The following is a 57,367-nucleotide window of genomic DNA, read 5'->3' on the forward strand; positions in this document are numbered from 1 at the left end:
CATCCCCGTCGCGCGCGATATCGCCGCCACCATCGCCGACGTCGCGCCCGACGCCTGGACGATCAACTTCACCAATCCCGCCGGCGTCATCACCCAGGCCATGCGCGAGTACCTCGGCCCTCGCGTTGTCGGCATCTGCGACACCCCGATTGCGCTGTTGCGCCGCGCCCGCTCCGCCCTCGATTTAGCGCCAGCGACATCGGGCAGTTTCGACTACCTCGGGTTGAACCATCTCGGCTGGCTGCGTTCCCTCGTCGTCGACGGCGCGGACCGGCTGCCCGAACTCCTTAGCGATGAGGCCAGACTCGGCACGCTCGAAGAAGCCCAGCTCATGGGGACGCAGTGGATCTCGCGCGTCGGCGCCCTGCCGAACGAGTACCTCTTTTACTACTACCGCCACCGCGAAGCGCTTGCCGCCATCAGCGCCAGCGAAACCCGCGGTCAATTCCTGGCCGCCCAGCAACACCACTTCTACGAGCTGTGCACCCACGAGGAGCACCCGTACGAGCTGTGGAACCGCACCCGCGCCGCCCGCGATGCCTCCTACATGGCCGAGGGCCGCGCACCCGAAGATCGGTACGCGCGCGAAACCGCCGAGATCGAGCAGGGCGGCTATCAGGAAGTAGCCCTTGACGCAATGACCGCCTTCCTTCACGACGAACCCGCCACGATGATCCTGAACGTCGGTAACACGGACACCCCTGACGGCGCCCCGATCATCCCGGGCCTCCCCAACGACGCCGTAATCGAAGTCGGCTGCCACGTCGATGCGAGAGGCGCCCACCCCTGGCCCATCGCACCCGCCCGCGGCGACATGCTCGCGCTGATGCTCGCCATTAAGGAATGCGACGCCCTGCTGCTTTCCGCGACGAAACACGGCGACTATGAGCTCGCCGCCCGAGCATTTGGCACCCACCCCCTCGTCGACTCGGTGGACGCCGCCGACGCACTTCTTACCGCCTACTGCGAACGCATCCCAGCCATCCGCGAGGCACTCAGTTATCCACACCCCCTGCCGTAGCCTGCCCAAGCGTGGTCTACTGCCGTTATGGACAGCACCACGCTCCTTAGTCGGCTCGGCATCAAGCCGGGCGAGCCGCTGCCCATTGACGCCTTGGAAGCAATCTCGCAGCTGTATGCTGCAGGTTTGCGCGACGGCTGGAAAGTCAAAACCAAGGCCGAGCACATGCGCGCCTTCTATGCGCACGAGAAGATCCGTGCCACCAATGAGGCTGCGCTGCCGCTAGCAATTGCCGCCGCAGACGAGAAAAAGGCCGCCCGTCCCGACGGCAAGACGATGCAAGACGCCGTGTGCGAACAGCGCCGCATCCCATCCAAGAAAGCCCAAAATATCGTGCTCGGCGCCCGAGACATCGCCCAGTACCCCGAGGTATTTATCGCCGCCGGCAAGCAAGAAATCTCCTTCGACAATGCGCGAACGGCACTCGCAACACTGCGCAAAGTCCGCTACTTTGTCACCGATTCTGAGCTCACGGGCCTCACATACCTCCTCATCGAGACCGCCACCAACCCGCAGCCCGACGACTATTCGCGCCGCTGCCAAGAACTCATCAATAACCTCGACGAGACGGCGAAACAGCAGGCTCAGCGCTATGACCAGATCCAGCGCCGTAAGTCCAAAGCAGCCCGCGGCATCAATTTCCGTCACCGCCAGGGTCGCGTCGAATGGGGCACCGACCTCGCCGCCCATTTCGACGAAGCCGACTGGAAGGCCATCGGGCCTGCATGGCTGAAGGAGGCCGAGAAAATTAGGCGCGCCCTCCAAGCTGCGGGCGCACAGCCGCGCCCCTTGCGGGTCCGACTCGTCGATGCTCTCCACCGCGCGTTCAACACCGGCGGGCCCTCCCACGGCGGACCACCACAGCCCCCAAATCACGGCGGCCCCTCACAGCCTCCTCACGGTGGCGGCCCCTCACAGCCTCCCCGCGACGGCGGCCCCGAGCCGCTTTTCGATATTGCCCTAGGAGACTCCCATGTCCCCTACCAGCGACCGCCTAGCCGGATGGGCCACGCTCCTCGGAGCCACGCCCGCCAGCCGGAGCCGAGGCCCGCAAACCAATCCTCACGACCAGGGGCGCACCAGCCGCCTCGCGAAGGGCGCCCTACGCGCATTCCTCCTAGCCCGCGATGGCGGCTGCGTCTTTCCCTACTGCGATATACCACCCGCACGCTGCGAGCTCCACCACATCCGGGCCTTCAAAGACGGCGGCCCTACCTCCGCGCACAACCTCGCTGCCCTGTGCGTCTTGCACCACGCCCTGTGCCAACATCCACCTGGCGATCCCCACCACTGGACGATACGAATGGCCGACGACGGCGTGCCCGAAGCCATCCCTCCAGTCACGATTGACGCTGCCCAGCGCCCTATCCGGCATCCCCGGTTACGGCGCTAGTTCACGCGCGCCATCAACTCCCGTAGCGCGCCGGCTACCTCTTGCGGCTGCTCGAATGGTGAGAGGTGCCCAGCGTGCTCAATCGTCACGAGCTCGCACCCGAGCGCATCCGCCATTTCCTGGTGGTCAGACTGCGTAGACAAATCATCGTGTTCGCCACGAATAACGACGGCGGGCACATCAAGTCCTTCGAGCACATGCAGTCGGCCAGGGCGGTCGGCCATTGATTTCTGTGCCCACGCGATTCCTGCAAAGGGCGCCTGCCCGATCCATTTGACGACCTGTGTGTACATTGCGGGTCGTTCGTCTCCCGTTTCATCGGACAGCACCTTGCCGGCCATGTGGCGAAGGCCCGTGGAGATCCCTCGTGACGCTTCATCCGCCATCGTGCGGCGGTTCTCGGCTGCAACATCGTCATCCGGGCTCGCCTTCGTATCAATCAACGCGAGGCCGGCCACGAGGTCCGGGTGCCGCTCCGCTATCGCAAGCGCCGTGTACCCGCCCATCGAAACGCCCGCAATCACAGCCTTGTCGATGCCTCTTTTCGCCAGCAGGGTCGCGACGGAGTCCGCGAACATCTCCAGCCCATAAACTCCCGGCTCCACGCGTTCCATCAGGATGCGCGGCGATGCGGAATCGGCGAAACCGGGCGCATCGATCGCGATCGTCCACATATCGGACAGCTCATCAATGACGTCATTCCACATCCGGTGATCGAATGGGAAGGCGTGCAGCAGGACAAGCGGTATGCCCCGCCGTGGTCCGTGCTCCTGAACTCCGAGGCCATTCATGCAGATTTCTCTCCCCTACAAGGTGCGTGAGCGCCCAAAACGTGCTTTCCAACATCCACTATGCCAGTGCCTGCGAGCACGCACCCCTCCATCGAGCAGGGAGTCGATGGGCCAGGCGACGACGTGCCAGGTACCGGCGGCAATCGAGCCCCCGCAGCCCGGGCAGACGTAGGAATTCTCGCCGGCTTTGGTCTCCTGGACCTGGTAGCGTCCGCCGGGTCCGGCCTCTTCCCGCGCCACCGAACGTAGCCGATCCATATTGAGCGGAACGTGCGCGGCGCGATAGTTCCGCTTACTTGAGCGTCGAGCCATTATCGGCGTCCGAACAGCTCGCGCAGCCGCCGGCGGCGCCGCCGCGCGTCCTTCGTCTCGCTATCGGATGCTGCCGGGCGCGTCCAGCCGCGCTGCACCCAGGCGTCCTCGAGCTGGACGGGCCCGCTGCGTTCGCGATGCGAGGCTACGAGATCCCCGTAGAACCGCGCCGAGTCCTTCAGGCGCCGCTGCTGGGTCCCATAGTCGACGTGGATGATGCCAAAGCGCTTGTCATACCCGTAGGCCCACTCAAAATTATCAAGCAGCGACCACACGAAATAACCGCGCACATCCGCACCGTCTGCGACGGCCGCCGAGACTTCCGCAAGGTGCGCTTGTAGGTAAGCAACGCGCCGCTCGTCGTGGATCCGGCCATCCTCGCCCACGACGTCGTCAAAGGCCGCGCCGTTTTCCGTCACCGCAAGCGGCAGTCCCTCATAGGCCGTATCGAGAGCGACGAGCAGGTCGTAGAGTCCGCGCGGCTCAATGTTCCACCCCATCGCGGTGAGCTCACCTTCGGGTTCAAGGAACTCAACGTCCTCGCAGCCCGGCCACGGGCTGCCCACCCCGCCGCCGTGCCCGACGCCGTGCCCTCCGCCATCGCCCTTGCGCACCCGCGACGTCGAATAGTAATTCACGCCAAGAACGTCCAGCCGCACCCGCGCGATCGAGACGTCGCCCGGTTGGATGAAGGACCAATCAGTAAGGTGGCGCGTCTGGCTGAGCAGCGCCGGCGGGTACGTGCCGTCTAACAGTGGCCCCAAAAAGATCTTGTTGCCGACGAGCGCTACCTTCTCTGCCGCCTCGTGATCGGCCGCCCGCTCTTCATCGGCCGGATCAACGACGTGGATGTTTAAGGTAATGGAGACGCGGGCATCATCACCCAGCTCCTCGCGAATCGCGCGCGCCGCCAAGCCGTGCGCCACGTTGAGGTGGTGAGCGGAAGCAAGCGCCGCGGCCGGATCAGTGATTCCGGGCGCATGAACGCCCGAACCGTACCCCAAGAAGGCAGTGCACCACGGCTCGTTCAGCGTCGTCCAGGTGTGGACCAGATCGCCGAACTCGCGCGCCATCGCCCGCGCATAGTCCGCAAACGCATAGGCCGTCTCACGCTCCGGCCAACCACCGGCATCCTGCAATTCCTGCGGCAGGTCCCAGTGGTAGAGCGTGACGACTGGAAGCATCCCGCGCGAGCGGATCCCCTGCAGCAGCGCACGATAGAACGCCACGCCCTCCGGGTTCAGCTCGCCACGCCCGCCGGGCATGACGCGCGACCAAGAAATCGAGAACCGATAGGCATCCAGTTTGAGCTCGGCGGCCAGATCAAGATCGTGTTCCCAGCGGTGGTAATGATCGGCGGCGACGTCGCCCGTGTCGCCATTGGCGACGTTGCCCGGGGTGTGGCTGAACGTATCCCAAATGCTAGGCGTGCGCCCACCTTCGGCCGCACCCCCCTCAATTTGGTAGGCGGCGGTTGCCGCACCCCAGACAAAGGAGTCGGGAAGTTCGATGGAAGTCATAGCGGGTGATGTCCTTTCGCCTCTCGGCTCCAGGATAGCCCGCTAGGAAACGAGTTCGCCGCCGTGGTAGACGCGCACCGGCGCTAGCTCGTCGTCCACAATAAGGAGATCAGCTCGAGCCCCGGCCGCCAGCTCGCCAATGTCATCGCGCCCGAGCACCACCGCGGGGCCCGTCGCGGCCATGTACACGCAGTCCACCAGGGGGATGCCGGCGCCGGCCATGAGCCGCACCTGCTCGATGAGGCGCGAGGTACCGCCAGCAATGGAGTTGCCGCCGGTCAGGCGCGCGACCCCGTCCGCGACGGTAACGTCCTGCGAACCCAGGCGATACTGCCCATCGGGCATGCCCGCAGCCGCCATTGCGTCCGTGACGAAAACACATGCCTCGCGCCCCAGCAGCTCGTAGACGTGCCGTACGAGCTCCGGGCTCAGGTGCGCGCCATCGGCGATGAGTTCGACGACGAGCTCCCCACGCTCCGCGGCCGAGAGCATCGCGGTGATCGGCCCCGGGTCGCGGTGGTGGATCGGACGCATGCCGTTAAACAGGTGCGTGGCAGTGGCGCGAGCCGAGCGCGCCGCGGGGGAATTCTTGAGCCGTGCCGCCGCATCGCGCAGGGCTTGTTCAGTCTCGACGGGCCCGGCATCGGTATGCCCGAAACTCGGCAGCGCCCCGGCGTTGATCAGCACATCGGCAACGCCACCATCACCGGCGACAAGCGCCTTTTCCGGCGCGATCGTCATCGTGAATGCGTACGGGCCGGCAATCTCGCACAGTTCCCGGGTGAGCTCGGGATCGGGCGGGATGATGAGCGCCGGGTCCTGCGCACCGCAGCGCTCACAGGAGATGAAGGGCCCCTCCCAGTGGATGCCGACCAGGTCCCCCGCCTCGCATAGCTCCCGCAACGTGGCGGTGCGCTCGCGCAGCGTCTGCGGCGCGGCCGTCACGGTGGAGGCCACCAGTGACGTCGTACCCGCTCGCCGGTGGGCGAGCACCGCCACCTTGGCGTCCTCGGCGTTCAGCGCATCGGGGAAGGACTGGCCCCCGCCGCCGTGGCAATGAATGTCGACGAGCCCCGGCATGATGTAGCCCGAAACCTGCTCCGCGCCCTCGCGCAGCTGTTCAGGGGCCGCCTCCGCTGGGCCCGCATATTCGAGGCGATCGCCACTAACGGAAACGAGCCCGTCAGCAATAACTTCGTCAGGAGTAACAACCCGTCCGCGCAACGTGATGGAAGCAGCCATGGCCCCAGTATCTCGCACAATCGGACATCAGACGTCCGCCGAACGTCCCAAAATTAAAACAGCCGATTGTCGACGTCGTCGATCCCCCGCATGGCATCGTAATCGAGCGTGAGGCATTCGATACCGCGATCGCGCGCCAGCGTGCGCGCCTGCGGCTTGATCTCCTGCGCCGCGAAGATCCCGGTGACGGGCGCTAGCAGCGGGTCCCGGTTCAGCAGCTCAAGGTAGCGCGTGAGCTGCTCTACGCCGTCGATCTCCCCGCGCCGCTTGATCTCAATCGCGATTGCGGCGCCCTCGGGGGTGCGCGCCAAAATATCGACGGGCCCAATCGCCGTCGGGTACTCGCGCCGCACGAGCCGGTGGCCGGGCCCCAGCAGCTCGATTTGCGCCGCAAGGAGCTCCTGCAAGTGGGCCTCTACCCCGTCCTTTTCCAACCCCGGGTCCACGCCCAGGTCGTGCGAGATATCGTCAAACACGTCGGCGATTTTGATGACGAGCTGGTCCGCGGTCTTCGTGTTCTTCACCGTCCACACCTGGGTAATGCCGGCTTCCGCCTCCTCCGCCTCGACCTCGCGCTCGCTTACGGCGCACGGCGCCGTCATCCAGTTCAGCGGCTTATACGATCCCCCATCGGAGTGGATGAGCACCGAGCCATCGTTTTTCGCCATGATGACACGGCTGGCCATCGGCAGGTGCGCGGTCAGACGGCCGGAGTAGTCAACGGAACAGTTACAGATGAGGATTCGCACCTGAGCAGTATAGGCGGTTACGCCTCGTCGCTCGCCGCAAAGACGACGGGCCGCTGGTTGCGGCAGACACTGACCGTAATGATCGCACTGGCCCCCAGAGCAATCAGCGCTGCGACAACGACCACACCGATACCAGCGGCCCACGGCAGGTCCGCGATCGGTCGCGTTGTGTTTTGAGCTCCCAAGGCCAGCAGGAAGGCGACGGCAATTCCCGCACCTGTACCGATCAACACGGGAATCGTCATGCGGCGCCAGACGACCGACCAGATTCGCCGCCACCCATCAGCCATCACATTGACGACGAGCAGCGCGCGTCGCAATCGAATCAGTTCGCTCGCGAAACCGAAGATCACGGCCACGCTGAGCAACACCACGCCGACGGCGATGACGTGAGAAAAGCCCTGATAGCTTCGTAGCTCCCGGGAAATCGCAGTCGCGAACGTACGGGTGTGGTCTATTAGCTCCGGGGCGGGAACCAACGTTGCTTGCACCTTCGAGCGCAGCTCGGCCGCGTCGTCGGTCAAGACGAAATAATACGAGGCGTTCGCAGGAAGCTGCTGGCTTGCCGCAACGGTGATGCTCGATGCCTGGGTCACCGCTCGCGCAAGATCCGGTGGCAGCGATTGCGTACCCTCGTAGGTGCCAGGTTTCAGCCCAAAGTCCTGAAGGATCTCCGGCTTACCGATCAATTCAGCCGTCATGCCGTCATCTGAGGGCACCACGAACAACACCCGGTCGCCAAGAGCCCGAGCGGTATCGGCCACAAGGCTGCCGACAACGCCGGATTGCTGTGCAGCCTGAAGTGCGTTGGGGGAATACGCAAAGCGGGCGATCCGAGCATCGTGCTGTGTCTGTAGCGAGGACATGTCGGACTGGACGGCCTGCAGCGAAATAGCAGAGACAAGGAAGATGAGACAGATCGCCGCACTACGCGCTGCGAACCGAACCGTGGGTTGTGGTCGGGTCTGCGCCTGGGCACCAGCAACTAACGGACCCAGAGCCGATGTATTGACCTGACGCGATGCGATGAGACGCAGAGTTGCGCGCAACGAAAGTGGTAACAGCAAGACAAATCCGACCACGATGAAAATCAGCACAAACGGCGTAGCAAGAATCCAATCGGAACTCTTTACTATAGCGACGAGAATCGTGCCAAGGCATCCCCATATGATCACTGCTATGGCCTGCCAGATGAGTGTCTTGGGCGCCTGCGCATTTCGCGGCCTCCAGATATCCGCGCGTTCCCGACGCAGTCCAAGCGGGCTCGCCACGAGTGCGATACTCACGAGTAAGGCCCCGATTGCCGCGGCCACGAACCACAGCCAATGGGCTCTGAGATCTGCCGCACTCACGACCGTGTTAACCCAACGCAAAATGATGTGCGGAACCGCGAAAAAAGGCACAAACACAACAAATGCCAGCATGGTTCCGCCAACGACCGGCGGCAAGAGCTCTAGCAGTTGTAGGCCCGTGATTCGCGAGCGACTAAAACCTAGCTGGCGTAAAAGCTCGACGCGATGCGCTCGGTTTCCTGATCCCACGCGCAAGGCAGAAACGTAGGCGAGCAGTCCTGGAAGGAGCATCGCCATCGCAAAGGTCGCAATTTCACGGCCGGGATTGGTGTACTCGAAGCTGCCAGATAGTTCGATTCCGGCCCCTTGCTCGAATCTCGCTAACGGTTCCATTGCCTCGGTCCGCGCGGAAGCAGGGTCTGCCCAGTAGATCGCGAGTTTTTCATCAGGCCAGCCCACGACATTGCCCAAACCCTCGACCCGCCGCTCAGCAATCTCCCACCCCTGCTGCGCCTCTGGGGATGCTAGCCAGGCGGGACTGGCCACCATGGTCCCAAACGGGAGATCCCGCGGCAAGAAACTCGGCGGAGGGACATCGGCGTAGCGAGGCACTACCGTGAAGACGAGCGAACCCGTTCCGTCGGCAAATCCGCGACGCTGGATATCATAGAAGTACTGGGCTTCATCGCGGTGTTCGGGCTGTACAAGCCGATACTGGCCGACACGATGGGCCGCAGCGTCGTACAGGGATAGCTGGGCTACGACCGCCAGCACCGCGAAGGTCCACAAGAAGCTTGCCACCACAAGAAAACCCGTGAGGAGTCGGCCATAGTGGTTGCGGCGAGCCAGGGAACGCGCGATATGCCACATACCTAGAGCTTTTCTAGTTCCAGCATATGATCGGCCATCCTGGCCACCACCATGTCGTGGGTAGAGATGATGAGTGAGGCATTCAGGTCCCGGAACTGCGAGAAGATGAGATCTGCGACGCGATCGCGGGTGAGCGCATCGAGCGCCCCGGTAGGCTCGTCGGCGAGCACTAGCTGCGGTCCCGACACCAGCGCCCGGGCGAGCGCCACGCGCTGGCGTTCCCCGCCGGAGAGGTTCTCCGCTTGCTCGTCAGGGTCTGGGATGCCCAGCGCCAGTACGAGGCTGCGGGCGCGTTCGTGATCGGAAACTCCCTGTGCCAGCAGCGGCAACGCAGCGTTCTCGACGGCGGTGAGTTCGCTCAGGAGGTTTCCGTGTTGATAGACCACTCCAAGCTGGCGGGCGCGGTATTCGCGCAACGCTTTTCCACGAAGTCCGACGATCTCGCGCTCATCGACACAAATTGACCCGGCATCAGGCTTAAGCGATCCACTCAAGCAGTTCAATAGGGTGGTCTTACCGGATCCCGATGGTCCGACAATGGCGAGCGAAGCGCCGCGGTCCACGCTGAAGGACAGGTCTTTAATCACCCAGCGGGGACCGTAGCGCTTCGATAGCTTCGATACGACAACCGACAAGCTATGCCTCAATCATGTGAGTTGTAATCCGAGCATGTCATGGGACGCCACCCGTTGGTGCGACATGCTCTGACCTTGGTAACCCACTCCGGACTTGAGACCACAATTTGGCTCTTTACGGTATTAAAACCCCCCTTGTTCATCACCGAGCCATAGGACCCTTTGTTTGAGACCCATTGTCCCGATGCTGCAGCGCTATCGGAGGCTGTATCTTTGACGTTCACGGTACGGTCTCCGTTGCTGGTCCAGACTGAAGCACCGGACCGGCTCGCTGAAACTGCGTAGCTGTTCGCCACCGCCGCAAACGTCATCACACCTGTCAGCGTTACGGCCGCCAGTTTTCGAACCATTTGATTCATGGAACTCACCTCTCCATTGGGGATCATGTAAGGCTAGCTTAGGGGGTGTCGATCCGCAGTCAAGCAAAACGCAACGTGGTCTTTTCCAATGAATCGTGCATACGCGAGGTGGCCCCACAACTGTGGGGCCACCTGCCTAGGTGTTATCGACGACGACCTGCACCACATCGTCATCGACCGAGACGAAACCCGCGACGACGTCGAAGGATTCGGTCTGCCCACCGGTCTTGATCCGCACGGTGCCTTCGCGCAGGTTTGCAAGCACCGGCTGGCGTCCGGGCAGAATACCCAGATCGCCGTCGGCGGCCGGCACGATCACCGATTCCGCCTCGCCGTCAAACAGCGAACCATGCGTAGAGACGATCTCGACCTTCATGGCCACTACTTCGTCTCCTCCTGGATCTCGGACCAGCGACGCTCGAGGTCCTCGATACCACCGATGTTGAAGAACGCCTGCTCGGCGACGTGGTCGTACTTGCCTTCGGCGATGCGCTTGAACGCTTCGATCGTCTCATCGAGCGGCACCGTGGAGCCCTCAACACCCGTGAACTTCTCAGCCATGTAGGTGTTCTGCGAGAGGAACTGCTCGATGCGACGCGCCCGCGCAACCGTAATCTTGTCCTCTTCGGACAGTTCGTCGACGCCGAGGATCGCAATGATGTCTTGCAGTTCCTTGTTCTTCTGCAGGATCGACTTCACGTGCGTGGCGACGTCGTAGTGTTCCTGGCCGACGTACCGCGGATCCAGAATACGCGAGGTCGAGGCCAGCGGATCGACGGCGGGGTACAGGCCGCGCGAAGCAATCTCACGCGAGAGTTCCGTCGTCGCATCCAGGTGCGCGAACGTCGTGGCCGGGGCCGGGTCGGTGTAGTCATCGGCGGGCACGTAAATGGCCTGCAGCGAGGTAATCGAGTGACCGCGCGTCGAAGTAATGCGCTCCTGCAGAGCGCCCATCTCGTCGGCCAGGTTCGGCTGGTATCCCACGGCCGACGGCATGCGGCCGAGCAGCGTCGATACTTCGGAGCCGGCCTGCGTGAAGCGGAAGATGTTGTCGATGAAGAGCAACACGTCCTGCTTCTGCACGTCGCGGAAGTACTCGGCCATCGTCAGCGCGGACAGCGCGACGCGCAGGCGGGTGCCCGGCGGCTCGTCCATCTGCCCGAAGACGAGCGCGGTCTTGTCGAAGACGCCGGCTTCGTCCATCTCGTGGATCAGGTCGTTACCCTCACGGGTACGCTCGCCGACGCCTGCGAAGACGGAGACGCCGCCGTGGTCCTGGGCGACGCGCTGAATCATTTCCTGAATCAGCACCGTCTTGCCCACGCCCGCGCCGCCGAACAGGCCGATCTTGCCGCCCTGCACATACGGCGTGAGCAGGTCGATTACCTTAATGCCGGTTTCGAACATCTGGGTCTTGGACTCCAGCTGGTCGAAGGCCGGGGGCTTGCGGTGGATTGGCCAGCGCTCGGTAACCTCGAGGGTTTCGCCCTCGGGCAGGTTGAGCACGTCGCCGGTCACGTTAAAGACGTGGCCCTTCGTGATATCGCCGACGGGCACGGTGATCGGAGCGCCGGTGTCATACACCTTGGCGCCGCGCACCAGGCCATCGGTGGGCTTGAGCGCGATGGCGCGGATCAAGTTATCGCCGAGGTGCTGGGCGACCTCGAGCGTCATCTTGACGACGGATTCGCCTTCGCCCTGCGCGCTCAGGTCAATCTCGGTTTCGAGCGCGTTGTACATATCGGGCAGCGCGTCCGGCGGGAACTCGATGTCGACGATCGCGCCGATCACGCGTGCGATACGGCCGAAGGACTCGCCTTCGCCGGTCTGCACGTCGGCTTCTGATGCAGTTACGGTCATGATGTGTTCCTTTTCCCCTAGCAAACTCAGCTGGACGCCAGCGCGTCCGCGCCGGACACGATCTCGGAGATCTCTTGCGTGATCTCCGCCTGGCGAGCCGAGTTGGCCAACCGCGTGTAATTGCGGATGAGGTCCTCGGCATTGTCGGTGGCCGTGTGCATCGCGCGCTGGCGGGAGGCGAGCTCCGAGGCCGCGGCGTGCAGTAAGGCATTGTGGATGCGGCTGCGCACATACAGCGGCAGCAGCGCATCAAGGACTTCTTCGGCGCTGGGCTCAAACTCGTAGAGCGGCAACGCATCGGTTTCTGCCGCTGCTACGCCTTCTACGATTTCGAGCGGCAGCATGCGACGCACCTCAACGGTTTGCGTCACCATCGTCTTGAATCGGGTAAAGACGACGTGCAGTTCGCCCACCCCCCCGTCGGCGCGCGAGGCCAAGAACTTCTCCAGCAGCGTATCGGCGATATCGGAGGCCATCTCCGAGGAGGGGGCGTCGGACTCGCCCGACCAGCTGCCGGCGAGCTCGCGGCCGCGGAACTTGAAGTAGCCGATGCCGCGACGGCCGGTGACGTAGAGGTCAACGTCCTTGTCTTCGGCGTCGAGCTGTTCCAAGACGCGTTCGGTGGCGCGCAGCACGCTCGCGGTGTAGGCGCCCGCCATGCCGCGATCAGCGGTAATGACGAGGACAGCTACGCGCGTTGTGTCGCGGCGCTCCTTGGTGAGCGGATGGTCCGTATGCGTGTGGTTCGTGACCGCCGAGACCGCCTTGGTGAGGGCCTCCGCGTAGGGGGTTGCCTCTTGGGCGCGCTCGCGCGCCTTACCAATGCGGGAGGCAGCGATCAGCTCCATCGCACGAAACACCTTTTTCAGGGTTTGCGTGGACTTGATTCGCTGTTTGTAGACCCGCTGAGAACCTGCCATGCTCAGCCTCGCTTGCCGCGGACGATCTGCTCTTGCGTGCGCTCGGCTTCGTCTTCTTCTTCTTCGGCAGCAACATCCGCCGACAGGGTTTCGCCGGAGTCGGCGAGGAAGCCCGTGCGGAAGTCCTCGATCGCGCCACGCAGGGCGTCTTCGGTCTCGGATTCGAGCAGTCCGGTCTCCGCGATCGTCGTCAACACATCCGTGTGACGGCGCAGGTAGTCCAGCATTTCGCGCTCGAAGCGCAGCACCTCGGAGACCTCAACATCGTCGAGGTAGCCGTGGGTACCGGCCCAGATGGAGGCCACCTGGTCTTCGACTGGGTAGGGCGTGTACTGCGGCTGCTTGAGCAGCTCCATGAGGCGCTCACCGCGGGTGAGCTGCTGGCGCGAGGCCGGATCCAGATCGGAGGCGAACATCGCGAAGGCCGCCATCGAGCGGTACTGCGCGAGGGTGAGCTTCAGCGTGCCGGAGACCTTCTTCATCGCCTTGACCTGGGCGTCGCCACCCACGCGCGAGACGGAGATACCGACGTCGACGGCGGGGCGCTGGTCGGAGTTGAAGAGGTCGGACTGCAAGAAGATCTGACCGTCAGTAATGGAGATGACGTTGGTCGGGATGTAGGCCGACACGTCGTTGGCCTTGGTTTCGATGACGGGCAGGCCGGTCATCGAGCCGCCGCCGAGCTCATCGGAGAGCTTGGCGCAACGCTCTAGGAGGCGGGAGTGCAGGTAAAACACGTCGCCCGGGTAGGCTTCGCGGCCCGGCGGGCGGCGCAGCAGCAGCGAGACGGCGCGGTAGGCTTCGGCCTGCTTGGACAGGTCATCGAAGATGACGAGGACGTGCTTGCCCTCGTACATCCAGTGCTGACCGATCGCGGAGCCGGTGTAGGGCGCGAGGTACTTGAAGCCGGCCGGATCCGAGGCCGGGGAGGCGACGATCGTCGTGTAATCGAGAGCGCCGGCTTCTTCCAGGGCGCCACGCACCGAGGCGATCGTCGAGCCCTTCTGACCGATCGCGACGTAGATGCAGCGCACCTGCTTGTTCGGATCGCCCGTCTCCCAGTTGGCCTTCTGGTTCAGGATCGTGTCCAAAATGATGGCGGTCTTGCCGGTCTGGCGGTCGCCGATGATGAGCTGACGCTGACCGCGGCCGATCGGGATCATCGAGTCGATCGCCTTCAGGCCGGTCTGCAGCGGCTCGTGGACGGACTTACGGGCCATCACGCCGGGAGCCTGCAGCTCCAGGGCGCGGCGGCCGGTCAGGTCGGTGATGTCGCCCAGTCCATCGATCGGGTTGCCAAGCGGGTCAACGACGCGGCCGAGGTAACCGTCGCCGACGGGCACGGAAAGGACCTCCCCGGTACGGCGCACCTCCTGGCCTTCTTCAATACCCGTGAACTCGCCCAGAACGACGACGCCAATTTCGCGTACGTCCAGGTTCATGGCGAGCCCCAGCGTGCCGTCTTCAAAACGCAGCAGCTCGTTTGCCATCGTGCCCGGCAGGCCTTCAACCTGTGCGATGCCATCGGCGGCAAGAGTGACTCGGCCGACTTCCTCCGTCACGGCCTGCTTGGGCTCGTAAGAGTTCACGAAGCTGTCAAGTGCAGCCCGGATTTCCTCGGGCCGGATCGTCAGCTCAGACATTCTTTCCTCACGTATGTTTCGTTCTTAGGCCGGCTAGCCGCTGATCGCGCGCCCGGCCTCTTCGAGGCGCGCCCGGATAGTTGCGTCAACCACGTCGGTGCCAACTTGCACTCGCATGCCTCCCAGCACGTTCGGGTCGACGTCGATATTGATATGGACGGCTTGGCCAACCTGGGCTTGCAGTAGTTCGCCGAGGCGATCGATCTGCTCTTGGGTGGGCGGGGTCGCCGTGGTGACGGTCGCGACAATGCGCTGGCGTCGGGCCGCGGCGAGATCGCCGATTTCGGACAGCGCCTGCGGCACGGTCCGTCCGCGCAAGGTGGCGGCGACGCGACGGACAAGCAGCAGGGTTTCGGGGCTGAGGCGATCGGCAAAGAGCGATTCCACCAGTCCGATACGCTGATCTGCCGGCAGTTCGCGATCCGCGAGCGCCATCCGCAGCGAGCGGTTGTCGGTCAACAATCGCGACAGTTGGAATACTTCCGATTCCACGTCCAGCAGCCGATCCTGGGCCTGGGCACTAGCTAGCGTCGAGGTGACGGCAAGCGATGACAGTGCGTCGGCCAGGTCCTTATCGTCGGACCAGCGAGCGCGCACCATGCCGGAGATCAGGTCGGTGACCTCCCCCGATGCCTTGCCCCCGATGACCGCAGTGACGAGGTCAGCTTTGTCCTGACCATCTCGCGCGGGATCGGTAAGGGCGCGCCGTAGGTTCGCCGATTCGTCGAGCATGTCGACGATCGAGAACAGCTCCGTCGCGAAATCCATGCCCTGGCTGGCCTGGTTGGCAAGGATGCCTTCGAACCGTTCGGCGGCGGCGCTCAGGGCGGCGTGGCTGGCAGCTCGCATTAGGACTCCTTGACCGGGGCCGGGCTGTGCTGCTCGAGATCGTCGAGGAATCGATCGATCACGCGCGACTGTAGGGCCTGGTCGGTGAGCGATTCACCGACGATCTTGGAGGCGAGCTCGGTGGCGAGCATGCCAACGTCGGCGCGCAACGCGATCTGGGCGGCTTGCCGCTCGGCTTCGATCTGACGCTTGGCGACCTCGTGCATGCGCTCGACTTCGCTCTGGGCCTCCTTGCGGGCGGCCGCGACGATCTCGCGCCCCTCCTCGGAGGCCTCTTCGCGAATGCGAGCAGCGTCCTTGCGAGCCTCGGCCAGGCGCTGGTTCAGCTCAGCACGCAGTTCGTCGGCTTCCGCCTGAACGTTCTCCGCGTGCTTCAGTCCGCCTTCGATCTTTTCGGCACGCTCATCGAGGATGGCGTAGATCTTGGGCAAGGACTTCCAAAAGACAATCGCGATGATGCCGACGCAGACGGCAGCCCAGAAAATATCGTACAGCGGAGGGATCAAGACATTGCTTGGTACTCCGGCGGCGTAGATATGCACTGGTTTTGGTCCCTACGTCTTAGTTGAATACGAAGCCGGCTGCGAGACCGATCAGGCCGAGGGCCTCAACGAGTGCCATACCGATGAACATGTTGATGCGCAGGGGGCCCGCAACCTCGGGCTGACGCGCGGTGGCTTCCTGCGTACCGGCGACGAGGATGCCGAGGCCGATGCCGGGGCCGAAGGCGGCCAAACCGTAACCAATGGTTGCGATGTTACCGGTGATCTCCATAGTGATGGGGTACCTTTCCGTGTGGTGTTTTCGGGCTGTTGCCCGGACAATCGAGGCGCAGGCGCGCCCGCGAAACTTAGTGGGCTTCGACCGACAGGCTGATGTAGACCGCGGTCAGGAGGGCAAAGATGTAGGCCTGCAGCGAGGCGACGAACAGCTCAAACAGGACGAAGGCGAAGGAAATCGCAAAGGTGCCAACGCCGAGGGGTTTCATCGACCAGGCGGCCTGGAAGAGCAGGAACTGCGTCGCCGCGAAGCACAGGGCCAGCAGCAGGTGGCCGCTCATCATGTTGGCCAGCAAACGAATGGTCAGCGTCGCGGGGCGCAGGATGAAGGCCGAGAGGAATTCCACGGGCGTGAGCACAATGTAGATCGGCCACGGCACGCCCGGCGGGAACAGCGTCGTCTTCAGGTAGCCCCAGCCACCCTGCGCCTGCACGCCGGCGACGATGAAGGCAACGAGCGCGATGATCGCCATGACGAAGGGGAAACCCACGACGGAGGAGCCCGCGAGGTTCAAGCCCGGTACCAGGCCGGTGATGTTCATCGCGAGGACGGCGAAGAAAATCAACGTAATGAGGGGCGCCCACTTGCGGCCGTTCTTCTCACCGAGGACCTCCACGGCGATATTAGAGCGCACGAAGCTCACGGCCAGCTCCAAAACGGACTGGCCGCGAGACGGGATGAGCTTGAGGCTGCGCGTGCCCAGGATGAATAGGGCGCACAGCACGATCGTCGCGATGACGCGGATCATCATGACGCGGTTGAACTCGAAGAACGTTCCCTCGCCGAAGATGGCCGGCGGAAAGAAGTCGGTGAGGCCCGGAGCGTGGAAACCGTCGTCACTGCCGCTCGCCGCCGGAAGGGCGAGGACGGGGGACGTGATCTTTGCGCTCAGCAGTGAGACGAAGTGCGACAACGAAGCATGCTCCTGGGACGTGATGGTCTGAGGGGCGCTCCCGCCAGACAGTGCCGTGGGAACACACCGAGCCTAACGCAAAATGCGCGGGGCCTAAAGACGATAGTGCCGCGCTTTGGCGCAGCGGCCGGGACTAATGGCCCAAACGCCGCCTTAACGTGCGCCATTTCACGCAGCGGCGTTCCGCTACTTCGAACGGAACAGGCCGCGGCGGCGGCGGGGGCGCGGCTCGGCGGGGGTGACGGAAGGGTCGACGTACAGGACGCGGGCCCCGGCGACGCCCTTCATCTCGATGACGGAGGAGGCGATGATGAGCGGGATCAGGGTAAAGACAAAGACGCCCCGGTGATAGAAGTCCGAGTCGCGCACGAGCAGGAGGACACCAAAGACGATAAGGACCTTGACGAACCAGGAACCTAGGGCTGCGGCCGAGGCAATGTAGACCGGTTGGGCGGCCGTTGCTCGCATAACGATGACGGTAGTGAGGACAAACAGCGCGGCAAGGCCGAGGGCGAGCAGCGCGCCGTACAGGCCCGCAACTCCCGCGACAGCGGCGCCGATGCCTAGGGCCAGCACCGTCGCGATGAGCAACATGATGAGCAGGTTGCGCAAGATCTTGTTGAACATCGTGCGCGTGGCGCGATCGGCGGCGTAGACCCGCTCGTTGAACTCCTCGGGGTTTTCGATGGGGTCGATCACTGGATGGGGTCCTTTGGTTGGGGGGCTCGTCGTAACCAGTTTCGCGTCAGGACGAGGGCGATGACAACTGCGATGATCGTGCCGGCCAGCACCTGCGGCCATGGCGCGATGATAAGCGAGGCGGCGGAAAACGCTACGACGGCGGTCCACAGGTACATGATGAGGACGGCGCGGCGGTGAGAGTGCCCGAGGTCGAGGAGGCGATGGTGCAGGTGCATGCGGTCGGCGTGGAAGGGCGAGTGGCCGGCGCGCAGGCGGCGCACCACTGCTAGCGCCATGTCGAGCAGGGGCAGCAGGATGATGGCGACGGGAAGCAGCAGCGGAACGAAAACGGGCGCGGCCTGGGTGGCGGGCACGCGCGCGGGGTCAATCGTGCCGGTAACGATGATGGTGGCGGCCGCGACCATGAGCCCGAGCACCATGGCGCCCGCATCGCCCATGAAGATTGTTGCGGGGTGGAAGTTAAACGGCAAGAAGCCCAGGCACATGCCTACCAGTACCGCGGTGACGGCGGTGGCCAGTGAGGCGTAATTCTCCGGGGAGACGGTGCGCGTGAGCTGGTAGGAATAGGCAAAAAATGCCGTGGCGCCGATGCCCACCATGCCGGCGGCGAGGCCGTCAAGCCCGTCGACGAAGTTGACGGCATTCATGGCGGCGACGACGACGAGAACGGTGGTGATGAGTGACAGGCGCGAGGACCCAATCGTCAGGCCCGCAATGGGGAAGGTCACGAGTTGGACGCCGGAGTAGGCAAGGACACCGCCGACGAGGATTTGGCCGGCGAGTTTGGTCATCCAGTCCAGGTCCCAAATATCGTCGGCCATGCCGAGGAGGCACACGAGCCAGGCCGAACCGATGATGCCGACAAGACGATTCCCCTCGGTGAGCGCTTGAGAGAGGAAGGACATCTGCGAGCCGATGAGCAGCGCTACGGTGAGGCCGATGACCATGGCGACGCCGCCCATGCGCGGGGTCGGGATGACATGCACATCGCGGCTGCGCACCGGGGTCCAGGCGTGGGTGGCGATCGCGAGGCGCCGCGCGAGCGGGGTGGCGAGATAGGTGACCGTCGCGGCGAGGACGAGCAGGAGCAGGTAGCCTTTCACGACTCGATATCGCGCAGTTCCGGGACGACGGCGCCAAGCTCGGCGTGGGAGAGGTCCCCGGCGCGCACGATGCGCGGCGGGTTCTGGCAGGTGTCGACGATGGTGGAGGGCCGCACCTCGGTGCGCGGTCCGGCGTCGAGGTAGACGGGCACGGCGTAGCCGAAATACTCTTCCGCTTCCTGCGCGCTCGTGGCTGGGGGCAGCGTCGAGCGATTGGCGGAGGAGACGGCCAGCGGTCCGGTGCGGGCCAGCAGCTTGAGGGCAATCTCGTCGTCGGGCATGCGCAGCGCGACGGTACCGTAGGTTTCGCCCAGGTCCCACGTGAGCGACGGGCGCGCCGGCACGATGAGGGTGAGCGGCCCGGGCCAGAACTTTTCGGCGAGGGCGCGCGCGGCGGGCGGCACGTCGGCGGCGAGCGCGTCGAGCACGGCCGGGGAGGAGACAAGAACGGGCGGCGGCATATCGCGGCCGCGCCCCTTGGTTGCCAGGAGGAGGGCGACGGCCCGCGCGTCGAACGCATCGGCGCCGATCCCGTAGACGGTATCGGTGGGCAGGACGATGACGCCGGAGCGCTTGAGCGCATAGGCGGCTGCGTCCAGGGCGGCCTCGGCTACCGTGTCATCCAAGCAGTTGTAGATCACGGCTCGATCTTCCCACGTTCTGCGCCGACGGTGCACCTGACCGTGAGGTAACGCTCCCGGCCGGCAAGGTCACGGTGGGTCTGAATGTTCGTGAGCCCGGCGGCGTGGGCGGTGCGGCGCATCGCCTCACCTTGCGAGTCGTGGTGCTCAATGATCGCGAGGGCGCCGGGGGCGAGCAGGCGCGCGGCGGCCCCAAGGGTTGCGCGCGGCAGCTCCATACCGTCTTCTCCCCCGCCGAACAACGCGCGACGCGGATCCTTCGTTACGTCCGCGGGCGGCAACTCTCCGTCGGGCAGGTAGGGCGGATTGGCGACGAGGAGGTCCAGCGGCGCGGGGGCCTGCCACGTGGTGAAATCGGCGTGGATGAGCTCCACACGCGAGTCGGCGGCCGCCAGCTCGGTGGCGTACCTCTCGGTATTGACGGCGGCAAGTGCGAGCGCGTCGCTGTCGATATCGCAGGCGAGGACGCGGGTGCGCGGGATACGCGTAGCGATTGCGAGGGCGAGCGCGCCGGAGCCGGTGCCGAGGTCGGCTACGAGGAAGGGCCTATCCCCCGCGGCCTGCATGCGCGCAAGTTCGCGCACCGCGGCCTCGGCGAGGAGTTCGGTTTCCGGGCGGGCGATCAGCGCGCGCGAGTCCGAGGCGAGGGTGAGGTGGCAAAACGCCATCTCGCCAAGGACGTGCTGCAATGGATCCCCGGCCAGGCGGCGCGCAACGAGGCGCTCCAGGCGCTCGACTTGCTCGCCGGTCAGGGGCGGCGCAAGGAGGAGCTCTCCGGCAACGACGTGGGTGAGCAGGGCGCGCGCTTCGGCCGCCGGCGAGGTGAGGCCGGCGGCGGCGAGGCGTGCGGTGAGGTCCGGCAGCAGCCGCGCGGCGGGCCTAGAGTCCCTGGGCGAGGCGGTGCTGCTCATCGAGCGCGATGGCCGAGGCGATCACCGGCTCGAGTTCGCCATCGAGGACGGTATCGAGGTTGTAGGCCTTGAAGCCGGTGCGGTGATCGGCGATGCGGTTTTCCGGGAAATTATAGGTGCGAATGCGCTCGGAACGGTCGACGGTACGCACCTGGGACTTGCGCGCCTCGGCAGCGGCAGCGTCGGCCTCTTCCTGCTTGAGCTGGGCGAGGCGTGCCTTCAGCACGCGCATCGCGGCTTCGCGGTTTTGGATCTGCGACTTCTCGTTTTGCATCGAGACGACGACACCCGTCGGCAGGTGGGTGATGCGCACCGCGGAGTCCGTCGTGTTGACGGACTGGCCGCCGGGGCCGGAGGAGCGGTAGACATCGATGCGCAGATCATTTTCGTCGATCTCGATCTCGCCCTCGTCCTCCAGCTCGGGCAGCACGAGCACGCCCGCGACCGACGTGTGGATGCGGCCCTGGGACTCGGTTACGGGGACGCGCTGCACGCGGTGGACGCCGCCCTCGTACTTCAGGTGCGCCCACACGCCTTCTTCGGGCGTGACGTTGCCCGAGGCGCGGATCGCGATCGTCGCATCCTTGTAGCCGCCAAGATCGGACCACGTCTCGTTCAGCATCTTCGCGCTCCAGCCCTTGCGCTCGGCATAGCGCAAGTACATGCGCGCGAGGTCCGCGGCGAACAGCGCGGATTCCTGCCCGCCTTCGCCCGCCTTGATCTCCATAATGACGTCGTTAGCGTCGTCGGGATCGCGGGGCAACAGCACGTCGCGCAGCACGTCAGTAGCTTCACTTGCGCTAGCTTCAAGGGCGCTAATCTCGTCGGCGAAATCCGGGTCCGCCGCCGCGAGATCGCGGCCGGCCTGCAGATCTCCGACCGCGTCGATGAATCGGCTGTAGGCGGCGTTGACGCGTCCGAGTTCGGCGTAGCGCCTGCCGACCTTGCGGGCCTTGTTCTGGTCGGAGAGCACGGCGGGGTCGGCCATCTGGGTTTCGAGGTCCTGGTGCTCAACAAGGAGGGGGGCGGCCGAGGCGGTGAGCTGGCGCTCTTCCTCGCTCAGGCGCGCCCACACGTCATCGTCGAGGGCCAAACCTTCGGGTTTTGCGGGGCTGGAGGCCATGGAGTGTCCTAGGTAGAGGGCGGTTCATACGACCAGAGGGGACCCGCCGCGTGGGCAGGTCCCCTCTGGGAAGTGTAGCTACTTGCGCTTGCCGTAGCGCTTCTCGAAGCGGGCGACGCGGCCGCCGGTGTCGAGGATCTTCTGCTTGCCCGTGTAGAACGGGTGGCAGGCCGAGCACACATCGACGCGCAGATCGCCGCCGCTAGTGGATCGGGTGGTGAACTCGTTGCCGCACGTGCAGGTCACGGCGGTTTCGGTGTATTCGGGGTGGATACCCTGCTTCATGGTGTCTCCTTAAGGAATTCGAGGACGCCGGGTCCCCTTGCGGGGTGAACCGGAACCAAAGAGATATCTTTCCACGCCGCCCCCGCTGGGTCTAGCCCGCAGCGGGGGTTTGGCGTGTGAGATGTCAGACGACGTGTGAGTCGCTACCCTCGTCGCGACCGGCCGGCGTCGTCTTCAAAATCGACATGAGGAACTCGGCGTTGGACTGGGTGTCACGCAGCTTGTTGAGCATGAGCTCGAGCGCCTGCTCCTTTTCCAGTCCCGCGATGAGGCGACGCAGGCGCCACATGACCTTGAGGGCCTCGGCCTGCACGAGGAGTTCTTCGCGTCGGGTGCCCGAGGCGTTGACATCGACGGCAGGGAACATGCGCTTGTCGGCCAGGTGGCGCGACAGGCGCAGTTCGGAGTTGCCGGTGCCCTTGAACTCTTCGAAAATGACCTCGTCCATCTTCGAGCCGGTTTCTACCAGCGCGGAGGCGAGAATGGTGAGCGAGCCGCCGTCTTCGATGTTGCGGGCGGCGCCAAAGAACTTCTTCGGCGGGTACAGCGCGGAGGCGTCCACACCGCCGGACAGGATCCGGCCCGAGGCGGGCGCCGCCAGGTTGTAGGCGCGCGAGAGTCGGGTGAGCGAATCGAGCAGCACCACGACGTCCTTGCCGAGTTCCACGAGGCGCTTGGCGCGCTCGATGGCGAGTTCGGCGACGATGGTGTGGTCGGAGGCGGGGCGGTCAAACGTCGAGGCAATGACCTCGCCCTTGACCATGCGCTGCATATCTGTGACCTCTTCGGGCCGCTCGTCGACGAGCACCACCATGAGGTGGACCTCAGTGTTGTTGTGCGCGATCGAGTTAGCGATCTGCTGCATCACGATCGTTTTGCCGGCCTTGGGGGGTGCGACGATGAGGCCGCGCTGGCCCTTGCCGATGGGCGCGACAAGGTCGATGATGCGCGGGGTGATCGCCTTGGGGGTGGTCTCCAGGCGCAGCATTTCCTTGGGGTAGAGCGGCGTGAGCTTGCCGAAGTCCGGGCGATCCTTGGCGTGTTCGACCGGGCGGCCGTTCACCGTATCAACGGTGAGCAGCGGGTTGTACTTCTGGCGCTGGGAGCGACGATCATCCTCGCGCGGCTCGCGGATTTTTCCGGTGACGGCGTCGCCGCGGCGCAGGCCGTACTTCTTGACCTGGCCGAGGGTGACATACACATCGTTCTCGCCGGGCAGGTAGCCGGTGGTGCGCACGAAGGCGTAGTTCTCAAGGACGTCCAGGATGCCCGCGACGGGAATCAGCACGTCGTCCTCGCGGATCTCCGGCTCGTCGCGATTGCGACGCTTGTTGTTGTTGCGATCGTTGCGGTTATCGCCACGATCGCGGCCGCGATCGCGGCGGCGGCGATTGCGGCTGGAGCGATCGCCCGAGTCATCGCGGTTATGGCGGTTGTCGCGGCCCGAGCGCTGGCGGCGATCGCCGCTGTCCTCGCGCTCCTCCTCACGGGAGTGCTGGGCGCGGCCTTCGCGCTTACGCGCGGCCGCCTCTTCGAGCGCTTCCAGCGAGATCTGCACGTCGTCCTCGCGCTTGGGCTCGTCCTGGCGCTTGTTCTCGCGCTTCGGCTCGTTCTCGCGCTTGGGCTCGTCCTCACGCTTGGGCTCGTTCTCGCGCTTGGGCTCGTCCTGGCGCTTGCCGCCGGAGGACTTGGCCGCGCGAATCTCGGTAATGAGATCGCTGCGACGCTTCTTGGCCGTATCAATGCCCATCTTCTGGGCGACGTCTTGCAATTCCGACAGACGCATGGCCGATAGCGGACGCGGCTTCGCTGACGCAGCCTCTGATGCCGTTGCGTTGGGATTTTCGGTCACGTGGTTCCTTCCCCCGGCCGGACACGAAGATAACCGGGATTCGTGAAATGAGGTGCTACCTCGGGGCGAATTCACCCCATAGATGCGTCTGGATCAAAGCAGAATCGACTTTGATATGAAAGACGCGGGAATGCCGTGCAGGATATCCCTGCGAGCGACGCATCCAGCCTAACACTAAGGCGCACAATTGCGCACATAGCGTTCGCTCACAGATAAGGAGTGCTGCGCGCCACAGCTACGCGGTCGTGGCGATCGCGCCGCGGGTATCGACGGGAGTGGACCACACTCGCCAGCGCTGCGCTCGCAGGGCCGCCGTCGTGACGTGATCGAGTTCCGATAGGACGAGCACGGTGGGGCCGGCGCCGGAGATCACGGCGGGCAGGCCGCGGGCGCGCAGTTGATCGACGACGTCCATCGAGGCGGCTAAGACTTCGCGGCGGTAAGGCTGGTGCAGCCGGTCCTCGGTGGCGGATAGGAGCAGGCTGGGGTTGGTCAGGGCCGCGACGAGCATCGCCGCGCGGGCCACCGTGTAGGCCGCGTCGTCGAAGGGGACGGAGGCGGGCAGCAGGTGGCGGGCACGGGAGGTCGAGAGCTCGAAACTGGGAACGATGACGGTAGGGTGAATCTGCTCGCTGAGGGGTAGCTCGACCGATTGCGCCGCGCCACCCTCCATCCAGGCGAGGCGCGCGCCGCCGTGGATCGCCGGTGCGGCGTTATCGGGGTGGCCCTCCATTTCGCTGGCGAGGTGCAGGACCGAGTCGAGCCCGAGCGCGTCGTCGTTATCTACCATGTGGCGGGCGATCATCAGGCCCGCGACGACGGCGGCGGCTGAGGAGCCGAGGCCGCGCCCGTGCGGGATCGAGTTCCGGCAGGTCAGCTCCAGGCCCACCTGGGGGGCGCCAGCGAAGTCGAGGCCGATCCTGATGGCGCGCACGACGAGGTGGTCCTCCCCCGTCGGGATGGCGCCAGCGCCCTCGCCCGTCACGCGGACCTTCGTCGGGCCGGTGGTGGCACGGGCGCGGATTGTGTCGCGCAGTTGCAGGGCGAGTCCGAGGCAGTCAAAGCCCGGCCCGAGGTTCGCGCTCGTTGCCGGCACGGACACTTCCACGTCGTCGTACTTCAGGTGCATCGTGCGTCCTAGAATCCGAGTGCGGCCGCGGCGGTGGCGAGGTCTGCGGGCACCGTCGTCGTCTCCAATTCGGCGTCCCCCAAGGCGGTGGCGGTGTCCTTCAGGCCGTTGCCGGTGACGGTGCAGGTGATGAGGGCGCCGCGCGGGACCTTGCCTTCGCGCGCCTTTTTCAGCACGCCTGCGACCGAGGCAGCCGAGGCGGGCTCGACGAAAACGCCGACCTCGCGCGCAAGGAGCGCTTGGGCGTCCAGAATTTCGGCGTCGGTGACAGCCTCGATGAGGCCGCCGGAGTCATCGCGCGCGGCGCACGCGTAGTCCCAGGAGGCCGGGTTGCCGATGCGGATCGCGGTAGCGATCGTCTCGGGCGCCTCAATTGGCTCGCCCTTGACGAAGGGCGCGGCGCCGTCGGCCTGAAAGCCCCACATGGCCGGCACTGTATCAACGACGGCGCGGGCGGATTCGTCGGCAAAACTCGTGGCGGTGGTGCGCCCGGCGTACTCGTTGAAGCCCATCCAGTAGGCGCTGATATTGCCCGCGTTGCCGACGGGCAGGGCGTGGATATCGGGGGCGCGGCCGAGCGCGTCGACGATTTCGAAGGCCGCGGTTTTTTGGCCCTGCAGGCGGTAGGGGTTCACCGAGTTGACGAGGGCGATCGGGTAGGCGTCCGCGAGCTCGCGCACGAGGCGCAAACAATCGTCGAAATTTCCGTCTACTTGAAGCAGTTCGGCGCCGTGGACGATCGCCTGGGCGAGCTTGCCTGCGGCGATCTTGCCGGCGGGCAGCGCGACGATGCAGCGCAGGCCCGCGCGCACGGCGTAGGCCGCGGCCGAGGCGGAGGTATTGCCCGTCGAGGCGCAGACCACCGCTTGCGCGCCCTCGGCGACGACGCGCGAGATCGCCGTCGTCATGCCGCGGTCTTTAAAGCTGCCCGTGGGGTTGGCGCCCTCAACCTTGACGTAGATGTCGGCTCCGGTGGCCTCACTTAGGGCGGGCGCCGCCAATAGCGGGGTGCCGCCCTCGCCGAGCGTGATGGCCGGCTGCGACGGATCGAACGGGAGGCGGGAAGCGTATTCGGCGATGATGCCGCGCCAGGGGTGTGCCATGGTCCTATCCTTCCACCGGCATGAGGGCGCCGACGGCGATGACGTGCGGGTTATCGGCTAATTCGTCGGCGATTGCCTCCAGGGCGCCGCGCGGCGCGGTGTGCGTCATGATCGAGACGCGGGCTCGCGGCCCGTCCGCGTCCTGGCGGACCTGGCCGATCGAGACGCCGTGGCGCGCGAACGGCTCGGCAATGGAGGCGAGGACGCCCGGTTGGTCGTTGACGGTCAGGTCGATCGTGAAGACGCCGCGGGCGCTTGCCGCGGGCAGCACCGGCAGCGACGCGTAGGGCAGTTCGCGCGGGGCGTGGCCACCGTAGACGCGCTTGGCGGCGGCGGCCACCACGTCGGAGAGCACGGCGGAGGCGGTGGGGGCGCCGCCCGCGCCCTGGCCGTAGAACATGAGCCGGCCGGCGGCCTCGGACTCGGTGACGACGGCGTTGTAGGCGCCGCTCACGGCAGCGAGGGGGTGGGTGCGCGCCACCAGCGTAGGGGCGACCTGAACGGTAATGCCATTAGGGGCGCGTCTCGCCGTGGCTAGCAGCTTAATCACATAACCATCGCGCGTGGCGGCGGCGATCTGCTCGGCGGTGATCTCGCGGATGCCGCGCGTATCGACGTCGTCGATCCCGACGCGCGAGTGGAAGGCGATGGAGGCCATGATCGCGATCTTGGCGGCGGCATCCAACCCATCGACGTCGGCGCTCGGATCGGCCTCCGCGAAGCCCAATTCCTGGGCATCGGCGAGGGCTGCCTCGTAACTCAGCCCTTTCGTCGTCATCTCGTCGAGGATGTAATTCGTCGTCCCGTTCACGATGCCCGAGATCGCGGTGACCTGATCGCCGGCAAGGGATTCGCGCAGCGCGTAGACGACGGGGATCGCTCCGGCGACGGCGGCCTCGTAGTACAGATCGACGTCGGCGCGGGCGGTCGCCTCGTGCAGCTCGGGACCGTGGGTAGCGAGCAGCGCCTTATTGCCGGTGACGACGGAGGCGCCAGAATTTAGGGCGCGAAGGATGAGGGTGCGGGCGGGCTCCAGGCCGCCGATGAGCTCGATGACGAGGTCGGCCCGCTCGATCAGCGATTCGGCGTCGTCAGTGAGCAGCTCGCGCGGCACATGTGCGGGGCGCGGCGCGCTCACGTCGCGCACGGCGATGCCGATAAGGTTCAGGCGGGCGCCGCAGCGTTCGGCAAAGTCGTCGCTTTGTTCGGCAAGGAGTCGCACGACTTCGCTTCCGACGGTGCCGCAGCCAAGGAGGGCGATATTGAGGTCAACGTGGGCCATGCCAGGCAGGTTAACGAATCTCGCTGCCTAGCGGGGCCCGCGTCTCACGTCTCGCTCAGCTGGGTATCGAGGGCGAAGAGGTCCGCGAGCGTTTCGGGGCGCAGCCACCAGCTCGCGGCTCCGTCGGCGAGGGCAAGGACGCCCGGGCGCAGCGCCATGTTGTAGTTCGAGGCCATCGCGCGGCCGTAGGCGCCGGTGACGGGGATGGCGATGATATCGCCGGGTGTGATATCGCTGGGCAACTCGGCGTCGGGGATGAGGATGTCGCCCGACTCGCAGTGTTTTCCGACGATGCGCGAGCTTACCGTTGCGCCGCCCGGCAGCCGGTTGGCAAGGGTCGCGCTGTAGGAGGCGTTGTAGAGCACGGGGCGAATATTGTCGGACATGCCTCCGTCGACGGCGATGTAGCGCCGAATCTGGCCGCTTTCCGTCGTGACGTCTTTGGTAGCGATGACGGGGTACAAGCTGATGCAGGTGGGCGCGATGATGGAGCGGCCCGGCTCGATGGAGACGACGGGCACGGGCGTATCCAACTCGGCGCACGCGGTGCGCACGACGGCGGCCAACGTGTCGGCGACGAGTTTTTGGCTGGGGCCGGGCGCATCGGCGCCGGTGTAGGCGACCCCGTAGCCGCCGCCCAAATCGACCTCGTCGACGCTGATGCCCGCCGCGCTGAGGTCACGCCGCAGGGTGAGCAGGGCGCGCGCGGCGACTTCGAAGCCGGCGAGGTCCATGATTTGGGAGCCGATGTGCGAGTGCAGGCCGATGAGGTGGACGCCCGGCGTGGCGGCGATTTTCTCCGCGGCCGCGCGGGCGGCGCCGGTGGCCAGCGAGAGGCCGAACTTCTGGTCCTCGTGCGCGGTGGCGATGAAGTCGTGGCCGCCGGCGTGCACGCCCGTCGTCACGCGCACCATGAGTGGTGCGCTCGTGTTGTGGGCGCGTGCGATGGCGGCGATGCGCTCGATTTCCGGCAGCGAGTCGATGATGATGCGGCCGATGCCGGCGCTGACGGCGAGCTCGAGTTCGGCGTCCGTCTTGGCGTTGCCGTGCAACCCAACGTCGGCGGGGTTGGCACCGGCGCGCAGCGCGAGGGTGAGTTCGCCGAGTGAGGCGGTATCGATCCCGAGGCCGATCGCCGTGAGTTCCTTGACGAGCGCGGCGCACAAGAACGCTTTGCCGGCGTAGTACACGCGCGCGCCGTTCATGCCGTAGCCGTCCCAGAAGGCTTCGTCCATCGCCATCTGCCAGACGGCGGCCCGTCCGGCGATGGCGGCGGAATCAGCGATGACGACGGGGCCTGGCTCGATGCCGAGGCGATCCCAGGACAGCGGCACTGCCCCGATCTGCAAGACGCCGTCCACGCCGCGGCGGGTCGTCGTGGGCCAAAGGTCGGGCCGCTCGTGCGGTTCGGGGCAGGCGTTCATGCCTACATTCTGTCGGGCGCGCTCACACCGAGGATGTCGAGTCCGTTCCGCAAGACCTGGGTGACGGCGTCGTTGAGCCACAGCCGCGTGCGGTGCGTGTCATCGACCTGCTCGTCACCGCGCGGGGTGACGCGGCAGCGGCCGTACCAGGTGTGATAGGCCGCGGCGAGCTGCTCAAGGTAGCGCGCGATGCGGTGCGCTTCGCGGTTTTCGGCCGAAAGAGTCACGACGCGCGGGTACTCCGCGAGCATGCCGAGCAGTTCGGCTTCCGAGTCATCGGTCAGCAGCGAGGCATCGAAGGCGTCCTCGCGACGCACCCCGTGCTCGGCCGCGTTGCGCGCGACATTACGCGTGCGCGCGTGCGCGTACTGGACGTAATAGACGGGGTTGTCGTTGTTTTGCTGCTGCAGGTCCTCAGCCTTCAGGTCCAGCGTCGTATCGGTGGGGTAACGCGCGAGGGTGTAGCGCAGCGCGTCGGTGCCGATCCACTCGATGAGATCGTGCAGGTTGATGACGTTGCCGAGGCGCTTGCCCATGCGGCCACCGGAGATGTTGATGAACTGGCCGATGAGGATCTCAATGTTCTTGTCCATGTCGTCGCCGGCGCAGGCGGCAACGGCCTTCATGCGCCCCACGTAACCGTGGTGGTCGGCGCCGAAGAGGTAGATCTTTTCTGGGAAGCCGCGATCGCGCTTGGACAGGTAGTAGGCGCAGTCGGCCGAGAAGTAGGTCTTGGACCCGTCAGCCTTGACCAGGACGCGGTCCTTGTCGTCGCCGAAATCGGTGGTGCGCAGCCAGACCGCGCCGTCCTGATCGTAGACGTGGCTCTGCTCGCGCAGTCGGTCGATGGCGGAGTCGATGGCGCCGGTCTTGTGCAGGTTGTCGTTTTCGGAGAACCAGACGTCGAAGGTGACGTTGAAGTCCGCGAGGGTGTCCTTGATCTGCTGCAGCTGGTGCTTGTAGCCGAGGTCGCGCGCGAGGGCGATGCCTTCGCTTTCGGGCAGGTCGACGAGATCGGGGCGCTCGGCCAGGGCCTTGGCGGCGAGCTCGTCGATGTATTCGCCGGGGTAGCCGCCCTCGGGGATCTCTTCACCCTTGGCTCGGGCCAGCACGGAGGCGCCGAAGGTGTTCATCTGGCTGCCGGCGTCGTTGATGTAGTACTCCGGGGAGACCTCGGCGCCCGCGGCGCGGAGCACGCGAACCAGGGCGTCCCCGACGGCTGCCCAGCGGGTGTGGCCGATGTGCAGCGGGCCGGTGGGGTTGGCGGAAATGTACTCCAGGTTGATGCGCTGGCCCGCGAGGGTATCGGAGCGGCCGTACTGTTCGCCGGCTTCGACGATGGCGCGGGCAAGCTCGCCGGCGGCGCCCGCAGCGAGGCGAATGTTGATGAAGCCGGGGCCTGCGACCTCGACGGCGTCAATACCGTCGGCGCTGGTCAGGCGGTCGGCCAGCAGTTGCGCAAAGGCGCGCGGGTTCGTGCCGGCCTTCTTGGCCAGCTGCATCGCAATGTTCGTCGCCCAGTCACCGTGTTCGCGCTGGCGCGGTCGCTCGACCTTGACCTGCTCGGGCACGTCGGCCTCCGTCAGGCCGATCTCGCCATCGGCGATAGCGGCGAGGAGCGTTTCACGGATGAGTTCGGAAAGTTCTGCAGGAGTCACGAGGTCAATTCTACGCACCTTTTCGCGCGAGTATTCCTGTGGCGTGTGGCACGCGATTTCGCGCAGCGACGGGTTAGCGATACACTAGTGTTCGTGCGACCGAAATCTTCTCCTCAGGCGACTGATCCCCGCGAGCTCGGCACCCCCGGTGCGGTGACGGGATTTAGCCGTGCCCGGATGATTACGTTGCTGGGGCCCGCCTTCGTCGCGGCCGTGGCATATGTCGATCCGGGCAACGTCGCAGCGAACATCACGGCCGGTGCGCGCTACGGTTATTTGCTGGTGTGGGTGCTGGTGCTGGCAAACGCCATGGCCGTCATCGTGCAGTACCAAAGCGCGAAGCTCGGTATCGTGACCGACTCGTCCCTCCCCCATCTCCTCGGCCGCCGCCTAAAGCGCCGCAGCCGGTTGGCGTTTTGGGGTCAGGCAGAAATTGTTGCTGCGGCTACCGATCTCGCCGAAGTGATTGGCGGCGCGATCGCCCTGCATCTGCTTTTCGGCGTTCCTCTTGTGGTGGGCGGCGTGATCGTCGGCGTCATTTCGATTGCGCTACTTTCGATCCAAAACCGCCAGGGCCAGCGCCCGTTCGAACTGTTCGTCATTGCGCTGCTTGTGATCGTGACCTTGGGATTCCTCGCGGGGCTCGTCTTTTCGCCGCCCAGTGCCGCCGGAGTTCTCGGCGGATTGGTGCCGCGCTTCGAGGGTGTCGGCTCCCTCCTGGTCGCGGCGTCCATGCTGGGCGCGACCGTCATGCCACACGCGATCTATCTGCACTCCTCGCTCGTAAAGGACCGGCACGCGGAGTCGGAGCACGACAAAGAGGTTCTCCTGCGCGCCTCCCGCATCGATGTCACGTGGGCGCTGATCATTGCGGGCGCGGTCAATATTGGGCTGCTCCTGCTTGCCGCCTCCGCACTCGCCGGGGTTGACGGTACGGACACGATCGAGGGCGCGCACGCCGCGATCTCGAGCGCGCTTGGACCGACCATCGGAATCGTGTTTGCGGTCGGGCTGCTTGCCTCCGGTCTGGCCTCCACCTCCGTCGGTGCTTATGCCGGAGCAGAAATTATGGCGGGCCTGCTTCACGTGAAGATTCCGCTGCTTGCGCGTCGGGTCATCACGCTGCTTCCCGCGCTGATCATTTTGGCGCTGGGCGCGGAACCGACGTGGGCTCTCGTGATTTCTCAGGTCGTCTTATCCTTCGGCATTCCCCTCGCGATCATCCCGCTGATGAAATACACCCGGGATCGCTCCATCATGGGACGGTTCGCCGACGGACGAGCACTGCGATGGACATCCACTGTCATCGCGATCCTCATCGTCGCGCTGAATGCCGTGCTCATTATTTTGACCGCGCTCGGCATCGAGTAACTCGGAAACGAGGAGGTGCCCAGTACTCCTCGTACCGGGCACCTCGTCGTATTACGCCTCGTGGTTCGTGCTGCGCTTGGAGTGAGCCTCCATCAGTTCCTTCTCGTCGCGGCCAACGATCCCGAACAGCACGACTGTCAGGATGGAGAAGGCGATAAAGACGATGAAGGTGAGGTTCCAACCGAAGTTGTGCACGAGGATGCCAACACCGGATGAGGCCAACGTGGCGCCCAAGAGGTAACCGAACAGGCCCGTAAACCCTGCTGCGGTGCCCGCGACGTTATGGGGCGACAAGTCGATCGCCTGCAACCCAATAAGCATCACGGGTCCGTAAATCAGGCCACCGATAATCGCGACCAGCAAGATGAGAATCCAGATCGGAGTGCCGACCGGCACGAGCCAGTAGGCAGCAATGGCAATTGCCGTGGCAACCGTGAATGCAATTCCGGCACCCGAGCGGAAGCCACCAAAGACGCGGTCTGACATCCAGCCACACAGGATGGTGCCGACAATTCCAGCGAGCTCGAAGGCGGCAAAGCCAATGAAGCCGGATCCGATCTCGGCGTTGTGTTTGGCTGCAAGGTAGACCGTGATCCAGTTCAAGACGCCGTATCGCAGCGCATAGACGAACACGTTAGCCACCGCGAGCATGACGATGGTGCGGTTGGTCAGGACGTGCTTGAAGATCATCTCCTTGGCGCTCATGTTCGGGTCATCGCCAGATTCCACCTTCGCCGGATCATCCCGGTACTCCTCGATCGGGGGCAGCCCGACAGATTCCGGAGTATCGCGCATCAGGAAGAAAGCAAGCGCGGCCACTGCGAGAGCGACAACGGCAGGCAGCCAAAACGCTGATTGCCATTGCTCCCCCGTCCAGGCCAGGCCCAATGCCGCGAGTCCAGCGACACCGGCGCCGCCCACATTGTGCGCGGTGTTCCAAATTGACGTTTTCATTCCGCGCTCATTGGTGGAGAACCAGTACACGAGCGACCGGCCGCTAGGCGGCCATCCCATGCCCTGGAACCAGCCATTGATGAACATCACCGTGGCAAAGGTGGCGACGGTGCCGGAGATCCATGGCACGAATGCCACTGCGAGGTTGGCTAACGCTGAGAGCGCAAGTCCGATAGGCAAGAAGTACCGAGCATTCGCCCGGTCGGAAATCATGGCGGAGAAGAACTTCGACAGCCCATAGGAGAACAGCACGGCGTTAGAGATGACACCGATACCAATGGTGTTAATCCCCGTTTCTTCCATGAGGAGCGGGGCAACAAGCGAAATGTTGTTGCGTATCAGGTAAAAACCCGCGTATCCAATGAAAATGCCAAGAAAAACTTGAGTGCGCAATCGAGGATAGGTTCGACGGACTTCTTCATCCGACAACCTCGGCGCTGGTGGTGGGGCTTTCAGCCACCCGGGGATCGACATCGTAGTCACTCCTTTTGGACCTGAGGGGAATTACTTCAACCTCTTGCGGTATGACGACCATAAGCAACCCCGAAGAGGTGACAAAAGGCCCAATTCAGTGCATCGCGCCACACTAAGTGTTCACCCGCCGTTAACTTGGCATTCATGCGGAATCCAGGCCGGGGATGTGACACTCATCATGGAACAGAATTGCAACTATTCCCTAGCGAGTCAGCGGCATCGGAACATTTGTGCGTTTTGTTCCGGCAACTCATTGATCTTTGTCGACGGAGAGCACTTCTTCGCTGGGGTCGTCGCTGTCGGCTTCGATGCCGATGGTGCAACGTGTTGGCGGACATGAAAAAGCGCCCCGAACAGGACTCGAACCTGCGACCTTCTGCTCCGGAGGCAGACGCTCTATCCGCTGAGCTATCGGGGCCGGTGCGCCGCGGCGCGGTCTCTATCTTACCCACGGAGGGCGGCCAGAAGAAAACTCGCTGGCTGTGAGTTATCGCGGCGCGGCAATCGCGCCAAGGTCATCGTCAACATCGCCGGGAGCCGAGGCATTGATCCCCGCGATCGCGAGTCCGACCGCCCCACACGTCAGGACGATGAGCGGCACCTGCCAGCCCCCGGTCACATCGACGAGGACGCCGATGATGAGGGGGCCAAGGCCCGCCGCTAGGTAGCCGATCGATTGCGCGAACGCAGATAGGCCCGCGGTGACGTCGACGTGTCGGGAGCGGATCGAAATGAGGGTGATCGTCAGAGGGAAGCAGAACCCGGAGATGCCGAGGGCGAGGGCCCACAGCCAGGGCGCAGTCGTCGGCATGAAGTACAGCCCGAGGTAGCCCACGGCGAGGAGGGCGGCTAGGGAGAGTACGAGGGGGCGCAGGTCGGTAAGGCGCGTGGCCAGGACGGGTGCGATGAGTCCGCCGGGAATGCCCATTCCGGCGATGATCGTGAGCATCCAGCCGGCGGTGACGGGATCGAGGCCGGCGTCGCGATAGATCTGCGCGGCCCAGCCGAATTGGACGTAGGCGTTCATCGACTGCAGGCCGAAGAACAGGCTAATCCAGCGGGCCTTGGGCGACCTCGCCACGGCACCGATGAGCGAGCTGCCGCGCGCTTTGATTCGCACGCCGCGCGGGTCGCGCCGCACAATGACGGCAAGCAGCACCGCCATCGCGCACAGCGCGAAGATGGCCCAGAAGGCAAGGGCGCTGCGCCAGCCACCCGGCAGCAGGTTCGCGAGGGGTTGGCTGACGGCGGTGGGGATCGTCGCGCCGATCGCGAGGCACGTCGTGTACAGCGTCATCATCGCCCCGATGCGGTTGGGGAAATGGAGCTTGACGAACACGGGCGCGAGCACGTTGCCCATCGCCATGCCCGCGAGGCAGAGAATTGTGAAGGCGAAGAACAGCGGCAGCGGCACGAATGGGCGTGCGGCCAGGCCGATGAACACGGCGCTCATGATGAGGCCGAGTGCGCGGTGGAGCCCGAAGCGCGTCGAGACCGCCACCGCGAACAGGCCCGTGGCCGCGAAGACGAAGCCCGGCAGTGCGGTGAGGATGCCGGCGGCGCTGTCCGAAAGGTGGAGGCCGGCTTGGATTTCGGCGAGCAGGGGCCCAATGGAGGTGGCGCCCGCGCGCAGATTCAAGGCGAGCAGGGCGACGGCGCTCAGCAGCAGCCACGCGTAGGCTCCGTGCGGCGACTTCGGCAGCCCGAAGCGCGGGCTCGTCATGTCAGGTCCGCGACTACGTCGAGCGCGACGCGGGGGCGGTCGGTGACGATGCCGTCGACGCCGAGGGCGAACAGGCGCCGCATCTCGGCGGCCTCGTCGATCGTCCAGACGTGGACCTGCAAATCGATGGCGTGGCAGAGCTCAACAAACCGGCGGGTGACGACGGGGATGGTGCGAAACCGCGCGGGAACCTGGGCAGCGATGGCCTCGCGGATGGCGGGGATGCGGCGCGCGCGAGCCGCGCCGGCCCGAAGCGAGAGGAGCGAGAGCGAGACGAGGCGCGCGGTCGCCTCCTGGCCGATGGAAACGGCGGCGTGCGGGTTGATGCTGCGAATGAGGGCGAGGCGCTTATCGGAAAACGAGGCGAGGCACATCCGTTCGCTGTGGTAGCGGGCCAGGCGCGCGAGCGGCCCGGCGACCGCGTCGGATTTCGCGTCGATATTGAAGTGGAGGTCCGGGTAGGCGGTGAGCGCCTCGTCGAGCCGGACGGGCGGATCGCCCGCGGTATCGCGCAGGGTGCTGAGCTCCTGCCACGTCATCGTCGTCACGAGTCCGCTACCGCTGAGTGTGCGATCAACTGTGGGGTCGTGGATCAGGACGATGACGCCGTCGGCGGTGATGTGGGCATCGGTCTCGAGGTAGCGCACGCCAAGCGCGTGCGTATGGGCGAGCGCGCTCCAGGAGTTTTCGGGTACCTCTGCCCCGCCGCCGCGATGGGCGAAGATGAGCGGAGGAGCTTCGAGATAGGGATGGGCCACGTAACGCAGGCTAGCAGGAGCCCGGCGAAACTGCCCCTACCTCTTTCAGCCAGGGCAACGGGTCAACGGTGTGCATGTCCGAACCGACGTGGACCTCAAAGTGCAGGTGCGGCCCCGTCGAGTTGCCGTAGTTGCCCACCGCGCCGATCACGTCGCCGGCCTTGACCTTTTGGCCTTCGCTCACGAAGACGCCGTTTCTAAACATGTGGACGTACCACGTTTGGACCTTTTGGCCGTTAATTTCGTGCTCAATGATGACGAGCATTGAGGAGCGGCCGTCGATGCCGTTGCCGGCGTGCTTGACGACGCCGTCGGCAACGGAGTGGATCGGCGTGCCGACGGGCGCGGCCATGTCGGTGCCCTCGTGCTTGGAGGTCGTGCCGAAGATCGGGTGCACGCGCGTGCCGTAGGAGGAGGTGTGGCGGTAGGCGCCGTCAACGAGCGGCATCACGGCCGTGAGTTCCTGCTCTTCTTGCAGGGCGGCGCGCAATCCGGAGGCGCCTTCGATGGCCTGCTCGCAGGTACCGATGGTGCGGTCCAGGGTACGTGAGGCCGAGATGGTCGTAGCGCGCGTGGCGGCGACGGGATCGTTTTGCAGCGATTCCGGCAGGACGGGCCTGCCTTCAGCTTCGCTCGTTGTCACGGCGTCGGTGAAGTGCGAGGCCGCGGGCACCATGGCCGCGGAGGTGGGGGTGACTTCCGGCAGGGCTTGGGCCTGGGGCGCCGCCGAGGGGCCGACCATTCCGGTCAGCGGGGCGGCAATGGTGAGCGCGCCAAGGGATGCGGCAATGGCCAAGCGCGGCGCGAGATGGCCGCGGGTCTTGGTGGTTGGGGTCTGTGCCCGCAGGTCACGTCGCGACAGGGCTGGCAGCGTTTCAGTTGCCGCTTCGTCACTGGGGACGGCGCCGGCGATCCTGGCGAGCGTAGCGCGCTCGCGTTCGCGGATCTGGCGTCGGGTCAACGGCTGAGTGCCGTTGTCGTGCGCGCAGATGGTCATAAAAGAAGCGTCCTTAGGAGGGTAAGTCAGCATATGTCGGCCGCAGCCATCTCGATACTACACCGAGGTGTCGGCGCTGTTACAAAACGGTAACGCAGATGTGCGAGCAGGTCTACGCCCCGGTTTCACCTGTGAACACACTCACCCGTCTTCCGCATACCTGTGGGGCTCTCGCTGCATGACATCGCGGACTTCGCCGACGAGTTCTTCCAAAATGTCTTCGAGAAAGACGACCCCGATGCTCTGGCCGTCCTCGTCGTCGACGCGCGCGAGGTGCGCTCCGGTGACCTGCATGGTGCGCAGGGCCTCTTCGACCTGGTCGCCGGGCCGTACGCGGGCGAGCGCGCGGATGCGCCAGCTGGCAATCGGGCGGTGACGCTCGTGGCCCTCGGCGTACAGCACGTCCTTGACGTGGACGTAGCCGATGAGGCCCCCCGAATCGTCGAGGACGGGGAAGCGGGAAAAGCCGGTGCGGGTGACATCGGCTTCGACGTCGGCGGGAGTCGCGCCGCGCGTGATCGTCACGAGGTCGTCGGTGGGGACCATGACGTCGACGGCGCTTTCTTCCGAGAACTCGATCGCGCCGGAGAGCAGACCGAGATCATCTTCTAGGACGCCCTCGGCCTGGCTGCGCTCGACGATGGAGGCGACTTCCTCGGCGGTGAAGGCCGCCGCGACTTCGCGCTTTGGCTCGACGCCGAAGAGTTTCAGGACGATGTTGGCGATCCCGTTGAGGGCGACGAGGATCGGGTGGATGGGCTTGGAGATCCACACGAGTGGCGGCCCGAAGATCAGAGCGGCCGTCTCCGGGGAGGCGATCGCCAGGTTCTTGGGCACCATTTCGCCGACGACGACGTGCAGGTAGATCACGATGGTCAGGGCGACCGTGAATCCGACGACGTGGCTCGCCTGGGCGGGCAGCCCCATCGACATGAGCGGACCCTCGACGAGCTTGGCGACGGCTGGCTCGGCGACAGCGCCAATACCCGTCGAGCAGATCGTGATGCCGAGTTGGGCGGTGGCGAGCATGTCGGTGACGTGTTCGAGCGCCCACATGACGGTGCGGGCACCGGCGCGGCCGGACTCAACTAGCGGCTCCATCTGGGAGCGACGCACCGACATGATGGCGAATTCGGCGCCGACGAAAAAGGCGTTGAGGGCCAGCAGGATGAGGCCGATGATGAGGGCGGTCGTGGCGCTCATCGCTCGCCGCCCTCCGTGAGCATGCCGGCGGGGCCGACGTCGGGCTCCGGGTTCACGCTCCACGTGCGGATGCGATCGACGCGGCGGCCGTCCATGCGCTCGACGGCCAGGATCACGTCGCCCACCCTTACCTCGTCACCCACGGCGGGAATGCGCGCGAGGCGATCCATGATGAGGCCGCCGAGCGTTTCGTACGGCCCATCATCTGGCACGGTGAGGTGGGTTTGTGCGGCGAGTTCGTCCGGCCGCAGCACCCCAGGCACCATCCACACCCCGCCCTTGAGCGAGCGTGCGCCCTGGCGGCGCCGGTCGTGCTCGTCGGCGACGTCGCCCACGATCTCTTCCACGACGTCTTCCAGCGTCACGATTCCGGAGGAGCCGCCGTACTCATCGACGACGACGGCCATTTGCAGGCCCTCGGCGCGCAGGTCAAGCAACAGCGGCGCGAGCGGCATGGTCTCGGGCACTCGGGGCGCCTCGACCATGAGCGAGGAGGAGACCACCGGCACTTCGCCGCGGCGCTCGTAGGGCACCGCGATAGCGCGTCGGAGGTGGACGAATCCTAGGACGTCGTCCATGGAGCCATCGACGACGGGAAAGCGGGAATGTCCGGTCGTGCGGGCGAGCGCGACGACGTCGGCGGCGGTATCGGAGCGATCCAGGGTGTGGACGCGGCCGCGGTCGGTCATGACGTCGATAGCTTGCAGCGCGCCGATGCCGATGGAGCGGGTAAGCAGGTTCGCGGTCCCCACATCGAGGGTGCCTTCCTCGGCGCTGTGACGCACGAGCGCGGCAAGCTCGGAGGCCGATCGCGCGCCGGAGAGCTCCTCGCTCGCCTCGACGTGAAACCAGCCGAGGATCGCGTTGGCCGAGTTGTTCAGCAAGACAATGACCGGGCGGAAGATCGTCGTAAAAATGCCCTGCAAGGGGGCGACGAATCCGGCAGTGCGCAGCGGATCGGCGAGCGAGGCGTTTTTCGGGATGAGTTCGCCAAACAGCATCGAAAACGCGTTGACGCAGACGAAGGCGATCGCCACCGCTATGCCGGTAGCCGCTCCCCCACCGAAGACGCGCCCGACGATCGGGCTGAGCAGGTTCGCGAGCGCCACCTGCGTCGTGTAACCCAGCAGGATCGTCGTCAGCGTAATGCCGACCTGCGCTCCCGATAGGTGCGTCGACAGGTGTTTGAGTTCTTGGGCGACCGTCGCCGCCCGCTTATCGCCGGCGGCAGCGCGTCGCTCCACGGTTGAGGGGTCGAGCGCGACGAGGGAGAATTCGGCGGCCACGAACAGTGCGGTTCCGGCCGTGAGGAGGACGCCAAAGGCGATCATCACCCAGTCCATTTATCGCCTCCCGGTAGCGGAGCGTAACGGACTGGGGCTGGTACTTCGGGAGCTCATGATGGGCTCAGTTTACGTGCAGCGCGCGGCCGGTCCAAGCGATACCGGAACTTGACGCAATTCGGGGCAGGAGTTGACGCATCACCCCGATTAGATTGACGGGGTTTTTACCCGATGATGACGCGGAAAATCAGGAACGTGATTCGCGTTCCTTTCCCTGGGTATTTCGTCCCATACCGTCGCGCTTTCGCCTATGGTTGAAAGGCGTTGTCCACACTGTGTGAAAGAGGGCGAAACCCCAAGTGTCCAGAGATGAACACCCCGACGATCTTGCGTCGAGCTTTGGTGCCAATGAATGGCTGATCGACGAGATGTACGACAAGTACCAGGCCGATCCGCAATCCGTTGAGCCTGCCTGGCGTGAGTTCTTCGCCAAGCGAGATGGCACGAGCGCCCCCGCCGATGAAAAGAGCGGCAAGCCCTCCCGCGCCCCCGAACCAGAGCCCGCGCCGAAGGCAGCCGAAGGCGGCAGCGATCAGGACTCCGTCTCCCACATCGATCCGCGCACGCTGATCAATGAAGCGGCCGATTTCCACGATCGTGGGCTGCCCCCGGTCAAGGCCCAGCCGGCCACCTCCGTCTACGCCAATTTCGTCGACGCCGACGAGGCAGGCGAGGAGGACAAGGCCGAGGATCAGGTCGAACGGCTGCGTGGCCCCGCCGCCCGCGTCGTCACCAACATGGAGACGTCCCTGGAGTTGCCAACGGCGACCTCGGTGCGGTCGGTGCCGGCCAAGCTGCTGATCGAAAACCGGCTGCTCATCAACTCCCACCTCGCTCGTACCCGTGGCGGCAAGGTCTCCTTCACCCACCTCATCGGCTTCGCGCTCGTCGAGGCGCTCGGCGAGGTGCCGGATCTGAACGCCGCCTACGACGAGGTTGACGGCAAGCCCGCGGTTAAGCACCCCGCGCACGTCAACATGGGGCTCGCGATTGACATGCCGAAGCCCGATGGCACGCGCCAGCTCCTCGTGCCCTCGATCAAGGCCGCCGATGAGATGGACTTCGCCCAGTTCTGGGCCGCTTACGACGATATTGTTCGCAAGGCCCGCAACTCCAAGCTCACCGTCGATGACTTCATGGGCACGACGATCACGCTGACGAACCCCGGCACGATCGGCACCCAGTTCTCCGTCGCGCGCCTGATGAAGGGCCAGGGCGCCATCATCGGCGTCGGCGCGATGGACTACCCGGCCGAATACCAGGGCGCCTCCGCCAAGACGATCGCCCGCATGGGCGTCTCCAAGATCCTGGCGCTGTCCTCCACCTATGACCACCGCATCATCCAGGGTGCGGCCTCGGGCGAGCTGCTCAAGGTCATGGCAACCAAGCTCACCGGCCAGGACGGCTTCTACGATCGCGTCTTTACCGCGCTCCGCATGCCCTACGCCCCCGTGCGCTGGCAGCGCGACGTCGAATTTGATACCAAGCGCGAGCTCAGCAAGTCCGCGCGCATCGCGGAGATGATCCACGCCTTCCGCTCGCGCGGCCACCTGCAGGCGGACACCGATCCGCTGGCCAGCCGCCAGCGCCGCTTCCACGATCTCGATTTCACCAACCACGGCCTGACGCTGTGGGATCTGGATCGCACGTTCCCCACGGGCGGCTTCGCCGGCACCGACGCACTCACGCTGCGTGAGATTTTGCAGCAGCTGCGCGATGCCTACTGCCGCAACGTCGGCATCGAGTACATGCACCTGCAGGATCCGGCCCAGCGCGCCTGGTTCCAGGAGCGGCTGGAGCGTCCCTTCCAAAAGGCCTCCAACGAGGAACAGCTGCAGATCCTGTACAAGCTCAATGAGGCCGAGGCCTTCGAGACGTTCCTGCAAACGAAGTTCGTGGGCCAAAAGCGCTTCAGCCTGGAGGGCGGCGAATCGCTCATCCCGATGCTCGACACCGTCCTGACCTCCGCGGCGCGCGAGGGCTTGGATGACGTCGCGATCGGTATGGCGCACCGCGGCCGCCTCAACGTCCTCGCCAATATCGCGGGCAAGTCCTATGGCCAGATCTTCGACGAGTTCGAGGGCAACATGGACCCGCGCACCGTTGAGGGCAGCGGCGACGTGAAGTACCACCTCGGGACGGAAGGCACGTTTACTTCCCCCACCGGTGAGCACACCAATGTGTATCTCGCCGCCAACCCCTCCCACCTGGAGACGGTCAACGGCGTGCTCGAGGGCATTGTGCGCGCCAAGCAGGACCGGATCGACCTTGGCACCAAGGGGTACTCCGTGCTGCCGATCCTCATTCACGGCGACGCGGCCTTCGCGGGCCAGGGCGTCGTGCAGGAAACGCTGAACCTGTCCCAGCTGCGCGGCTACCGCACCGGCGGCACGATGCACATCATCGTCAACAACCAGATTGGCTTCACGACGGGGCCGGCCTCCTCGCGGTCCTCGCAGTACTGCACGGACATCGTCAAGGGCCTGCAGATCCCGGTCTTCCACGTCAACGGCGATGACCCCGAGGCCGTCGCGCGCGTCGCGAAGATCGCCTACGACTTCCGCCAGGAATTCAACAAGGACGTCGTTATCGACCTCATCTGCTACCGCCGCCGCGGGCACAACGAAGGCGATGATCCTTCGATGACGCAGCCGGTCATGTACTCGCTCATCGAGAACAAGGCATCCGTGCGCCAGCTCTACCAAGAGGCCCTCATTGGTCGTGGCGATATCTCCAGCGAGCAGGCCGAAAGCGCGCTCGCGGACTTCAAGGCCAAGCTGGAAGAGGCCTTCGCCTCGACGAAGGACGATTCGGGCCACCGCACGCTCGATTCGGGTGAGGGCGGCGACGTCGTGAGCCCGGACTCGGATTCGGTTGCTGGCCTGGAACTGCCGAGCTCGCAACAGGAAGATGCCGGCGTCATGGTCGGCTGGTCGACTGCGATTCCGCAGGCGATGGTCGAGCGGATCGGCCAGGCGCACCTGCGTCCGCCGGAAGGCTTTACCGTTCACCCCAAGCTGAAAAAGCTGCTGGAGCGTCGCGACAAGATGACGAAGGACGGCGGCATCGACTGGGGCATGGGCGAGCTACTCGCCTTCGGCTCGCTCCTGATCGAAGGCGTGCCCGTCCGTCTGACCGGCCAGGATTCGCGCCGCGGCACCTTCACCCAGCGCCACGCCACCTTCCACGACTACGTCACGGGCGCGGAGTGGACTCCGTTGCAGTACCTGACGGAGGACCAGGGCAAGTTCTGGGTCTACGACTCCCCGCTGTCAGAGTACGTCGTCATGGCCTACGAGTACGGCTACAGCGTTGAGCGTCCCGATGCGCTCGTGCTCTGGGAGGCGCAGTTCGGTGACTTCGTCAACGGCGCGCAGATCGTCGTCGATGAGTTTGTCTCCTCTTCCGAACAGAAGTGGGGCCAGCGCTCCTCCGTCGTGCTGCTACTGCCGCACGGCTACGAGGGCCAGGGACCGGACCACTCCTCGGGCCGCATCGAGCGCTTCTTGCAGCTGTGCGCTGAGGACAACATGATCGTCGTCCAGCCGTCAACGCCGGCAAACCACTTCCACATGCTGCGCCGCCAGGCCTACAACCGCCCGCGCAAGCCCCTGATCGTGTTCTCCCCCAAGCAGCTGCTGCGCCTGAAGGCCGCGGCGAGCGCCGTCGAGGATTTCACGACGGGGTCCTTCCAGCCGGTGATCGGTGAGGTCGGCGAGGTAAACAATGTGGACCGCGTGCTCATGTGCTCGGGCCGCGTCTACTACGATCTGGCAGCCCAGCGCGACAAGCGCGGCGATTCCTCGACGGCGATCATTCGCCTGGAGCAGCTCTACCCGCTGCCGGTCGAGGAGCTCAAGGCAGAACTGGCTAAGTACGAGGGCGCGGAGCTCGTCTGGGTTCAGGACGAGCCGGAGAACCAGGGCCCGTGGTACCACATTGCGATGCAACTGGCCCCGCAGCTCGATCGCCCAGTGCGCGTCATCTCCCGCCCGGCGGCCGCCTCGCCGTCGGCGGGCACGATGAAGCTCCACCAGTCGCAGGCCGAGAAGCTCTTCGCGGCCGCATTCGACCGCTCCTAGCGGCAACCGCCCACACAGGCAACGCACGGAGGACCGGCAGGCAACTGCCGGTCCTCCTTCGTTTGAGCAATGCGGCACAATGGAGGTGACAGAAAGGGGCGCACATGCGCATTGTGGTCATCGGAGACGAGCTCGCTGCCGGACTTGGCGACGCCCGCTATCTCGGATGGGTGGGACGCGTCATGGCGCGCAGTCAGCTGCCCGAGCCCGCCTTCATCGCCAACCTCGCGCTTCCCGCTGTCGACACCACCCAGCTTGCCCACGGCTGGCGCACCGAGGCCGAAAGCCGCATCAGCCACCGCGAGGAAACTCGGCTCGTCGTCGGTCTCGGCATCGGCGACGTTCGCTCCGGCCTTTCGGCCGCCCGTTCCCGGTTAAACCTCGCGAACATTCTTGATGGCGCCACCGAATCTCGCATCCCCGCGTTCGTGGTGGGGCCGCCGCCGCTGACTGCGCCGGGAGACATCGCCGAGCTTTCCGCCGCCTACGCTGACGTGTGTCAGCGCCGATCCGTGCCCTATGTTCATACCTACGCGCCGCTTTCGGCGCACGAGCAGTGGCACGCCGACATCGCACAGTTCGACGGGAAGCACCCGGGGCAAATCGGCTACGGCCTGCTTGCTTGGCTGGTTCTGAACCAGGGCTGGGAGTCCTGGATTTCTCCGCGTCTCTAGCTCCTGGGCCTTCAGTCCCGCTAAAACGGGCCGGCTGCGAGACACGATGGAAGCCAGATCGTTTTCCATCGCAAGGAGGCCGCATGTCACTCACTCCGGTGACGCACTCGATCGCGGACCTCGCCCGGCCGCTCGCGGCACTCGCGGCGATGTTTATCGCCGAGCCCCGCGACAATCAGATCGCCTACCTTCGTAATCCCGACGTCACCTCGCGCTGGCCGCTGAGCGGCGCCGTCTTCCAGCGCGGCGCCGACCTCGTCGTCGAATCCGCCCTCGCGCGTGAGTCCGGCGCCAAGATCTGTGCGGACTACCACCGCCAGCTTGCCCCCGACGTTAAACTCAACGCCCAACCGCTCGCCCGCCAGCACCGCGATGTGAATCCGCATGACGTGTTAGAGGCCTTTGCCTCCGATGGCGCGCTCATCGAGAGCGACCTGCCGGCCGATCACCTTGGCGTCATTCTGGCCGCGATCGCAGCGGCCGCACGCGCCGGCAAGGAAGACCACGCACGCGCGTGGACGCACGCCTACCTCGGGACGTGGGCGATTACCGCCTGCGAGCAGCTCGCCTTGCGTAGCGCGACGATGTTCTACCAGGGCGTTTTTACCCTTACCGCCGCTCTCCTGGCAGACCTCACCTCCGAGCCGAGGTGAAGGCGCTCACCTTCGTCGGCGGTCATCCGCGCGATACGTCCCTAACCCGATAGGCTGGCATCAGTCGGGCCGGCCGGTGCTGGCCCGAACGTGTGTATCCATTAAAGGAGCCATCCGATGACAAACCTGACCGAACGACTCGGCGCCCAGGTGCGCACCGTCGCCGGCCGCACGCCCGAAAACTCCACCGACTACGAGTTTTGGACGGGCCTATCCGCCGCCGTGATCGAGCAGATCGCCGACCGCTGGGAAAAGACCACCCAGGCCTATGCCGCCGGCCGCCAGCAGCATTACCTCTCCGCTGAGTTCCTCATGGGCCGCGCCATGCTGAATAACCTCACCAACCTCGGCATGGTCGACGAGGCCAAGAAGGCTGTGTCCGCCTTCGGCAAGAACCTCACCGATGTTCTCGAATCTGAGCACGACGCTGCCCTCGGAAACGGCGGTCTCGGCCGCCTCGCAGCCTGCTTCCTCGACTCCTGCGCCACCCAGGACCTGCCCGTAACCGGCTACGGAATTCTCTACCGCTACGGCCTGTTCAAGCAGTCGTTTTCCAACGGCTTCCAGAGCGAGCACCCCGACCCGTGGATGGAAGAGGGTTACCCCTTCGTCATTCGCCGCGAAGAACAACAGCGCATCGTAAAGTTCGATGACCTGACCGTGCGCGCGATCCCCTACGACATGCCAATCACTGGCTACGGCACGGACAATGTCGGCACGCTGCGGCTGTGGAAGTCCGAACCGATGGAAGAGTTCGACTACGACGCCTTCAACTCCCAGCGCTTCACCGACGCGATCGTCGAGCGCGAGCGCGTCAATGACCTGTGCCGCGTCTTGTACCCCAACGACACCACCTATGAGGGCAAGGTGCTGCGGGTACGCCAGCAGTACTTCTTCGTCTCGGCCTCGCTGCAGTCGATGGTCGATACCTTCATCGCCCACCATGGTGAGGACCTCACCGAGTTCGCCACCTACAACTCGATCCAGCTCAACGACACCCACCCGGTCCTCGCCATCCCCGAGCTCATGCGGATCCTGCTCGATGAGCATGACCTGAGCTGGGAAGATGCCTGGAACGTCGTGACCAACACGTTCGCCTACACCAACCACACCGTCCTTGCTGAGGCCCTTGAGACCTGGGAGTACTCGATCTTTGACAAGATCTTCTACCGCGTCCTGGAAATCATTAAGGAAATCGATCGCCGCTTCCGCCTCGAACTCGCGGAGGAAGGTTTCGACCAGGGCAAGATCGACTACATGGCGCCGATCCAGTCGGGCCGAATCCACATGGCCTGGATCGCCTGCTACGCCGCCTACTCCATTAACGGTGTCGCGGCACTGCACACCGAGATCATCAAGCATGACACGCTGCATGACTGGTACGAGATCTGGCCCGAGAAGTTCAACAACAAAACCAATGGCGTGACCCCGCGCCGCTGGCTGCAACAGTGCAACCCGCGCCTGGCCAAACTCCTCACGCGCCTGGTGGGCTCCGATGCCTGGGTAACGGACCTTGACCAGCTTAAGACCATCGAGTCCTACGTCAGCGACGACTCGGTCATGCAAGAGCTGCTCGAGATCAAACATGCGAACAAGGTCGACTTCGCGGCGTGGATTAAGGACCGCGAGGGCATCGAAATCTCGCCGGACGCGATCTTCGACGTTCAGATCAAGCGGCTGCACGAGTACAAGCGGCAGCTGATGAATGCGCTGTACCTGCTCGACCTGTACTTCCGGATTAAGGACAACCCGGATTGGGATCTGACTCCGCGGGTCGCGATCTTTGGTGCGAAGGCCGCGCCGGGCTACGTTCGGGCCAAGGCGATCATCAAGCTCATTAATGAGATTGCGCGCCTGGTCAACAACGATGACGAAGTGGGCGACAAGCTCAAGGTCGTCTTCGTGGAGAACTACAACGTCTCCCCCGCCGAGCACATCATCCCCGCCGCCGACATCTCCGAGCAGATCTCCACGGCCGGTAAGGAAGCTTCCGGTACGGGCAACATGAAGTTCATGATGAACGGTGCCCTGACCCTTGGCACGCTCGATGGTGCGAACGTCGAGATCGTCGAAGCGGTCGGGCACGACAATGCCTACATCTTCGGAGCAAAGGTCGAAGAGCTACCTGCACTTCGAGAAAACTACGACCCGCGCTACCTCTACGAAACCGTCCCCGGCCTCAAGCGGACGCTTGACGCTCTGACCGATGGGACGCTCGATGATGGCAACACCGGAATGTTCCATGACCTGATTCGTTCCCTGTTGGAATCGCCCGGTTACGAGCCGGCCGATCTGTACTACGTCCTGGGCGACTTCGATGCCTACCGCACGGCACGCGACCAGATGGCCGAGGATTACCGCGACCAGCTCGCCTGGGCGCGGATGTGCTGGATCAATATCACCAACTCCGGACGCTTCTCCTCCGACCGGACCATCGCCGACTACTCACGCGATGTCTGGAAGCTTGACGCAACGCCAATCTCTTAGCGATTGAGCGAGAAGGGGCCGGGAGCAATCCCGGCCCCTTCGCCGTAGCTATGGAGTACGCAAAACCGCGACCGGATCACGTCTCGATGCCCAGATCGCCGGGATCACGGGAGCCGCCACCGCAGTGACAACGACCAGAATCCAGATTGCTAACGCTGAGCGCAGCGGAACGGGCTCCAGCCACGTGGCAGCAATCGCCAGACCAGCGACAGCACCAAGAAAAGCTCCGCCGATCGCAGGCAACGCTGCCTGCCCCACGGTGAAGAGTGCGAGCTGCGCTCGGGTGGACCCGAGGGCTCGTCGACGCCCTAAATCTCGCCGATTCGCAATGACATTAGTCATCGAGATAATAGCGGTGAAAATTGCTCCTGCCGTGAGAATGCCGAGCAGAACTGCGGCCCCGTACCTTGCATATTGCGCTGAAAACAACTGTGATGCAGCGGCAACACCGGAGGGATTATCGATCGTAACTATCGCTCCATCGCTCGTTCCAATAATGGCGTAAAGCGCCGATGTTACAGTCTCGATGACTGCGAGGTCCGTGACAATGACGCGTACCTCTCGGTAGTGTGTCGCAGGCGTCGCTACGGTAAGGATCGTTCCAGTAAGGTCCTCAAAACCTGAGCGCGCTGCAACCTCGCCTGCGAGCGGGAAACCCTCCCCCGCCTCAGACTCTACGTAGCCGACTGGTGCCGAGAAATGAAGCGCCGCCGTCGTCTCGGCTCCTACAACAACGCCGGTCCCCGATGGTGGTAGCTTTCCAACAACTACCCTGGCGACAGCGGAAATGTCGCTCACTTCGCGGGCTGAAACGGGCGCCGCGCCTTCGAGCGGCAAGGCACGGACATCTCGCACCGGAGAGAACCCCACCGCGCGTTCCACTCCGCTGACTGCACCCAGGTGCTCAATCTTCTCGGCAGTGATCCACTGATCATCGCTTCGGTCGGTCACGGTGAGAATTCGGGCACCTGTTGAGTCGATATGATGCCGTAACTGTTCCGCGCTCGCCGCATTCTGGCCAGCAGTGAGCAGGGCTGCAATCACCGTTGCCATGACGACTAGAAACGTCGAAATAGTCGAAGTACGTTGAGCCAGTGCCGCCCGCCACGAATCGCCTAGAAGTACACCTGGTTTCACAATCGCAACTCGCAATCTGCGACTTCGACCACGCGGGGATCGTGAGTTGCAACAACGACAACGCACCCATCACGAGCAGCGCGACGCAACGCCGAAAGCACACGGTCGGAGTTCATCTGGTCGAGGTTGCCGGTTGGTTCGTCACCGAGGACCACTAGCGGGTCGTTCATCAGCGCTCGAGCCGTCGCGGCACGTTGGGCCTGACCACCGGATATTCTCGTCGGAATGGAATTCGCCTGATCCGCCAGACCAAACTGCTCGAGAAGCTCATATGCACGGGAACGAGCCGCTTGGCGGGAGTGGCCCGCATACAGGCTCGGCTCCATCACGGACTCCACAATGGGGCGATGGGCATCGAGTTCGGAATCCTGAAAAATGAAACCAATTTTCGCACTGCGGATCTTGGCACGCTCGGCGTCAGGGAGGCCCGCAGCATCTATCCCATCGAGAATGACCGTACCGCGTTGGGGAGTAAGGAGCAGTCCAAGTAGGTAAAGCAGAGTCGATTTACCGCTGCCGGATTCACCCGTGAGTGCAGTGAATTGTCCGGCTGGGAAACTATGACTGAGGCCCCCATAAAGTTCCGGAGTATTCCGCGTATAGGAAAACGCTAGGTCGGTGACCGTCAGCATTTTATTCAGCTTCCCGCGCTGGGTCTAACAACCGCACGGTATCCCCGATGTTCAAACCATCGACGATGGCAACGCCCTGTCCGGATGCTAGTACTCTCACGGACAGCTGCTCCTCACCGTTCGTCCCAATGCGCGTCACGGTAGCGGATCCATCAGGCTGGATCGAAAGAGCTGCGAGCGGTACCGCTGGCCCCTGGGTTTCCGGAGTAATGAGGACGGTACTCTCAACGGTCGTCGTTTCTTGCAGCGGCAGGACTCCGCACTCGCTGCCACACACGACCGAGCCGTCGGGGGCTGTGAGCTTCAACTTGGAAGCGCCAGACTGGTTGTCTTGCGTAACGTCCGCGATGGCGGCATCCCACGCGTATTCGCCGTAACGTACGGTGATATCAGCGTCTTGCGGGATAGCAGCGGCCTGGCTTGGCGAGAGTGTCATGACAAAGCTTGGGTCAGCAGCAGGTCGAAGAAATATCCCGGCACCCTCAGACACAAGCGAACCGATCACTGCAGTCTCGGCATTGGGGAGCAGCGCGGATGGGAGAGAAGGCGCGGCAACGAGACTTCCACGCTCCCACGAACCCGTCACTGGAAGCCCTTCGGCCTTTTGGAACCTCGTTGATGCGGCAGCAGTCCGGGGGCCGTACTGTCCGTCTGCCTCCCCTGAGAGGTGACCTTTCGCTATCAGCATGCGTTGAACTTGCGAGACATCGGCGCCGCGATCACCCGGGCCCAGAGATCGATAGAACGGGGTATCGCCTTCAGCGAGAATAGTCCAGTTCCCGTCGATGGCGTAGAGCTTGTCTCCCGTGGAAAAACTCCCGTCAGTCGCATCCCCCATAGCTGTCAGAACTCCGGGCCGGAGATTAGCGGCAAGGGCCAAACTCGCTCGATTGATGGTCGTTGAGTAGGAAAAGCTCTTGCCAATCCGCTGCTCGATGACTTCTACATCCACTGGTGATTGATTCAGATCGGATTCACTCGTCGGTGCTCGATTTGCAACGACGGTTCCCGCCCAGAACACCGCGGCAAGCACGACACCAATACCCAGGACCGAAAGCGCAATGCGCGTAACTCGATTCATGATCTAGCGCCCATACAGCAGCGTATTGGGGGCGATCTGGCGGCAGTTCTCAGCCAGCTCCAAGCCTTCCTCTGAGCTCGCGCTCGCCAGCGCGGAATTTGCGGGGTCCCGCATCCACGAATACGGGTCCCACCCGAGAGCCTCATAATTGCCCTCTTCGGAGACATAACGATCTTCCGTCGGAATGCTTTCGCGGTTGACGCTCACGCCGTAGCTGGCCACGCAGTCCAGATAGAACTCGGTCAGGTACTGATATTGAATACGATACTGATCGGCCTCCCACGGGCGCTGGTACCAAGCCTCAATTGGATAGGAGCCAACGCACTCAGCAACAGCCCTCTGATAAGACGCGCGTTGGTCTTCCGGCACTCCGCTGTCATCGCCAAATCCCTTACCGCTTACGACGAGTCCTGCTTCCTCATGGCTCGGAAAGCCCTTATCCGTCACACACTGAGCCCAAATCTTGGCGCTCTCATCAGGATGGACCCAACGCACAAGATCAGGCATAGCGAACGAATCTGGTTCAAGACCGCCAGCCGTCAGAACATTGTTCACCTGAGATTGGCGAGATTGATCCTGCTCGTCAGCGGTGACGTCCCGGGCAGAATACGATACGGAAGGCTGCCACCGAGAAACGTCACGTACTCCATCAGATGTACTACTCGCGGTGTCGGTTGTGCGCTCGGGGCTCGCATCTCCCGAGCAAGCCGCAACCGTCACGACACAACAGGCTGCAACGAGCCCCACGATTCTCATTCTCGTTCGACGTGACATCCTCACAACCATTTCCGGCAAACCACTAGGAGCGAAGACCTCGGACAGCAGAATTCTAGCGTGGCTCGCAGTATCCTGTTCCAGATCGCACGGCGTCTCCCGTCACAGACCAATTTGCAGTCCGACTGTTTGTCTGCACCTTCAAGAATGCATGGCCCGTGCCGTTTTTGACCGAGTTACCGACAGTAACTTGCATGAAGATGCTGGGAGTGCTGTTATACCCTTCGGCGCTGACCCCACCCACTACCAGTGGAGGTCAAGTTGCTCGACCGCTATAGGTCGCTGATTGAGCAGCAATTGGCGCAACGGCTACTCCAAAAACGACCAGCCCAGCAAAGACTGCCTTGACCTTGCGAAACTTCATTGCTCCATCTCCTTTGAATGATGTGCTAGATCACAATACCGATTGCATACACCCGCGTCAAATGATCTGGAGCACACCCCCGTGCTCCTTGGATATTCCGAATAACCTCGCCCTGTCGCTCTACCGACCAACTGATCAACCAGCTAAGGCCCACCCCCGTGCGCCCAGAAGGCGCCCTCGAATCGGCAACAAAAAAGGACCCATGTGGGTCCTTTTCGTTGGCTAGCCCGCACTTAGCTATTGGGGCGCTTGCCGTGGTTCGCCTTGTTCTTACGACGATCCTTGCGCTTGCGGCCACGCTTGCTCATGGTTCCTCCTGGATATTGGCAACTGGCCTATTCTCCCACAACTTCCGCACTCAGCTGTAATACGTGGTGCGTTGCACGGTGATCCTCATAACGCGCGCTCGTAGCTGTTCCGGAGCGCGCTCCGTGCATGCCCGTTTCAGAGCCCGCCGGATGTGTGCCTCGACATCGGCAATTTCGTGGCATTCGGGGCACTCTTCAACGTGACGTTGCAGGCGCGCACACAGGTCATCATCGAGTTCTGCATCGAGGAGCTCGTAAAACCTGCGCCGCACTTCTTCGCAGTGGCAATCATCATCACTCATGCCTAGTCCACCTCAATTCCATATTCCCTGGCGCGATCAGCCAGCGACTCCCGCAGCTGGGCGCGGCCACGATGCAGCCGGGACATGACTGTGCCGACGGGGGTGCCCATGATCTCGGCGATTTCTTTGTACGCAAATCCTTCGACGTCGGCCAGGTAGACCGCGAGACGGCGGTCCTCGGGCAGCGCCATCAGCGCCGCTTGCACGCTCTTGTCGGGAATGCGATCCAGCGCTTCGGCCTCGGCCGAGCGCAGACCCACCGGATCGTGCAACGAGGCTCGGTGGAGCTGCCAGTCCTCAACGCCGTCGGAGTCTGCCTGGATCGGCTGCCGCTGGGCTTTGCGATAGGAGTTGATGTACAGGTTCGTCATGATCCGGTACAGCCAGGCCTTCAGGTTCGTGCCGGGTTTGTACTGGTCGAACTTGTCATAGGCGCGCGCGAAGGTGTCTTGGACGAGATCTTCCGCGTCGGCCGGATTGCGCGTCATCCGCACGGCAGCGCCGTAGAGGCGGTCGAGGTGCGGGATGGCATCGGATTCAAAACGTGCGAGACGTTCTTCCGGGGTTTCGCCGGCATCGACGCGCACGGGCGCGCCATCGGAGTCGACGTCGAAATCTTCGTCGTCGGAATAAGTAGTCATCACCATCAAGCCTAGCCGTAGCCAGGCAACCGCGAGCTCGATCGCGGCGCGTGCAGGCTTGGAGGTGAGGGTCATAGAAGGGTCAACGCCCGATACTAGGGCGAATATTCCACGGGAGTTATCGCGCATCGGCTAAGTGGGCGTGGCAGACTAGAAGGCATGATCATCAAGCTGCTCGCCCGCCCGCTGCTCGCGGCCCCCTTCATCGCTGAAGGCATCGATGCCGTGCGCAATCCGAAGAAACACGCTGAGCGCTTCGCGACGCTCGAAAAGCCCCTGACCCAGCTCGGTCTGCCGCCGGCGCTGTCCTCCGACACGGAAATGCTCGCCCGTGTCCTTGGTGGTGTCTCGGCTGTTGCGGGCCTGTGCCTGGCCACCGGCCGTAAGCCGCGCACCGCGGCACTCACGCTCGCGGCCATCAACCTGCCGCTCGTCGTGACCTCCAATCCGCTGTGGCAGGCGAAGTCCGCTGACCAGCGCAAGGAATTCACCGCAAATCTGCTCAAGGGTGGCGCCCTTGCGGGTGGCCTGCTCTACGCCGCCAATGATCGCGCCGGAAAACCGTCGCTGGGCTGGCGCTGGGACAACTACCTGGAGCACCGCGCCGACCTGAAGGACACCAAGCAGAAGCTGAAGGCGCGCTACCGCGACGACGACTAGGTCGTAAGTGGCACGCCGACGCGATATAGGTACCGATGACCCACGGGTCCGGGTTCGTCCCGGCCGTGGGTCTCGTCCGCGCACCAAGCGCCGGCCCGACTACTCTGATGCGCCCCGCGGTTCCGTCACCTCGGTCGATCGCGGCCGCTACGGTGTCCTCAGTGATGACGGTGTGGCGCTCGTCGCGGTCAAAGCGCGAGAAATCCCCTCGGTCGTCATCGGCGACCGGGTGGCGTTGACCTCTGACCTATCCGGCAAGAAGGACACTCTCGCGCGAATTGTGGAGGTCGATCCGCGCGAAACCGAGTTGGCTCGCAGCGCCGAAGACGGCGAATCAAGCGGGCAGCAGCGCGTCATTGTGGCTAACGCTGATCAGCTCCTTATCGTGACCGCGCTTGCCGATCCGCCGCCGCGCCCTGGCATGATCGACCGCTGCCTCGTCGCGGCATATGACGGCGGACTGAGGCCCATCCTGTGCCTGACGAAGTCCGACCTCACCTCCGATGCTGAGATGCGGCGCCTGTACGAGCCGCTGGATCTCGAGATCGTCACAACCTCTATCGACACGAGCGGCAACGCGACGGGGATGGCCGAATTGCGGGAGCTGCTCGGCGGCAGTCGCACGGTCCTGATCGGCCACTCGGGCGTCGGCAAATCGACGCTCGTCAACGAGCTGGTGCCCGATGCCGCGCGAAAGACGGGCGACGTCAACGTCGTCACCGGCCGCGGCCGTCACACCTCGACCTCGGCTATCGCGTTCGTGAGCGAGGACGGCACGTGGATTATCGACACACCGGGCGTGCGCTCCTTCGGTTTGGCGCATGTCGAGCCTGATGACCTGCTGCGTGGTTTTGACGACCTGTCTCGCATCGCCGCCGAGTGTCCGCGGGGCTGCGAGCACCGCGCCGATTCGCTGGAGTGCGCCCTGACCGATTACGCGCAGACATCGCCCCGGGCTGCGGCTCGTGTCGAGTCCTATCGGCGGCTGCTTGCTGCTCGCGAAGCTGTACTGCCGGATTACGAACGCTAGCGGCTACTTTTCGACGGTGTAGATCATCACGATGCCTGTGACTGCATGCTCAGCTGCGCACTTTTGCAGCTCCGCGCGTCCTGCAACCATGTCAAGGCTCTCGCGCGTCACTCCCCCACCCGTGTATTCGCGATCGAAGGGGTAGACATCCGTGCCATGTCGAAGAGCGAACTGGCCACTTTCGTTCGCCACAAGCTCGTAACTGTCTGGAATCTGAATGAGATACCGGCCGTCTCTCTCCACCCCCACGCAATCTCCGACACGCACCAGCTTCCCTGACCACGCTGAGTCGAGCTGGCTGTCTATGTCCGACGCACCGTACGTCAAGTAATGCAGGTCAGTGCTGGTGTGCCAATGTGTCGCGTCTTTCGCACCGCACCCGGCAATAAGGAGTGTCGAGATTAAAACGAAACAACCAAACTGTTTCATGTTATCGGCCATAAATTGCTTGTAAACCACTCAATGCTAGTGCTCGGTTTGATGGAAAGAAAAAGTTGCGATACCTACCCTGATAGTGTCCCGACCCGCTATGGATCCCATAAGCATTGTTCCCCCAGTACCAAGGGCCGCCGCTATCGCCACCCTTCGAGCCTGTCCACCTATCAGTGGTCGCCAGCTTGCAATATCGTCCAAGATTGTCGTAATCGATGCAGACGGAGACCTTGAATACGGTAGTACAGCCCGTACCATTGCCAGAGACGGAGCCAAACCTACAGACCCTCAGCCCCGACTTAATACGAGGATGCGCCCAAACCGGTCGAAACTCTCCCCACTGATAGCGAAACTTCCCCAGTACGGGGACCTTACTCGAATGCCACTGGCTATCTCCTCGGCTACCAGTGTGCTGGTGGGTTGCGCGAAAAAGCTTGTTACCGCCGTCAACGCTCAACATATCGGGACAATGTCCAGCCGTGAGCAATCCTCGCTGATTACCCGCTCTCGCAGGAAAGCCTGCAGTACATGTGGTAGCAGTACTGTGAAGAGGTGTGAGTTTCTCGCCACCGGCCACTGAGTCAGCTCTCGCCCCCAAATCCGAGTCAACAGCGAACGAAACGCGAGGCGATAGAACAGTCGAATCTGACGCGCTGCGGTCCTTTGGCGCTGCACCGAGGGCCTGGACCACGTTCTCTTTCGTCGCCCGCGATAGATCGCGTGGCGTACTAATCTCAGTCGTGCCCTCGATTGGATCAACAGACACGATCGAACCGGGGGCAGTCGCCATATCACGCACTACAAGATCAGAGACCTCTTGCATCAAGACATCAGCATCAGCTTCTGTCATTGCAGCGTTTTCAATGAGATCGATCTCAGGATAATCCTTCAGTGACATCCTCAAATCTTCAGGCGCCGAACCTATGACGGCTAGATAAGCAGAGTTCGCAGTATCGAACCCCGCTCCTGCATAGATGTGCTCAAAACGATCAATAATAGGATCGAGAATCTGATTGACTGATTCCTGGAAGGAAGTCTCCGCCACCAGATCTTCAACAGGTTCTCCGCTAAATTGAGAAGCTGAAGTTGCATCGTCAACGATAGCTGCATTGCTGCGCTGAAGATCAGCAGCCTTCGCACCTACCGTAGTCAATACGACGCAGGAGACCGTGACCGCTGTTAAGACTAGACGTTTAACTGATTGCACCCCCATGACCTACCCCCTCGTAGACTCTAGGCATAGTTTATACCATCAAAAGTGACTTGCACAACCCTCTTGGCGACACTCACATATAGTCCCCGCGTACGAGAGGGCCATACCTCACATGGTTTCCCCCGCGAACGGTGAGTCGGTCACGATGAGGTGTGGGTGCGAAGAAACTGGTGTTGTCTGCCAGGTATGAGATCACGAACAAGTATGCGAAGGCCTACGCGGCGGCGCCGAAGAAGGGCAAGTCCCAGATCCTGGATCAGGTGGTGGAGGTCACGGGCTGGAACCGGGACCATACGCGACAGCAGTTGGTGGGCCAGTTGAACCAGGTCCCGAGGCGCGCGGTCGCGACGGTCGCGGTAATTGATCGACGCAAGACCAAGGCGGTTTCGGTACTCCTATGACGCGAGACTGGTTGCGCCCAGGGTGTGGTCGTCCTCGGGCGGCAGCTGCGGGCATTACCTTACCCCGTCCATGGAGGATTGGATCGAGGCGATGGAAGCTGAAAGCAAACTGGTATGGTCCCAGGATCGCTACAGCCTGCAAGTCAAAGCAGAATTGTTAGCGATGTCGGCGGCCACGATCGACCAGTATCAGGCCCCAGCGCACGTGAAGGATCTGATCCGGGACAAGTCCGCCACGAAACCTGGTCAACTGCTGCGCAACTCGATCACGGTACGCAAGGCCAGTGACGAAATCGAGGCCGAGCCGGGGTTCTTCGAGGTCGACACCCTCGCGCATTGCGGACCGCTGGTAATCGGCGAGGTCGAGGGCCGCGCGTCTACAGCGATGATGTGCTGCCGACCCTGATCCGGTGCTGGGTGCTGTTGCACGCCCATGCGGGGAAGTTCACGGCCCCCTTCATGCCGGTGCTGGTGCCGCTGCTGCGCACCGAGGTCGAGATCCAGGTCACCGATGAGCAAGCCGAGCTGCTCGGAGGACGCTCGCGCACCAAGCCCGGTTCTCTTGCCCAAGCACCAGATCCCGATGCGCACTTTCGCCGACTGGTACGAGGAGGAGCCAGGGTTCATCAAGATCGACCAGGTCGGCCAGGACGACGGCGTGGCGGCCGAGGAGTACTGTTACACCCTGACCACGACCGATATCGCAACACGTTGGTCGGTCAACCGGTCAATGCCCAACCGAGCCAGGGTCTGGGTGATCGAGGCGATCGACCAGACCGCGGCGATGTCCCCTTCCCAATCCGCGGCATCGATTCGGACAACGGTTCCGAGTTCATCAACCACCTCCTGCTGACCTACTGTGAGCAGTGCGAGATCACGTACACCCGCGGGCGGTCGGGGAAGAAGAACGATGGCTGCTACCTTTAGCAGACGTACTGGGCTCGGGTACGCGAGCTGGTCGGCTACTACCGCTACGACACGCCGGCGAGCTGTAAGTGCTCAACCAGATCTGGGACGCCAATGATGCCTTCGCGAACTACTTCCTCCCCAGTCTCAAGTTCGCCTCCAAGCATCGCGACGGAGCCAAGGTCCGCGAGAAGTAACCCAGGCCACCATCCCGCACCAGCGTGCAGGGCTCACCCCGCGATCCGCAAACGGCCCGTGATCACGATCAACGCCCGCTACAAGCGACTGCATCTGGGCGTGCTGCAACGCAAGATCGTAGACCTCCCCGCATGCCTCCAAGACCTCTCCCAGGCCAAAGGCCGAAACCGCCACAACGAGCCAACTCGAGCCAGCAAGCTCACCGGG

Annotated in this window: 55 protein-coding genes and 1 tRNA gene (1 of these 56 running past the window's edge); 12 read left to right on the plus strand and 44 right to left on the minus strand. The window is 64.0% G+C overall.

The window, feature by feature from the left end:
• Positions 1–1,021 carry the 3' portion of a family 4 glycosyl hydrolase gene (locus MUN85_RS08760; protein ID WP_250506358.1) on the plus strand. 362 nt of this gene lie to the left of the window's left edge, so 1,021 of the gene's 1,383 nt are visible here — the last part of the coding sequence; its start codon lies beyond the left edge, outside the window; the stop codon is at positions 1,019–1,021.
• A 222-nt stretch (positions 1,022–1,243) separates the two neighbouring features.
• Here the strand turns inward: MUN85_RS08760 and MUN85_RS08765 are convergent, their stop codons facing one another.
• Positions 1,244–1,840 (minus strand): hypothetical protein, encoded by a 597-nt coding sequence (locus tag MUN85_RS08765; protein ID WP_250506359.1) that lies wholly within the window; start codon positions 1,838–1,840, stop codon positions 1,244–1,246.
• 154 nt (positions 1,841–1,994) lie between these two features.
• Here MUN85_RS08765 and MUN85_RS08770 point away from each other — a divergent pair, with 154 nt between their 5' ends.
• Complete coding sequence (locus MUN85_RS08770; RefSeq protein ID WP_143027295.1) at positions 1,995–2,414, plus strand: HNH endonuclease signature motif containing protein; 420 nt, start codon at positions 1,995–1,997, stop codon at positions 2,412–2,414.
• Here the strand turns inward: MUN85_RS08770 and MUN85_RS08775 are convergent.
• From MUN85_RS08775 to argS, 27 genes are all read right to left on the minus strand, one after another.
• Positions 2,411–3,205 (minus strand): alpha/beta fold hydrolase, encoded by a 795-nt coding sequence (locus tag MUN85_RS08775; protein ID WP_250506360.1) that lies wholly within the window; start codon positions 3,203–3,205, stop codon positions 2,411–2,413. The genes MUN85_RS08770 and MUN85_RS08775 overlap by 4 nt on opposite strands.
• Positions 3,206–3,220: 15 nt before the next feature.
• Positions 3,221–3,463 carry a hypothetical protein gene (locus MUN85_RS08780; protein ID WP_250506361.1) on the minus strand — a complete coding sequence of 81 codons (243 nt, stop codon included), beginning with the start codon at positions 3,461–3,463 and terminating at the stop codon, positions 3,221–3,223.
• A 53-nt stretch (positions 3,464–3,516) separates the two neighbouring features.
• Entirely contained in the window at positions 3,517–5,037 is a 1,521-nt protein-coding gene (locus MUN85_RS08785) for a GH1 family beta-glucosidase (RefSeq protein ID WP_250506362.1), read from the minus strand.
• A gap of 42 nt (positions 5,038–5,079) precedes the next feature.
• Positions 5,080–6,279, minus strand: coding sequence for an N-acetylglucosamine-6-phosphate deacetylase (locus tag MUN85_RS08790; RefSeq protein ID WP_250506363.1), 1,200 nt, complete (start codon positions 6,277–6,279; stop codon positions 5,080–5,082).
• Between the two features lie 53 nt (positions 6,280–6,332).
• Positions 6,333–7,028 (minus strand): endonuclease NucS, encoded by a 696-nt coding sequence (gene nucS / locus MUN85_RS08795; RefSeq protein ID WP_250506364.1) that lies wholly within the window; start codon positions 7,026–7,028, stop codon positions 6,333–6,335.
• 17 nt (positions 7,029–7,045) lie between these two features.
• Positions 7,046–9,190, minus strand: coding sequence for a hypothetical protein (locus MUN85_RS08800; protein WP_250506365.1), 2,145 nt, complete (start codon positions 9,188–9,190; stop codon positions 7,046–7,048).
• A 2-nt stretch (positions 9,191–9,192) separates the two neighbouring features.
• Complete coding sequence (locus MUN85_RS08805) at positions 9,193–9,825, minus strand: ABC transporter ATP-binding protein (protein WP_250506366.1); 633 nt, start codon at positions 9,823–9,825, stop codon at positions 9,193–9,195.
• 495 nt (positions 9,826–10,320) lie between these two features.
• On the minus strand, positions 10,321–10,560 hold the full coding sequence (gene atpC, locus MUN85_RS08810) for an ATP synthase F1 subunit epsilon (protein WP_250506415.1): 240 nt from the start codon (positions 10,558–10,560) through the stop codon (positions 10,321–10,323).
• 5 nt (positions 10,561–10,565) lie between these two features.
• A complete protein-coding gene (atpD, locus tag MUN85_RS08815; RefSeq protein WP_250506367.1) occupies positions 10,566–12,044 on the minus strand; it encodes a F0F1 ATP synthase subunit beta in 1,479 nt (492 codons plus the stop codon).
• Positions 12,045–12,070: 26 nt separating this feature from the next.
• Positions 12,071–12,964, minus strand: coding sequence for a F0F1 ATP synthase subunit gamma (locus tag MUN85_RS08820; protein ID WP_073716346.1), 894 nt, complete (start codon positions 12,962–12,964; stop codon positions 12,071–12,073).
• 2 nt (positions 12,965–12,966) lie between these two features.
• Positions 12,967–14,607: a F0F1 ATP synthase subunit alpha gene (atpA, locus tag MUN85_RS08825; protein WP_250506368.1), complete on the minus strand. Its 1,641-nt coding sequence runs from the start codon at positions 14,605–14,607 to the stop codon at positions 12,967–12,969.
• Between the two features lie 33 nt (positions 14,608–14,640).
• The gene (locus tag MUN85_RS08830; RefSeq protein WP_250506369.1) at positions 14,641–15,456 is read right to left on the minus strand and encodes a F0F1 ATP synthase subunit delta; all 816 of its coding nucleotides are present in this window, start codon (positions 15,454–15,456) and stop codon (positions 14,641–14,643) included.
• On the minus strand, positions 15,456–15,998 hold the full coding sequence (locus MUN85_RS08835; RefSeq protein WP_092561066.1) for a F0F1 ATP synthase subunit B: 543 nt from the start codon (positions 15,996–15,998) through the stop codon (positions 15,456–15,458). The genes MUN85_RS08830 and MUN85_RS08835 overlap by 1 nt, the downstream gene beginning before the upstream one ends.
• A 19-nt stretch (positions 15,999–16,017) precedes the next feature.
• Positions 16,018–16,224, minus strand: coding sequence for an ATP synthase F0 subunit C (atpE, locus tag MUN85_RS08840; protein ID WP_348647972.1), 207 nt, complete (start codon positions 16,222–16,224; stop codon positions 16,018–16,020).
• Between the two features lie 82 nt (positions 16,225–16,306).
• On the minus strand, positions 16,307–17,149 hold the full coding sequence (atpB, locus tag MUN85_RS08845; protein ID WP_250506371.1) for a F0F1 ATP synthase subunit A: 843 nt from the start codon (positions 17,147–17,149) through the stop codon (positions 16,307–16,309).
• Positions 17,150–17,335: 186 nt separating this feature from the next.
• Positions 17,336–17,848: a Cg1360 family ATP-synthase-associated protein gene (locus MUN85_RS08850; protein WP_250506372.1), complete on the minus strand. Its 513-nt coding sequence runs from the start codon at positions 17,846–17,848 to the stop codon at positions 17,336–17,338.
• Complete coding sequence (locus MUN85_RS08855; protein ID WP_250506373.1) at positions 17,845–18,954, minus strand: MraY family glycosyltransferase; 1,110 nt, start codon at positions 18,952–18,954, stop codon at positions 17,845–17,847. Before MUN85_RS08855 ends, MUN85_RS08850 begins: the two co-directional genes overlap by 4 nt.
• Positions 18,951–19,595, minus strand: coding sequence for an L-threonylcarbamoyladenylate synthase (locus MUN85_RS08860; RefSeq protein ID WP_250506374.1), 645 nt, complete (start codon positions 19,593–19,595; stop codon positions 18,951–18,953). The genes MUN85_RS08855 and MUN85_RS08860 overlap by 4 nt, the downstream gene beginning before the upstream one ends.
• Positions 19,592–20,506 (minus strand): N5-glutamine methyltransferase family protein, encoded by a 915-nt coding sequence (locus tag MUN85_RS08865; protein ID WP_250506375.1) that lies wholly within the window; start codon positions 20,504–20,506, stop codon positions 19,592–19,594. The genes MUN85_RS08860 and MUN85_RS08865 overlap by 4 nt, the downstream gene beginning before the upstream one ends.
• A complete protein-coding gene (gene prfA / locus MUN85_RS08870) occupies positions 20,475–21,629 on the minus strand; it encodes a peptide chain release factor 1 (RefSeq protein ID WP_250506376.1) in 1,155 nt (384 codons plus the stop codon). Before prfA ends, MUN85_RS08865 begins: the two co-directional genes overlap by 32 nt.
• A 78-nt stretch (positions 21,630–21,707) precedes the next feature.
• Positions 21,708–21,914: a 50S ribosomal protein L31 gene (gene rpmE / locus MUN85_RS08875; RefSeq protein ID WP_092561055.1), complete on the minus strand. Its 207-nt coding sequence runs from the start codon at positions 21,912–21,914 to the stop codon at positions 21,708–21,710.
• Positions 21,915–22,038: 124 nt separating this feature from the next.
• Positions 22,039–23,700 carry a transcription termination factor Rho gene (rho, locus tag MUN85_RS08880; protein WP_250506416.1) on the minus strand — a complete coding sequence of 554 codons (1,662 nt, stop codon included), beginning with the start codon at positions 23,698–23,700 and terminating at the stop codon, positions 22,039–22,041.
• 301 nt (positions 23,701–24,001) lie between these two features.
• The gene (gene thrB / locus MUN85_RS08885; RefSeq protein ID WP_250506377.1) at positions 24,002–24,895 is read right to left on the minus strand and encodes a homoserine kinase; all 894 of its coding nucleotides are present in this window, start codon (positions 24,893–24,895) and stop codon (positions 24,002–24,004) included.
• 8 nt (positions 24,896–24,903) lie between these two features.
• Positions 24,904–25,998 carry a threonine synthase gene (gene thrC, locus MUN85_RS08890; protein WP_250506378.1) on the minus strand — a complete coding sequence of 365 codons (1,095 nt, stop codon included), beginning with the start codon at positions 25,996–25,998 and terminating at the stop codon, positions 24,904–24,906.
• A gap of 4 nt (positions 25,999–26,002) precedes the next feature.
• Positions 26,003–27,280, minus strand: coding sequence for a homoserine dehydrogenase (locus tag MUN85_RS08895; RefSeq protein WP_250506379.1), 1,278 nt, complete (start codon positions 27,278–27,280; stop codon positions 26,003–26,005).
• Between the two features lie 44 nt (positions 27,281–27,324).
• Positions 27,325–28,704: a diaminopimelate decarboxylase gene (gene lysA, locus MUN85_RS08900; protein WP_250506380.1), complete on the minus strand. Its 1,380-nt coding sequence runs from the start codon at positions 28,702–28,704 to the stop codon at positions 27,325–27,327.
• A gap of 2 nt (positions 28,705–28,706) precedes the next feature.
• Positions 28,707–30,362, minus strand: a complete 1,656-nt coding sequence (gene argS, locus MUN85_RS08905) for an arginine--tRNA ligase (protein ID WP_250506381.1) — start codon at positions 30,360–30,362, stop codon at positions 28,707–28,709.
• A gap of 177 nt (positions 30,363–30,539) precedes the next feature.
• On the opposite strand from argS, the gene MUN85_RS08910 reads away from it, so the two are divergent.
• Entirely contained in the window at positions 30,540–31,733 is a 1,194-nt protein-coding gene (locus tag MUN85_RS08910; protein WP_250506417.1) for an Nramp family divalent metal transporter, read from the plus strand.
• Positions 31,734–31,784: 51 nt separating this feature from the next.
• Here the strand turns inward: MUN85_RS08910 and MUN85_RS08915 are convergent, their stop codons facing one another.
• The 7 genes from MUN85_RS08915 to MUN85_RS08945 all read right to left on the minus strand — a co-directional run bounded on the left by MUN85_RS08915 (position 31,785) and on the right by MUN85_RS08945 (position 39,185).
• Entirely contained in the window at positions 31,785–33,080 is a 1,296-nt protein-coding gene (locus MUN85_RS08915) for an MFS transporter (RefSeq protein ID WP_431603556.1), read from the minus strand.
• Positions 33,081–33,506: 426 nt separating this feature from the next.
• Positions 33,507–33,579, minus strand: a tRNA-Arg gene (locus tag MUN85_RS08920).
• 69 nt (positions 33,580–33,648) lie between these two features.
• Positions 33,649–34,884, minus strand: a complete 1,236-nt coding sequence (locus MUN85_RS08925) for a CynX/NimT family MFS transporter (RefSeq protein WP_250506383.1) — start codon at positions 34,882–34,884, stop codon at positions 33,649–33,651.
• Positions 34,881–35,642: a glycerophosphodiester phosphodiesterase family protein gene (locus MUN85_RS08930; protein WP_250506384.1), complete on the minus strand. Its 762-nt coding sequence runs from the start codon at positions 35,640–35,642 to the stop codon at positions 34,881–34,883. The genes MUN85_RS08925 and MUN85_RS08930 overlap by 4 nt, the downstream gene beginning before the upstream one ends.
• A 10-nt stretch (positions 35,643–35,652) precedes the next feature.
• Entirely contained in the window at positions 35,653–36,639 is a 987-nt protein-coding gene (locus MUN85_RS08935) for a peptidoglycan DD-metalloendopeptidase family protein (protein ID WP_250506385.1), read from the minus strand.
• Between the two features lie 141 nt (positions 36,640–36,780).
• Entirely contained in the window at positions 36,781–37,842 is a 1,062-nt protein-coding gene (locus tag MUN85_RS08940) for a hemolysin family protein (RefSeq protein ID WP_250506386.1), read from the minus strand.
• Positions 37,839–39,185 carry a hemolysin family protein gene (locus tag MUN85_RS08945; protein ID WP_250506387.1) on the minus strand — a complete coding sequence of 449 codons (1,347 nt, stop codon included), beginning with the start codon at positions 39,183–39,185 and terminating at the stop codon, positions 37,839–37,841. Before MUN85_RS08945 ends, MUN85_RS08940 begins: the two co-directional genes overlap by 4 nt.
• A gap of 299 nt (positions 39,186–39,484) precedes the next feature.
• On the opposite strand from MUN85_RS08945, the gene MUN85_RS08950 reads away from it, so the two are divergent.
• The 4 genes from MUN85_RS08950 (at position 39,485) to MUN85_RS08965 (ending at position 47,081) form a co-directional block, all read left to right on the plus strand.
• Entirely contained in the window at positions 39,485–43,267 is a 3,783-nt protein-coding gene (locus MUN85_RS08950) for a multifunctional oxoglutarate decarboxylase/oxoglutarate dehydrogenase thiamine pyrophosphate-binding subunit/dihydrolipoyllysine-residue succinyltransferase subunit (protein ID WP_348647971.1), read from the plus strand.
• 104 nt (positions 43,268–43,371) lie between these two features.
• The gene (locus MUN85_RS08955; protein WP_250506388.1) at positions 43,372–43,941 is read left to right on the plus strand and encodes a GDSL-type esterase/lipase family protein; all 570 of its coding nucleotides are present in this window, start codon (positions 43,372–43,374) and stop codon (positions 43,939–43,941) included.
• Between the two features lie 83 nt (positions 43,942–44,024).
• Positions 44,025–44,594 (plus strand): hypothetical protein, encoded by a 570-nt coding sequence (locus MUN85_RS08960; protein WP_250506389.1) that lies wholly within the window; start codon positions 44,025–44,027, stop codon positions 44,592–44,594.
• Positions 44,595–44,711: 117 nt separating this feature from the next.
• Positions 44,712–47,081 (plus strand): glycogen/starch/alpha-glucan phosphorylase, encoded by a 2,370-nt coding sequence (locus tag MUN85_RS08965; RefSeq protein ID WP_250506390.1) that lies wholly within the window; start codon positions 44,712–44,714, stop codon positions 47,079–47,081.
• Between the two features lie 48 nt (positions 47,082–47,129).
• Here MUN85_RS08965 and MUN85_RS08970 read toward each other — a convergent pair whose 3' ends face one another.
• The 7 genes from MUN85_RS08970 to MUN85_RS08995 form a co-directional block, all read right to left on the minus strand.
• A complete protein-coding gene (locus MUN85_RS08970) occupies positions 47,130–48,134 on the minus strand; it encodes an FtsX-like permease family protein (RefSeq protein WP_250506391.1) in 1,005 nt (334 codons plus the stop codon).
• Positions 48,135–48,214: 80 nt separating this feature from the next.
• The gene (locus MUN85_RS08975; protein ID WP_250506392.1) at positions 48,215–48,850 is read right to left on the minus strand and encodes an ABC transporter ATP-binding protein; all 636 of its coding nucleotides are present in this window, start codon (positions 48,848–48,850) and stop codon (positions 48,215–48,217) included.
• Between the two features lies 1 nt (position 48,851).
• Positions 48,852–49,931 (minus strand): peptidoglycan-binding domain-containing protein, encoded by a 1,080-nt coding sequence (locus tag MUN85_RS08980; protein ID WP_250506393.1) that lies wholly within the window; start codon positions 49,929–49,931, stop codon positions 48,852–48,854.
• A gap of 3 nt (positions 49,932–49,934) precedes the next feature.
• Positions 49,935–50,438, minus strand: a complete 504-nt coding sequence (locus MUN85_RS08985) for a hypothetical protein (protein WP_250506394.1) — start codon at positions 50,436–50,438, stop codon at positions 49,935–49,937.
• 864 nt (positions 50,439–51,302) lie between these two features.
• Positions 51,303–51,377 carry a 50S ribosomal protein bL37 gene (locus MUN85_RS13060; protein WP_014300525.1) on the minus strand — a complete coding sequence of 25 codons (75 nt, stop codon included), beginning with the start codon at positions 51,375–51,377 and terminating at the stop codon, positions 51,303–51,305.
• A 50-nt stretch (positions 51,378–51,427) separates the two neighbouring features.
• Entirely contained in the window at positions 51,428–51,679 is a 252-nt protein-coding gene (gene rsrA / locus MUN85_RS13065; RefSeq protein ID WP_431603557.1) for a mycothiol system anti-sigma-R factor, read from the minus strand.
• Positions 51,680–51,681: 2 nt separating this feature from the next.
• Entirely contained in the window at positions 51,682–52,395 is a 714-nt protein-coding gene (locus MUN85_RS08995; RefSeq protein WP_250506396.1) for a sigma-70 family RNA polymerase sigma factor, read from the minus strand.
• Between the two features lie 84 nt (positions 52,396–52,479).
• Between MUN85_RS08995 and MUN85_RS09000 the strand changes: the two genes are divergently transcribed.
• On the plus strand, positions 52,480–52,980 hold the full coding sequence (locus tag MUN85_RS09000; protein ID WP_250506397.1) for a DoxX family protein: 501 nt from the start codon (positions 52,480–52,482) through the stop codon (positions 52,978–52,980).
• A 7-nt stretch (positions 52,981–52,987) separates the two neighbouring features.
• Positions 52,988–54,010 carry a ribosome small subunit-dependent GTPase A gene (gene rsgA / locus MUN85_RS09005; protein ID WP_250506398.1) on the plus strand — a complete coding sequence of 341 codons (1,023 nt, stop codon included), beginning with the start codon at positions 52,988–52,990 and terminating at the stop codon, positions 54,008–54,010.
• Between the two features lie 3 nt (positions 54,011–54,013).
• Here the strand turns inward: rsgA and MUN85_RS09010 are convergent, their stop codons facing one another.
• A complete protein-coding gene (locus MUN85_RS09010; RefSeq protein ID WP_250506399.1) occupies positions 54,014–54,451 on the minus strand; it encodes a hypothetical protein in 438 nt (145 codons plus the stop codon).
• Positions 54,441–55,655: a S1 family peptidase gene (locus MUN85_RS09015; protein ID WP_250506400.1), complete on the minus strand. Its 1,215-nt coding sequence runs from the start codon at positions 55,653–55,655 to the stop codon at positions 54,441–54,443. Before MUN85_RS09015 ends, MUN85_RS09010 begins: the two co-directional genes overlap by 11 nt.
• 152 nt (positions 55,656–55,807) lie before the next feature.
• Between MUN85_RS09015 and MUN85_RS09020 the strand changes: the two genes are divergently transcribed.
• The 3 genes from MUN85_RS09020 to MUN85_RS09030 all read left to right on the plus strand — a co-directional run bounded on the left by MUN85_RS09020 (position 55,808) and on the right by MUN85_RS09030 (position 56,983).
• Positions 55,808–56,056 carry a hypothetical protein gene (locus tag MUN85_RS09020; protein ID WP_250506401.1) on the plus strand — a complete coding sequence of 83 codons (249 nt, stop codon included), beginning with the start codon at positions 55,808–55,810 and terminating at the stop codon, positions 56,054–56,056.
• A gap of 70 nt (positions 56,057–56,126) precedes the next feature.
• On the plus strand, positions 56,127–56,462 hold the full coding sequence (locus tag MUN85_RS09025) for a hypothetical protein (RefSeq protein WP_250506402.1): 336 nt from the start codon (positions 56,127–56,129) through the stop codon (positions 56,460–56,462).
• Complete coding sequence (locus MUN85_RS09030; protein WP_250506403.1) at positions 56,447–56,983, plus strand: hypothetical protein; 537 nt, start codon at positions 56,447–56,449, stop codon at positions 56,981–56,983. Before MUN85_RS09025 ends, MUN85_RS09030 begins: the two co-directional genes overlap by 16 nt.
• Positions 56,984–57,367: the final 384 nt, after the last annotated feature.

Source organism: Bowdeniella massiliensis, assembly GCF_023634005.1.
In the GTDB taxonomy this organism is placed as follows: Bacteria; Actinomycetota; Actinomycetes; order Actinomycetales; family Actinomycetaceae; genus Bowdeniella; species Bowdeniella massiliensis.

Excerpts from the sequence above, each read along its gene's own strand:
- MUN85_RS08770 (WP_143027295.1), top strand. The coding sequence starts at position 1,995 with ATGTCCCCTACCAGCGACCGCCTAGCCGGATGGGCCACGCTCCTCGGA.
- MUN85_RS08775 (WP_250506360.1), bottom strand. The coding sequence starts at position 3,205 with ATGAATGGCCTCGGAGTTCAGGAGCACGGACCACGGCGGGGCATACCG.
- MUN85_RS08780 (WP_250506361.1), bottom strand. The coding sequence starts at position 3,463 with ATGGATCGGCTACGTTCGGTGGCGCGGGAAGAGGCCGGACCCGGCGGA.
- MUN85_RS08785 (WP_250506362.1), bottom strand. The coding sequence starts at position 5,037 with ATGACTTCCATCGAACTTCCCGACTCCTTTGTCTGGGGTGCGGCAACC.
- MUN85_RS08790 (WP_250506363.1), bottom strand. The coding sequence starts at position 6,279 with ATGGCTGCTTCCATCACGTTGCGCGGACGGGTTGTTACTCCTGACGAA.
- MUN85_RS08800 (WP_250506365.1), bottom strand. The coding sequence starts at position 9,190 with ATGTGGCATATCGCGCGTTCCCTGGCTCGCCGCAACCACTATGGCCGA.
- atpC (WP_250506415.1), bottom strand. The coding sequence starts at position 10,560 with ATGAAGGTCGAGATCGTCTCTACGCATGGTTCGCTGTTTGACGGCGAG.
- atpD (WP_250506367.1), bottom strand. The coding sequence starts at position 12,044 with ATGACCGTAACTGCATCAGAAGCCGACGTGCAGACCGGCGAAGGCGAG.
- MUN85_RS08820 (WP_073716346.1), bottom strand. The coding sequence starts at position 12,964 with ATGGCAGGTTCTCAGCGGGTCTACAAACAGCGAATCAAGTCCACGCAA.
- atpA (WP_250506368.1), bottom strand. The coding sequence starts at position 14,607 with ATGTCTGAGCTGACGATCCGGCCCGAGGAAATCCGGGCTGCACTTGAC.
- MUN85_RS08830 (WP_250506369.1), bottom strand. The coding sequence starts at position 15,456 with ATGCGAGCTGCCAGCCACGCCGCCCTGAGCGCCGCCGCCGAACGGTTC.
- MUN85_RS08865 (WP_250506375.1), bottom strand. The coding sequence starts at position 20,506 with ATGAGCAGCACCGCCTCGCCCAGGGACTCTAGGCCCGCCGCGCGGCTG.
- prfA (WP_250506376.1), bottom strand. The coding sequence starts at position 21,629 with ATGGCCTCCAGCCCCGCAAAACCCGAAGGTTTGGCCCTCGACGATGAC.
- rpmE (WP_092561055.1), bottom strand. The coding sequence starts at position 21,914 with ATGAAGCAGGGTATCCACCCCGAATACACCGAAACCGCCGTGACCTGC.
- rho (WP_250506416.1), bottom strand. The coding sequence starts at position 23,700 with ATGCGTCTGTCGGAATTGCAAGACGTCGCCCAGAAGATGGGCATTGAT.
- thrB (WP_250506377.1), bottom strand. The coding sequence starts at position 24,895 with ATGCACCTGAAGTACGACGACGTGGAAGTGTCCGTGCCGGCAACGAGC.
- thrC (WP_250506378.1), bottom strand. The coding sequence starts at position 25,998 with ATGGCACACCCCTGGCGCGGCATCATCGCCGAATACGCTTCCCGCCTC.
- MUN85_RS08895 (WP_250506379.1), bottom strand. The coding sequence starts at position 27,280 with ATGGCCCACGTTGACCTCAATATCGCCCTCCTTGGCTGCGGCACCGTC.
- lysA (WP_250506380.1), bottom strand. The coding sequence starts at position 28,704 with ATGAACGCCTGCCCCGAACCGCACGAGCGGCCCGACCTTTGGCCCACG.
- MUN85_RS08910 (WP_250506417.1), top strand. The coding sequence starts at position 30,540 with ATGATTACGTTGCTGGGGCCCGCCTTCGTCGCGGCCGTGGCATATGTC.
- MUN85_RS08925 (WP_250506383.1), bottom strand. The coding sequence starts at position 34,884 with ATGACGAGCCCGCGCTTCGGGCTGCCGAAGTCGCCGCACGGAGCCTAC.
- MUN85_RS08935 (WP_250506385.1), bottom strand. The coding sequence starts at position 36,639 with ATGACCATCTGCGCGCACGACAACGGCACTCAGCCGTTGACCCGACGC.
- MUN85_RS08940 (WP_250506386.1), bottom strand. The coding sequence starts at position 37,842 with ATGAGCGCCACGACCGCCCTCATCATCGGCCTCATCCTGCTGGCCCTC.
- MUN85_RS08945 (WP_250506387.1), bottom strand. The coding sequence starts at position 39,185 with ATGGACTGGGTGATGATCGCCTTTGGCGTCCTCCTCACGGCCGGAACC.
- MUN85_RS08955 (WP_250506388.1), top strand. The coding sequence starts at position 43,372 with ATGCGCATTGTGGTCATCGGAGACGAGCTCGCTGCCGGACTTGGCGAC.
- MUN85_RS08960 (WP_250506389.1), top strand. The coding sequence starts at position 44,025 with ATGTCACTCACTCCGGTGACGCACTCGATCGCGGACCTCGCCCGGCCG.
- MUN85_RS08965 (WP_250506390.1), top strand. The coding sequence starts at position 44,712 with ATGACAAACCTGACCGAACGACTCGGCGCCCAGGTGCGCACCGTCGCC.
- MUN85_RS08970 (WP_250506391.1), bottom strand. The coding sequence starts at position 48,134 with ATGGCAACGGTGATTGCAGCCCTGCTCACTGCTGGCCAGAATGCGGCG.
- MUN85_RS08975 (WP_250506392.1), bottom strand. The coding sequence starts at position 48,850 with ATGCTGACGGTCACCGACCTAGCGTTTTCCTATACGCGGAATACTCCG.
- MUN85_RS08980 (WP_250506393.1), bottom strand. The coding sequence starts at position 49,931 with ATGAATCGAGTTACGCGCATTGCGCTTTCGGTCCTGGGTATTGGTGTC.
- MUN85_RS08985 (WP_250506394.1), bottom strand. The coding sequence starts at position 50,438 with ATGCCTGATCTTGTGCGTTGGGTCCATCCTGATGAGAGCGCCAAGATT.
- rsrA (WP_431603557.1), bottom strand. The coding sequence starts at position 51,679 with ATGAGTGATGATGATTGCCACTGCGAAGAAGTGCGGCGCAGGTTTTAC.
- MUN85_RS08995 (WP_250506396.1), bottom strand. The coding sequence starts at position 52,395 with ATGACCCTCACCTCCAAGCCTGCACGCGCCGCGATCGAGCTCGCGGTT.
- MUN85_RS09000 (WP_250506397.1), top strand. The coding sequence starts at position 52,480 with ATGATCATCAAGCTGCTCGCCCGCCCGCTGCTCGCGGCCCCCTTCATC.
- MUN85_RS09010 (WP_250506399.1), bottom strand. The coding sequence starts at position 54,451 with ATGGCCGATAACATGAAACAGTTTGGTTGTTTCGTTTTAATCTCGACA.
- MUN85_RS09015 (WP_250506400.1), bottom strand. The coding sequence starts at position 55,655 with ATGGGGGTGCAATCAGTTAAACGTCTAGTCTTAACAGCGGTCACGGTC.
- MUN85_RS09025 (WP_250506402.1), top strand. The coding sequence starts at position 56,127 with ATGGAGGATTGGATCGAGGCGATGGAAGCTGAAAGCAAACTGGTATGG.